Annotated in this window: 53 protein-coding genes and 1 pseudogene (1 of these 54 only partly in view); 25 read left to right on the top strand and 29 right to left on the bottom strand. The window is 60.9% G+C overall.

Annotation, left to right across the window (positions count from 1 at the left end; translation table 11 throughout):
* Positions 1–83: 83 nt before the first annotated feature.
* The 4 genes from sutA to glnK form a co-directional block, all read right to left on the bottom strand.
* Positions 84–410, bottom strand: coding sequence for a transcriptional regulator SutA (gene sutA, locus CRO59_RS20625; protein ID WP_007951900.1), 327 nt, complete (start codon positions 408–410; stop codon positions 84–86).
* A gap of 102 nt (positions 411–512) precedes the next feature.
* Positions 513–938 carry a secondary thiamine-phosphate synthase enzyme YjbQ gene (locus CRO59_RS20620; protein ID WP_003229414.1) on the bottom strand — a complete coding sequence of 142 codons (426 nt, stop codon included), beginning with the start codon at positions 936–938 and terminating at the stop codon, positions 513–515.
* A gap of 215 nt (positions 939–1,153) precedes the next feature.
* Entirely contained in the window at positions 1,154–2,491 is a 1,338-nt protein-coding gene (locus tag CRO59_RS20615; RefSeq protein ID WP_097089517.1) for an ammonium transporter, read from the bottom strand.
* A gap of 36 nt (positions 2,492–2,527) precedes the next feature.
* Complete coding sequence (glnK, locus tag CRO59_RS20610) at positions 2,528–2,866, bottom strand: P-II family nitrogen regulator (RefSeq protein WP_002555808.1); 339 nt, start codon at positions 2,864–2,866, stop codon at positions 2,528–2,530.
* 413 nt (positions 2,867–3,279) lie between these two features.
* On the opposite strand from glnK, the gene CRO59_RS20605 reads away from it, so the two are divergent.
* On the top strand, positions 3,280–3,540 hold the full coding sequence (locus tag CRO59_RS20605; RefSeq protein ID WP_007920416.1) for an accessory factor UbiK family protein: 261 nt from the start codon (positions 3,280–3,282) through the stop codon (positions 3,538–3,540).
* Positions 3,541–4,297: 757 nt separating this feature from the next.
* Positions 4,298–5,791 carry a YifB family Mg chelatase-like AAA ATPase gene (locus CRO59_RS20600; RefSeq protein WP_097089516.1) on the top strand — a complete coding sequence of 498 codons (1,494 nt, stop codon included), beginning with the start codon at positions 4,298–4,300 and terminating at the stop codon, positions 5,789–5,791.
* Here CRO59_RS20600 and CRO59_RS20595 read toward each other — a convergent pair.
* The 3 genes from CRO59_RS20595 to CRO59_RS20585 form a co-directional block, all read right to left on the bottom strand.
* Positions 5,788–7,002, bottom strand: a complete 1,215-nt coding sequence (locus CRO59_RS20595; protein ID WP_096796102.1) for an aldose 1-epimerase family protein — start codon at positions 7,000–7,002, stop codon at positions 5,788–5,790. The two genes, CRO59_RS20600 and CRO59_RS20595, sit on opposite strands and share 4 nt — an antisense overlap.
* A 219-nt stretch (positions 7,003–7,221) precedes the next feature.
* A complete protein-coding gene (locus tag CRO59_RS20590) occupies positions 7,222–9,198 on the bottom strand; it encodes a methyl-accepting chemotaxis protein (protein ID WP_097089514.1) in 1,977 nt (658 codons plus the stop codon).
* 181 nt (positions 9,199–9,379) lie between these two features.
* Positions 9,380–10,300: a LysR substrate-binding domain-containing protein gene (locus tag CRO59_RS20585; protein ID WP_047596753.1), complete on the bottom strand. Its 921-nt coding sequence runs from the start codon at positions 10,298–10,300 to the stop codon at positions 9,380–9,382.
* Between the two features lie 159 nt (positions 10,301–10,459).
* On the opposite strand from CRO59_RS20585, the gene CRO59_RS20580 reads away from it, so the two are divergent.
* Positions 10,460–11,854, top strand: coding sequence for a NorM family multidrug efflux MATE transporter (locus tag CRO59_RS20580; RefSeq protein ID WP_097089604.1), 1,395 nt, complete (start codon positions 10,460–10,462; stop codon positions 11,852–11,854).
* Positions 11,855–11,980: 126 nt separating this feature from the next.
* Here CRO59_RS20580 and CRO59_RS20575 read toward each other — a convergent pair whose 3' ends face one another.
* Positions 11,981–13,654: a bifunctional diguanylate cyclase/phosphodiesterase gene (locus CRO59_RS20575; RefSeq protein WP_097089513.1), complete on the bottom strand. Its 1,674-nt coding sequence runs from the start codon at positions 13,652–13,654 to the stop codon at positions 11,981–11,983.
* Positions 13,655–13,908: 254 nt separating this feature from the next.
* Here CRO59_RS20575 and rep point away from each other — a divergent pair, with 254 nt between their 5' ends.
* The gene (rep, locus tag CRO59_RS20570; RefSeq protein WP_027610430.1) at positions 13,909–15,918 is read left to right on the top strand and encodes a DNA helicase Rep; all 2,010 of its coding nucleotides are present in this window, start codon (positions 13,909–13,911) and stop codon (positions 15,916–15,918) included.
* Between the two features lie 55 nt (positions 15,919–15,973).
* Positions 15,974–16,546 (top strand): xanthine phosphoribosyltransferase, encoded by a 573-nt coding sequence (locus tag CRO59_RS20565; protein WP_007962388.1) that lies wholly within the window; start codon positions 15,974–15,976, stop codon positions 16,544–16,546.
* Positions 16,547–16,678: 132 nt separating this feature from the next.
* Here CRO59_RS20565 and CRO59_RS20560 read toward each other — a convergent pair whose 3' ends face one another.
* From CRO59_RS20560 to dadA, 6 genes are all read right to left on the bottom strand, one after another.
* Positions 16,679–18,601, bottom strand: coding sequence for an acetyl-CoA hydrolase/transferase C-terminal domain-containing protein (locus tag CRO59_RS20560; protein ID WP_097089511.1), 1,923 nt, complete (start codon positions 18,599–18,601; stop codon positions 16,679–16,681).
* Between the two features lie 134 nt (positions 18,602–18,735).
* Positions 18,736–19,152: a cytochrome c5 family protein gene (locus CRO59_RS20555; RefSeq protein WP_041071964.1), complete on the bottom strand. Its 417-nt coding sequence runs from the start codon at positions 19,150–19,152 to the stop codon at positions 18,736–18,738.
* A 182-nt stretch (positions 19,153–19,334) separates the two neighbouring features.
* A complete protein-coding gene (locus CRO59_RS20550) occupies positions 19,335–19,883 on the bottom strand; it encodes a cupin domain-containing protein (RefSeq protein ID WP_007920393.1) in 549 nt (182 codons plus the stop codon).
* Between the two features lie 88 nt (positions 19,884–19,971).
* On the bottom strand, positions 19,972–21,045 hold the full coding sequence (alr, locus tag CRO59_RS20545; RefSeq protein WP_097089510.1) for an alanine racemase: 1,074 nt from the start codon (positions 21,043–21,045) through the stop codon (positions 19,972–19,974).
* A 94-nt stretch (positions 21,046–21,139) separates the two neighbouring features.
* On the bottom strand, positions 21,140–21,493 hold the full coding sequence (locus CRO59_RS20540; RefSeq protein ID WP_027610426.1) for a RidA family protein: 354 nt from the start codon (positions 21,491–21,493) through the stop codon (positions 21,140–21,142).
* Positions 21,465–22,769, bottom strand: coding sequence for a D-amino acid dehydrogenase (dadA, locus tag CRO59_RS20535; RefSeq protein ID WP_007962383.1), 1,305 nt, complete (start codon positions 22,767–22,769; stop codon positions 21,465–21,467). The genes CRO59_RS20540 and dadA overlap by 29 nt, the downstream gene beginning before the upstream one ends.
* Positions 22,770–22,925: 156 nt before the next feature.
* On the opposite strand from dadA, the gene CRO59_RS20530 reads away from it, so the two are divergent.
* Positions 22,926–23,414 carry an Lrp/AsnC ligand binding domain-containing protein gene (locus CRO59_RS20530; protein ID WP_003177284.1) on the top strand — a complete coding sequence of 163 codons (489 nt, stop codon included), beginning with the start codon at positions 22,926–22,928 and terminating at the stop codon, positions 23,412–23,414.
* 110 nt (positions 23,415–23,524) lie between these two features.
* On the opposite strand, the gene CRO59_RS20525 is transcribed toward CRO59_RS20530, so the two are convergent.
* A complete protein-coding gene (locus tag CRO59_RS20525) occupies positions 23,525–23,878 on the bottom strand; it encodes a YkgJ family cysteine cluster protein (protein ID WP_027610425.1) in 354 nt (117 codons plus the stop codon).
* Positions 23,879–24,025: 147 nt separating this feature from the next.
* Between CRO59_RS20525 and CRO59_RS20520 the strand changes: the two genes are divergently transcribed.
* Positions 24,026–25,336 carry an FAD-binding oxidoreductase gene (locus CRO59_RS20520; protein ID WP_097089508.1) on the top strand — a complete coding sequence of 437 codons (1,311 nt, stop codon included), beginning with the start codon at positions 24,026–24,028 and terminating at the stop codon, positions 25,334–25,336.
* Between the two features lie 132 nt (positions 25,337–25,468).
* Here the strand turns inward: CRO59_RS20520 and CRO59_RS20515 are convergent, their stop codons facing one another.
* Positions 25,469–25,714, bottom strand: coding sequence for a DUF1127 domain-containing protein (locus tag CRO59_RS20515; protein ID WP_027610423.1), 246 nt, complete (start codon positions 25,712–25,714; stop codon positions 25,469–25,471).
* A 179-nt stretch (positions 25,715–25,893) separates the two neighbouring features.
* Here CRO59_RS20515 and CRO59_RS20510 point away from each other — a divergent pair, with 179 nt between their 5' ends.
* Positions 25,894–27,312: a PLP-dependent aminotransferase family protein gene (locus tag CRO59_RS20510; protein ID WP_097089506.1), complete on the top strand. Its 1,419-nt coding sequence runs from the start codon at positions 25,894–25,896 to the stop codon at positions 27,310–27,312.
* On the opposite strand, the gene CRO59_RS20505 is transcribed toward CRO59_RS20510, so the two are convergent.
* From CRO59_RS20505 to CRO59_RS20490, 4 genes are all read right to left on the bottom strand, one after another.
* The gene (locus CRO59_RS20505) at positions 27,313–27,843 is read right to left on the bottom strand and encodes a hypothetical protein (RefSeq protein WP_097089505.1); all 531 of its coding nucleotides are present in this window, start codon (positions 27,841–27,843) and stop codon (positions 27,313–27,315) included.
* Positions 27,840–30,269 carry a fimbria/pilus outer membrane usher protein gene (locus CRO59_RS20500; protein ID WP_097089504.1) on the bottom strand — a complete coding sequence of 810 codons (2,430 nt, stop codon included), beginning with the start codon at positions 30,267–30,269 and terminating at the stop codon, positions 27,840–27,842. The genes CRO59_RS20505 and CRO59_RS20500 overlap by 4 nt, the downstream gene beginning before the upstream one ends.
* Positions 30,269–30,982: a fimbria/pilus chaperone family protein gene (locus CRO59_RS20495; RefSeq protein ID WP_097089502.1), complete on the bottom strand. Its 714-nt coding sequence runs from the start codon at positions 30,980–30,982 to the stop codon at positions 30,269–30,271. Before CRO59_RS20495 ends, CRO59_RS20500 begins: the two co-directional genes overlap by 1 nt.
* Before the next feature lie 87 nt (positions 30,983–31,069).
* Positions 31,070–31,720 carry a DUF1120 domain-containing protein gene (locus CRO59_RS20490; RefSeq protein ID WP_097089501.1) on the bottom strand — a complete coding sequence of 217 codons (651 nt, stop codon included), beginning with the start codon at positions 31,718–31,720 and terminating at the stop codon, positions 31,070–31,072.
* 312 nt (positions 31,721–32,032) lie between these two features.
* Here CRO59_RS20490 and CRO59_RS20485 point away from each other — a divergent pair, with 312 nt between their 5' ends.
* Positions 32,033–33,583: a phospholipase D family protein gene (locus CRO59_RS20485; RefSeq protein WP_219737985.1), complete on the top strand. Its 1,551-nt coding sequence runs from the start codon at positions 32,033–32,035 to the stop codon at positions 33,581–33,583.
* Positions 33,584–33,615: 32 nt separating this feature from the next.
* Here the strand turns inward: CRO59_RS20485 and CRO59_RS20480 are convergent, their stop codons facing one another.
* A complete protein-coding gene (locus tag CRO59_RS20480; protein ID WP_097089498.1) occupies positions 33,616–34,761 on the bottom strand; it encodes an MFS transporter in 1,146 nt (381 codons plus the stop codon).
* Between the two features lie 186 nt (positions 34,762–34,947).
* Positions 34,948–36,441: an aldehyde dehydrogenase gene (locus tag CRO59_RS20475; protein ID WP_047596781.1), complete on the bottom strand. Its 1,494-nt coding sequence runs from the start codon at positions 36,439–36,441 to the stop codon at positions 34,948–34,950.
* Between the two features lie 234 nt (positions 36,442–36,675).
* Between CRO59_RS20475 and CRO59_RS20470 the strand changes: the two genes are divergently transcribed.
* Positions 36,676–37,038, top strand: coding sequence for a cupin domain-containing protein (locus CRO59_RS20470; RefSeq protein ID WP_097089496.1), 363 nt, complete (start codon positions 36,676–36,678; stop codon positions 37,036–37,038).
* 179 nt (positions 37,039–37,217) lie between these two features.
* On the opposite strand, the gene rpmG is transcribed toward CRO59_RS20470, so the two are convergent.
* Both rpmG and rpmB read right to left on the bottom strand, forming a co-directional pair.
* A complete protein-coding gene (rpmG, locus tag CRO59_RS20465; RefSeq protein ID WP_003177274.1) occupies positions 37,218–37,373 on the bottom strand; it encodes a 50S ribosomal protein L33 in 156 nt (51 codons plus the stop codon).
* Positions 37,374–37,384: 11 nt separating this feature from the next.
* Positions 37,385–37,618: a 50S ribosomal protein L28 gene (gene rpmB, locus CRO59_RS20460; RefSeq protein WP_003229474.1), complete on the bottom strand. Its 234-nt coding sequence runs from the start codon at positions 37,616–37,618 to the stop codon at positions 37,385–37,387.
* Between the two features lie 445 nt (positions 37,619–38,063).
* Here rpmB and CRO59_RS20455 point away from each other — a divergent pair, with 445 nt between their 5' ends.
* Positions 38,064–39,650 carry an ABC transporter substrate-binding protein gene (locus CRO59_RS20455; protein ID WP_097089494.1) on the top strand — a complete coding sequence of 529 codons (1,587 nt, stop codon included), beginning with the start codon at positions 38,064–38,066 and terminating at the stop codon, positions 39,648–39,650.
* 134 nt (positions 39,651–39,784) lie between these two features.
* Here CRO59_RS20455 and radC read toward each other — a convergent pair whose 3' ends face one another.
* Positions 39,785–40,459, bottom strand: a complete 675-nt coding sequence (radC, locus tag CRO59_RS20450; RefSeq protein WP_027610412.1) for a DNA repair protein RadC — start codon at positions 40,457–40,459, stop codon at positions 39,785–39,787.
* A gap of 136 nt (positions 40,460–40,595) precedes the next feature.
* On the opposite strand from radC, the gene coaBC reads away from it, so the two are divergent.
* From coaBC to argB, 4 genes and pseudogenes are all read left to right on the top strand, one after another.
* On the top strand, positions 40,596–41,804 hold the full coding sequence (coaBC, locus tag CRO59_RS20445; protein WP_003229480.1) for a bifunctional phosphopantothenoylcysteine decarboxylase/phosphopantothenate--cysteine ligase CoaBC: 1,209 nt from the start codon (positions 40,596–40,598) through the stop codon (positions 41,802–41,804).
* A gap of 5 nt (positions 41,805–41,809) precedes the next feature.
* A complete protein-coding gene (gene dut / locus CRO59_RS20440; RefSeq protein ID WP_047596787.1) occupies positions 41,810–42,265 on the top strand; it encodes a dUTP diphosphatase in 456 nt (151 codons plus the stop codon).
* 329 nt (positions 42,266–42,594) lie between these two features.
* Positions 42,595–43,971 (top strand): annotated as a pseudogene (locus tag CRO59_RS20430) (phosphomannomutase/phosphoglucomutase); the annotation flags it as partial.
* A 17-nt stretch (positions 43,972–43,988) separates the two neighbouring features.
* Positions 43,989–44,894: an acetylglutamate kinase gene (gene argB / locus CRO59_RS20425; RefSeq protein WP_003229488.1), complete on the top strand. Its 906-nt coding sequence runs from the start codon at positions 43,989–43,991 to the stop codon at positions 44,892–44,894.
* A gap of 187 nt (positions 44,895–45,081) precedes the next feature.
* On the opposite strand, the gene pyrE is transcribed toward argB, so the two are convergent.
* Positions 45,082–45,726, bottom strand: a complete 645-nt coding sequence (gene pyrE, locus CRO59_RS20420) for an orotate phosphoribosyltransferase (protein WP_097089489.1) — start codon at positions 45,724–45,726, stop codon at positions 45,082–45,084.
* Positions 45,727–45,808: 82 nt separating this feature from the next.
* Between pyrE and CRO59_RS20415 the strand changes: the two genes are divergently transcribed.
* On the top strand, positions 45,809–46,588 hold the full coding sequence (locus tag CRO59_RS20415; RefSeq protein ID WP_003229491.1) for an exodeoxyribonuclease III: 780 nt from the start codon (positions 45,809–45,811) through the stop codon (positions 46,586–46,588).
* Positions 46,589–46,767: 179 nt separating this feature from the next.
* Here CRO59_RS20415 and CRO59_RS20410 read toward each other — a convergent pair whose 3' ends face one another.
* The gene (locus CRO59_RS20410; protein ID WP_003229492.1) at positions 46,768–47,136 is read right to left on the bottom strand and encodes a DUF4870 domain-containing protein; all 369 of its coding nucleotides are present in this window, start codon (positions 47,134–47,136) and stop codon (positions 46,768–46,770) included.
* Positions 47,137–47,165: 29 nt separating this feature from the next.
* The gene (rph, locus tag CRO59_RS20405) at positions 47,166–47,888 is read right to left on the bottom strand and encodes a ribonuclease PH (RefSeq protein WP_027610407.1); all 723 of its coding nucleotides are present in this window, start codon (positions 47,886–47,888) and stop codon (positions 47,166–47,168) included.
* Positions 47,889–48,158: 270 nt separating this feature from the next.
* Between rph and CRO59_RS20400 the strand changes: the two genes are divergently transcribed.
* The 6 genes from CRO59_RS20400 (at position 48,159) to CRO59_RS20375 (ending at position 53,466) form a co-directional block, all read left to right on the top strand.
* On the top strand, positions 48,159–49,022 hold the full coding sequence (locus tag CRO59_RS20400) for a YicC/YloC family endoribonuclease (protein WP_047596795.1): 864 nt from the start codon (positions 48,159–48,161) through the stop codon (positions 49,020–49,022).
* Between the two features lie 10 nt (positions 49,023–49,032).
* Positions 49,033–49,653 (top strand): guanylate kinase, encoded by a 621-nt coding sequence (gmk, locus tag CRO59_RS20395; protein ID WP_003229498.1) that lies wholly within the window; start codon positions 49,033–49,035, stop codon positions 49,651–49,653.
* A gap of 167 nt (positions 49,654–49,820) precedes the next feature.
* Positions 49,821–50,084, top strand: coding sequence for a DNA-directed RNA polymerase subunit omega (gene rpoZ, locus CRO59_RS20390; protein ID WP_003229503.1), 264 nt, complete (start codon positions 49,821–49,823; stop codon positions 50,082–50,084).
* Positions 50,085–50,141: 57 nt separating this feature from the next.
* Positions 50,142–52,247: a bifunctional GTP diphosphokinase/guanosine-3',5'-bis pyrophosphate 3'-pyrophosphohydrolase gene (spoT, locus tag CRO59_RS20385; protein ID WP_064389568.1), complete on the top strand. Its 2,106-nt coding sequence runs from the start codon at positions 50,142–50,144 to the stop codon at positions 52,245–52,247.
* A 24-nt stretch (positions 52,248–52,271) separates the two neighbouring features.
* Positions 52,272–52,652, top strand: a complete 381-nt coding sequence (locus CRO59_RS20380) for a RidA family protein (protein WP_003229509.1) — start codon at positions 52,272–52,274, stop codon at positions 52,650–52,652.
* 73 nt (positions 52,653–52,725) lie between these two features.
* Positions 52,726–53,466 (top strand): hypothetical protein, encoded by a 741-nt coding sequence (locus CRO59_RS20375; protein WP_027610405.1) that lies wholly within the window; start codon positions 52,726–52,728, stop codon positions 53,464–53,466.
* Positions 53,467–53,604: 138 nt separating this feature from the next.
* Here the strand turns inward: CRO59_RS20375 and CRO59_RS20370 are convergent, their stop codons facing one another.
* Positions 53,605–54,462, bottom strand: a complete 858-nt coding sequence (locus CRO59_RS20370; protein WP_097089488.1) for an SDR family oxidoreductase — start codon at positions 54,460–54,462, stop codon at positions 53,605–53,607.
* A 188-nt stretch (positions 54,463–54,650) separates the two neighbouring features.
* On the opposite strand from CRO59_RS20370, the gene exbB reads away from it, so the two are divergent.
* The 3 genes in view from exbB to CRO59_RS20355 are tightly spaced (at most 6 nt apart) and all read left to right on the top strand, a layout consistent with a single transcriptional unit that may run on beyond the window.
* Positions 54,651–55,607 carry a tonB-system energizer ExbB gene (exbB, locus tag CRO59_RS20365; RefSeq protein ID WP_097089486.1) on the top strand — a complete coding sequence of 319 codons (957 nt, stop codon included), beginning with the start codon at positions 54,651–54,653 and terminating at the stop codon, positions 55,605–55,607.
* A gap of 6 nt (positions 55,608–55,613) precedes the next feature.
* Positions 55,614–56,042 carry a TonB system transport protein ExbD gene (gene exbD / locus CRO59_RS20360; RefSeq protein WP_047297280.1) on the top strand — a complete coding sequence of 143 codons (429 nt, stop codon included), beginning with the start codon at positions 55,614–55,616 and terminating at the stop codon, positions 56,040–56,042.
* On the top strand, positions 56,039–56,593 hold the 5' portion of the coding sequence (locus CRO59_RS20355; protein ID WP_097089485.1) for an energy transducer TonB. 195 nt of this gene lie beyond the right edge of the window; 555 of the gene's 750 nt are visible here — the first part of the coding sequence; the start codon lies at positions 56,039–56,041; its stop codon lies beyond the right edge, outside the window. Before exbD ends, CRO59_RS20355 begins: the two co-directional genes overlap by 4 nt.

Genomic DNA, 56,593 nt, shown 5'->3' with positions numbered 1-56,593 from the left:
TGCGTGTATCCATGACCTCTTTGTTTCAGGCATGAAAAAGCCCGCAGCGACGGCGGGCTTTTTCAGCAAGCAGGTAGCACGCCTCAGATAGGGCGGCTGCCGTACTTGTTATCCGGCTTCTTGGGCGGATCGGCGACCACGTTGGCCTCCACTTCCTGCACCTTGCCGCCGCGCGCAAGGAATTCTTCCATGGCCTTGGCCAGGGCGTCGCGCTCCTTGTTCTTGGCTTCGATGCTCGGCAACTCGTCGACCGACACCGCAGCCTTGGCTTTGCCTTTGGCAGCCGGGGCCGGCGTATCGTCACCGCCATCGTCTTCAGCAACGTCTTCCGCTGCTGCTTCCAGACCGTCCTCGGCCTCGTCTTCGTCGCCTACTTCGAGGTCGTCGTTTTCCAGATCATCGTCGCTCATGTTCTACCTCATGACTTGCGAAAAGCAGATTAGTTATAGACCAGCTTTGGCGACTGTCGAAAGTCGCCGGAAAAAAATCGGTAACCGCGGGTGACCAACGGTTTACGCCCCTTCACCGTGCAGGGTGGCGAGGACTTTACGGGCACCGCCATGATCACGGTGCTCGCCCAGATAAACACCTTGCCAGGTGCCCAGTGCCAGTCGCCCTGCCGAAACCGGCAGACTGATCTGACAGCCAAGTACGCTGGCCTTGAAGTGCGCCGGGAGGTCGTCCAGGCCTTCGTCGTTATGCTCATAGCCGTCTGTTCCTTGTGGGATCAGACGATTGAAAAATCGTTCGAAGTCGCGACGGACCGCCGGATCGGCGTTCTCGTTGATGGTCAACGACGCCGAGGTGTGCTGCAGCCACAAATGCAACAGACCGACCCGGCACGCCTTGAGTTCAGGCAGGCCGGCGAGTAACTCGTCCGTTACCAGATGAAAGCCCCGGGGCCGTGCCCGCAGGGTTATCAGAGTCTGTTGCCACATACAGTTCTCCGCACGTTCGGGGCGCATTCTAGCGCGCTCTGGGAAAAAACAAAGGCCCTAATATTCCTGCAATGATGTAAGCGATTGGCCGCAGAAAAATGCCCGCCGTAAACACGACCAAAGCCGTACGAAAAATCCTTTCAGCCTTCCTTTCAATGACAAATTCCAGACAAAAAAATGCCCGGCGAACCGGGCAAGTTTTTTAATGCGCGTACTTACAGGTTGTAGCCGCGTTCGTTGTGTTGTGCCAGATCGAGACCCACCGACTCTTCTTCCTCGGTCACACGCAGACCCATCACGGCGTCCAGGACCTTGAGGATGATGAAGGTGACGATTGCGGTGTAGATCACCGTGAAGCCGACACCTTTGCACTGAATCCACACTTGAGCGGCGATGTCGGTGACGGTGCCGAAGCCACCCAGCGACGGTGCAGCGAACACACCGGTGAGGATCGCCCCGAGGATACCGCCGATACCGTGTACGCCGAACGCGTCCAGAGAGTCGTCATAGCCGAGTTTGCGTTTCAGCGTGGTGGCGCAGAAGAAGCACACCACACCTGCCGCCAGACCGATCACCAGTGCACCCATCGGGCCCACAGTGCCGGCCGCCGGAGTGATTGCCACCAGACCGGCAACCACACCCGAGGCGATGCCCAGTGCACTTGGCTTGCCGTGGGTGATCCACTCGGCAAACATCCAGCCCAGTGCAGCCGCAGCGGTAGCAATCTGTGTGACCAGCATCGCCATGCCGGCGGTGCCGTTGGCGGCTGCGGCGGAACCGGCGTTGAATCCGAACCAGCCAACCCACAACATCGCTGCACCCATCAGGGTGTAACCGAGGTTGTGCGGTGCCATCGGGGTGGTCGGGAAACCTTTGCGCTTGCCCAATACCAGGCAGGCAATCAGACCGGCCACACCGGCGTTGATGTGCACCACGGTGCCGCCCGCGAAGTCGAGTACGCCCCAGTCCCACATCAGGCCGCCGTTACCGGACCAGACCATGTGCGCGATCGGTGCATAGACGAGGGTGAACCAGATGCCCATGAAAATCAGCATCGCGGAGAATTTCATCCGCTCGGCGAACGCACCGACAATCAGCGCCGGGGTGATGATCGCGAAGGTCATCTGGAAGGTGATGAACACCGCCTCGGGGAACAGCGCCGCAGGGCCGGTCAGGCTCGAAGGCGTGACACTGGCGAGGAACGCCTTGCCCATGCCGCCGAAGAACGAGTTGAAGTTGACGACGCCCTGCTCCATGCCGGTGGTGTCGAACGCAATGCTGTAGCCATAAATGACCCACAGGATGCTGATCAGACCGGTAATGGCGAAGCACTGCATCATCACGGAAAGAATGTTTTTCGAGCGAACCATGCCGCCGTAAAACAGCGCCAGGCCCGGGATGGTCATGAACAGCACGAGGGCTGTCGAGGTGAGCATCCAGGCGGTGTCGCCGGAATTGAGGACCGGGGCCGCCACTTCGTCTGCCGCCATTGCAAGGCCGGGCATTACGATGGACAACAGGGCTCCTAGCCCTGCGAATTTACGCAGAGTCATATTGTTTTCTCCTGGGGCGTTGGGGTTTGTGGCGGCTTAAATCGCGTCGGTATCGGTTTCGCCGGTACGGATGCGGATCGCCTGTTCCAGATTGACCACGAAGATCTTGCCGTCACCGATCTTGCCGGTGTTGGCCGCTTTGGTTATCGCCTCGATAACCCGATCCAGATCCTTGTCGTCGATGGCCACGTCGATTTTCACCTTGGGCAGAAAATCGACCACATACTCCGCGCCGCGATACAGCTCGGTGTGACCCTTCTGCCGGCCGAAGCCTTTGACTTCAGTAACGGTAATGCCCTGCACGCCGATTTCGGACAGCGACTCGCGCACGTCGTCCAACTTGAACGGCTTGATGATGGCAGTGACTAGCTTCATGAAACTCTCTCCCGAATTGGTGGACTTGCCCCAGGAAAACAAACCCGACTCAAGTCTAAGCGCAGTGCCTGGCTTTGTAACGCATCGTCGGCCTTACCTGCCCGACTGACGCCAGCTAACCGCTGCCGGCGAAACTCCCCGTCCCGCCTGCCGCACTGCATTCGTCACAGCGACTGCATCAGTGCATGGGTCACTACCGACTAAGCAGAAAGCTTGCCATCTCGCCAAATTCCTCTGATTTCAAGCCCTTGGCCGCTGCCACAGGCGCCCGCGCAAAAAAGCCCCGACGGTTACGCACAACAACGGTGCGTTGCCGTCCGTCCGCCTGCGCGAAAAGCGTGCATCCGCACCTGCGTCAATGACTATAGACACTGCGTGATACACTGCCCGCCACTGTTTACAGGACACATTCCATGCTCGCGCCAAAAGACTTCCTCGACGCCCTGAGCGGCACCGCCTCCCGCCTGTTCAGCGGCGACACCCCGCTGCCGAAAGCCGAAATCGAAAGCCAGTTCAAGATGCTGCTGCAGAGTGCGTTCAGCAAACTGGATCTGGTGAGCCGGGAAGAGTTTGACAGTCAGATGGTCGTACTGGCCCGCACTCGTGCCCGCCTCGAGAGCCTCGAAGCGAAAGTTGCCGAGATGGAAGCGAAGCTGACACCGCCTGCGGAATAACAATCCCGAGTAGAAATGCCTTCAAATTTGCGAAGAGAAGTTAAACCGCTCCTGCCAAGGCAGGAGCGGTTTCCGTCAAATCAATCCTTACAACGAATTATTCCAACGGTCTCGCAGAAACTCGTACAGGCGAAAAGCCCATAACGCGATTCTGACGAGGCGCCACATATGTTTAAGAAACTTAGACATACTTTGGCCCTCCTTGCGTGGGGCCAAACCTCCGATGCACTTTCCGGCGTACGAACACCTTCGGGACTACACGTGAGTATGTCCGCTAAGGCGGCCGGGTGTGGGTTCCTCAAATACAGCACCGGCACGGGTCTCACACCGTGTCGAGGAACATGAAGTCTTTGCGCTCCCGGCCACACTTCGCGAATACCCCATGAGTGGGCATCGTCATTGCGGACTTTATGACAGCCCTTAGAAAGCGATTTAAACAACTTGTATCAAGTCGTTATGAGGCGCTATCAACGGGACCTTTGCCCCCCTTTCAAGCCCATCTGATACTTGCGCCAATGAGCAAACATGCATAACCTGATCGCACGTGAGTGTGTCCGCAAAGGATACGCAGGCCTTGGCCTCACCGAAGCCTGCAAACTGAAAACCGTCTCCTCAAGGCGGTTTTTTTTCGCCTCGAGATTGGTTAACCACTTTCCCGCAACATCCAGTGAAAGTTCGCCCCCGCCTGATCGCCCTTCCCCAACTACCCTTCAAAAACCCGCAGGAAGCGGTCCCCGATTCAGCTCAAGGAACGACCATGTCCCTCTCCATCGTCCACAGTCGCGCCCAGATAGGCGTGGATGCTCCCGCCGTCACCGTCGAAGTCCATCTGGCCAACGGTCTGCCGTCGCTGACCATGGTCGGTCTGCCCGAGGCGGCGGTGAAGGAGAGCAAGGATCGCGTGCGCAGCGCGATCATCAATTCCGGGCTGCAGTTTCCGGCGCGGCGGATCACCTTGAATCTGGCGCCGGCGGATCTGCCCAAGGATGGCGGGCGCTTTGATCTGGCGATTGCCTTGGGGATTCTGTCGGCGAGTGTGCAGGTGCCGTGTCTGACGCTGGATGAGGTGGAATGCCTTGGTGAACTGGCGTTGTCCGGCGCTGTGCGGCCGGTACGCGGGGTGTTGCCGGCGGCACTGGCGGCGCGCAAGGCCGGGCGGGCACTGGTGGTGCCGCGGGCGAATGCCGAGGAAGCGTGCCTTGCTTCGGGTTTGAAGGTGTTTGCGGTGGATCATCTGCTGGAGGCAGTGGCGCATTTCAACGGGCATACGCCGGTCGAGCCTTATGTCTCGGACGGGCTGATCCATGCGGCGAAACCTTATCCCGACCTCAATGAGGTGCAAGGACAGATGGCCGCGAAACGGGCGCTGCTGATTGCGGCGGCGGGCGCGCATAACCTGTTGTTCAGTGGGCCGCCGGGAACGGGCAAGACCTTGTTGGCGAGTCGCTTGCCGGGCCTGCTGCCGCCACTCTCCGAATGCGAGGCGCTGGAAGTGGCGGCGATTCAATCGGTCGCCAGCGGCGTGCCACTGACCCATTGGCCACAACGGCCCTTTCGCCAGCCGCACCACTCGGCCTCCGGGCCGGCACTGGTCGGTGGCAGCTCGAAACCGCAACCCGGCGAGATCACCCTCGCCCACCACGGCGTACTGTTTCTCGATGAGCTGCCGGAGTTCGATCGCAAGGTACTGGAGGTGCTGCGCGAGCCGCTGGAATCCGGGCATATCGTGATTGCCCGAGCCAAGGATCGCGTACGCTTTCCCGCGCGTTTCCAGTTGGTGGCGGCAATGAATCCGTGCCCTTGTGGATATCTTGGCGAGCCGAGCGGCAAGTGCTCGTGTACACCGGACATGGTGCAGCGCTACCGCAACAAGCTATCGGGGCCGTTGCTGGATCGGATCGATCTGCACCTGACGGTGGCGCGGGAAGCGACGGCGCTGAATCCGGCAGTGAAGCCAGGCGAGGACAGCGCCAGTGCGGCAGCCGTGGTGGCCGAGGCACGCGAACGCCAGCAAAAGCGTCAGCGTTGTGCCAATGCGTTCCTCGATCTGCCAGGCCTGAAGCGGCACTGCCAGTTATCTACAGCCGATGAGAAATGGCTGGAGTCAGCCTGCGAACGGCTGACCTTGTCACTGCGCTCAGCCCATCGTTTGCTCAAGGTCGCCAGAACCCTGGCAGACCTTGAGCAAGTCGATGCAATCAGCCGTGAGCATCTGGCCGAAGCGCTGCAATACCGCCCGGCGACGCCTTAATGCTCGGTCAGATCCACCAGCGGCGCCTGTCGCACTTCGGTTTCACGCCCGGCCTGGATTTCGCTCACGCGCTTCAGCGCGTTATCCACAGCGCCTTTGTCTGCCAGCAGGCTGTAGCTGATCTGAAACTGTTGGCTGGCCTTTGGCGCAATGGTCGGCACCAGATTCAGCGGACGCTGATAGCGGCGGTTGTAGGAAAAGCTGGTGCCTGGCTCAAGGCCCGTGACATAGCCCTGCCCTTGGGTGTCGGTGTTTTTCCACAGGGAAAACACTGGCAGCTGTTGAGTATTGAAGCCAACAGAGACACCGAGGCTGCCAGCCTTGTTGTGCAAAACAGTCAGGGTTTCGCCTTTGGCGTCGGCGTAGGGCACGACGTTATAGACGGTTTCATCGTAGTCCTTGGTTGGACCGCGATAAATCTGCCAGTCCGCCAACTCGGCTTTGGCCTTGTCGTTGAATGGCGAGACCTGTTTCACCGGCGCCGCGAACCGCGCGCCCTGCTCAAGGAACGGTGTACTGAAGTTACTGTGATACAGCGCCTGGTATTCCTTCGGATAATCACCGTTGTTGGTCAGCGTATCGTTGAGGGCAAAGCGCACGCTGCCCGGCTCGGTGACCAGCTCAGTGACGACCGAGAAGTCGACTTTCTTGAACGCCTGTTCCTTCAGTTCACCGCGCAGACTGATGGCGTAGGGTGGTTTTTCATCGATGTGCAGCGTGACAGTGCTGGCCGGAATGTTCGCGGCGCGGCCGTGCAGGGTCAGCAACTCGCCATTGTCCATACCGGGATGGCCGACCCATTCGTAACCGCAGCGGGTCACCAACTCATTGAAGCCTTCCAGCCAGCCCAGGCCACCGCGTCCATTGAGTTCGATGAAGGCCGGGTTGACCACTTCCTTGACCGGCGAATCCCAACCCATGCGCACGTTGCCGACAGACGCCTGCAGGACATTCATGCCACGGGTCGGCACCACCGAGAGTTTCATCGTGCCGTTATCGATATCGACGATGCTGACACCTTCCTGTCGCCCGCCGTGCAAGGTGCGCAGGCTGACGGAGAAAGGCTTGTCGGTTTTCAACCCGAGCTGCTCACTGGTAATGCTCCAGTTTTGCGCGGGCTTGTTGGTATCGAGGAGTACGTAATCCCAGGCCATGGCGTGGGAAGCAGCAGAGAGTGCGCCGAATGCAACGGCGAGTTTGAACGGGGTCATGGCAGCAGCCTTTATTGGAGTTGTGCCATTTTTATAGCGTTGCGGAAACGTTTCAGCAAGAAAAGATGAGAGACATATAGGATGATTTGCCATGGATCGGCGGCGTTGCATTCGCGAGCAGGCTCGCTCCCACAGAGTATTCGGGTGCTCAAACGATTTATGAGCTACCCCGGAAACTGTGGGAGCGAGCCTGCTCGCGAAAGCGATATCAAGGCTGTATCAACGGAAGCGATCAACCTCGGAACGCAAATCCGCCGCCAGCTTTTCAAGCTCTTTGGCGGTGACCGCGAGGTTCGACACCACCTCACGCTGCTCACTGTTGGCCAGCGCAATGCTCTGCAGGTTACTGCTGAGCAAAGTAGCCGTGCTGCTCTGCTCCTGGGTCGCGGTGGTAATCGCGGCGAACTGCTGCCCTGCCGAACGGCTCTGCTCATCGATCCGCGCCAGCGCCGACGCCACGTTGGCGTTGCGCGACAGGCCTTCCTGCATCAGCAGATTGCCCTGCTCCATGGTGCTGATGGCGTTGCCGGTTTCCTGCTGAATGCTGTGAATCATCCCGGAGATTTCATCAGTGGCCTGACGGGTGCGCGACGCCAGGTTACGCACCTCATCGGCGACCACGGCAAAACCACGGCCCTGTTCACCGGCACGGGCCGCTTCGATGGCCGCGTTGAGCGCCAGCAGGTTGGTCTGTTCGGCAATCGAGGTGATCACACTGACAATGCCGCCGATTTCCTGGGAACGCTGGCCAAGGGTGTTGATCACGGTAGCCGTGGTGTTCAACGCGCCAGCGATTTGCTCCAGCGAGGAAGACGCTTCGTCCATGGAAGTACGACCGATCTGCGTCTGCTGAGCGTTTTCCTGGGCCAGACGCTGGGTGGCACCCATGTTGTCGGCAATGTTCAGCGAGGTGGCGCTGAACTCTTCAACTGCGCCGGCCATGCTGGTGATTTCGCCGGACTGCTGTTCCATGCCTTCGTACGCACCGCCGGACAAACCGGACAGCGCCTGGGCGCGGCTGTTGACCTCTTCCGAGGAGCGGCGGATGTGTTCGACCATCGTCGACAGCGCCTGGCTCATCTGGTTGAACGCGCGGGACAGCTGACCGATCTCGTCGTTGCTCGACACGTTCAGGCGCACGCTCAGATCACCGGCACCGAGAGCTTCGGCCTGACGCACCAGATCACTCAGCGGCGCCAGTTTGCTGCGCAGCAACCACACCACCGAACCCACCGCCAACAGCATCGCCAGCAGGCTGCCGATGGCCAGTTGCGTGCCGACGCTCCAGGTCACCGCGCGAATCTCGGCTTTCGGCATACTCGCCACCACCGCCCACGGCCCACCGTCAAATGGCACCGAAACGCTGTAGAAATCTTCGTTCTTGTCGCTCCAGAACTGCCCCTTGCCCGGGGTTTTCGCCAGGCCGCCGATCACCGTGACCGCCTGATCCAATGCCTGGACGCCCGCCGGGGCCACCAACCATCTGTTCTGCTCATCCAGCAGCGCCAGCGAACCGGTCTGGCCGATGCGGAAGCGCTTGAGGTTGTCGAACTGGGCGTTCTGCGCATCGGTGTAATCAAAACCAACGAACAACACCGCAATCACTTTGCCGCTGCCATCGCGCACCGGGGTGTATTGGGTCATGTAGGAACGATCGAACAGCAGCGCGCGGCCGACGTAACCCTGACCCGCCATCAACTTCGCGTAGGCCGGGTGTGCGTGATCGAGCAAAGTGCCGATGGCGCGCGTGCCGTCCTGTTTGGTCAACGAGGTGCTGACCCGCACGAAGTCTTCGCCGCTACGCACGAACAGCGTGGCAACGCCGGCGGTCATCTGCTTGAACTCGTCGACTTCCTTGAAGTTGTTGTTCAACACTTCGCTGCCCAAGTGCAGGCCCGGGGTCTGGGTGCCGGCGACGTTCACCGGTTCATCCAGGTGAATGCTCAGGCCCGCGCTGAAGCGCTTCTCGAACAGCCCGCTCAGGCGCTGGGTGCTTTCGCGCAGCGTGCCGTGGAAAGTGCTCAACTGGTCAGCCAGCAGCCGCGCCTCACTGGCGAGGTGCTCTTCACGGGTGGCGAGGTTGGCGGAATCCAGCGAACGCAGGGCGAACACCGTACTGCCGCTGATGACGATCGCCAGTATCACGGCGAGCGCGAGGCCCAGCTGCGAGGCGATCCGAGCGCGAGGTTGAGACATGGACAGCTCCTGGCCGAACTTGCCGATCCTCCTTGATCGCAGCTCGGATAATTTTCTAATGGGGGTGAATCGTGGATACCTGCACGGCGGTTCCACATGCACGTATTCGGCGGTAAAGCCGAATACTTGAGCGAACAGCAGGGTTATGGCACAAGGCCGGCATTGTGGCGGCTCTAACGTTTCAGCTCAAGCGCTTGACCACCGGCAACGCCATGGCTCGCACTTCGCCTTGCAGGAAGTCGCTGAGACGGCGCAAACGTTCACCTCCCGGACGGGTTTTTGGCCATACCAGGTAATAATTCAATCCGCTGGCGACCGCGGTCGGCCATGGCAGGCTCAGTCTTCCTTGCGCCACATCTTCGGCGACCATCAGCAAGTCACCCATCGACACACCGTAACCGCGCGCTGCAGCGATCATCCCCAGTTCGAGGGTATCGAACACCTGCCCACCCTTGAGCGACACCTGATCGGACAGGCCCATGTGCTCCAGCCAACTGCGCCAGTCGCGCCGATCCGGGGTCGGGTGCAGCAGTTCGGTGGAGGCCAGGCGTGCGACATCCCACGGCTGGTCATTCAGCAGGTTCGGCGCGCCGACAGGAATCAGCTCTTCGGGAAACAGCAGGCTGGCTTCCCAGTCCGGCGGAAAATGCCCGTCACTGAGCAGCACGGCGCAGTCGAAGGGTTCGTTGTTGAAGTCCACCGAATCCACGTCCATCCACGCACTGGTCAGCTGTACCTCATTGCCCGGTTGTAGATGGCGAAAGCGGCTGAGTCGCGCCAGCAGCCAGCGCATGGTCAGGGTCGAGGGCGCTTTCATGCGCAGGATGTCGTCTTCGGCGCGCAAGGTGTTGCAGGCGCGCTCCAGCGCCGCGAAACCATCGCGAATGCCGGGCAGCAGCAGCCGCGCCGACTCGGTGAGTTGCAGGTTGCGTCCGCTGCGGTGAAACAGCTTGCAGGCGAAATGCTCTTCCAGCGTCTTGATGTGCCGGCTGACTGCACTCTGGGTAATCGACAATTCCTCGGCCGCCCGGGTGAACGAGCTGTGCCGCGCCGCCGCTTCGAATGCGCGCAGGGCATACAAGGGAGGAAGACGACGGGACATACACAAAGCTCCTTTAGCGGCATCCGGCCACCCCGGCGAGGTTTACTCATGATGAGTTTTAATCATGCCACCCATCCTTTTTATCCTTTTGTGCAAACCCTGCCAAGCGCCGAGAATCGACGGTCTCTTGTTCCCTCTGATTGATGGGTGGTGATGACCATGCAGCATCCTGTGCGTACCGAACTCTGGGCCATCCTGCGGCTGGCGGGGCCGTTGATTGCTTCGCAGTTGGCGCACATGTTGATGGTGCTGACCGACACCCTGATGATGGCGCGCCTCAGCCCCGAAGCCCTGGCCGGCGGCGGACTGGGGGCAGCGAGTTATTCATTCGTGTCGATTTTCTGCATCGGCGTGATTGCAGCGGTCGGCACGCTGGTGGCGATCCGTCAGGGCGCCGGCGACATCATCGGCGCGGCCCGCCTGACCCAGGCCGGGTTGTGGCTGGCATGGCTGATGGCGCTCGGCGCCGGGTTGCTGCTGTGGAACCTGAAACCGGTGTTGCTGCTGTTCGGCCAGACCGAAACCAACGTCCATGCCGCCGGGCAATTCCTCATCGCCCTGCCCTTCGCTCTGCCCGGCTACCTGAGCTTCATGGCCCTGCGCGGCTTCACCAGTGCGATCGGCCGGGCGACCCCGGTGATGATCATCAGCCTCGGCGGCACCGTGACCAACTTCCTGCTCAATTACGCACTGATCACCGGCATGTTCGGCCTGCCGAAACTGGGGTTGACCGGCATCGGTCTGGTCACGGCAATCGTTGCCAACTGCATGGCGCTGGCCCTCGCCTGGCACATTCGCCGGCACCCGGCCTACGACGCCTACCCATTGCGCGCCGGCCTGTCACGACCAAATCGTCAGTACCTGAAAGAACTGTGGCGCCTCGGCCTGCCGATTGGCGGTACCTACGCGGTGGAAGTCGGCCTGTTTGCCTTCGCGGCGCTGTGCATGGGCACCATGGGCAGCACGCAACTCGGCGCACACCAGATCGCCCTGCAGATCGTTTCGGTGGCGTTCATGGTGCCGGCGGGGATGTCCTACGCGATCACCATGCGCGTCGGCCAGCACTACGGCGCCGGGCAACTGAGCGACGCACGGATGTCCGGCCGGGTCGGCATCGTTTTCGGTGCAGTGGTGATGCTGGGTTTCGCCATGGTGTTCTGGCTGTTGCCGAATCAACTGGTCGGATTGTTCCTTGATCACAACGATCCGGCCTTTGCCGAAGTGATTCGTCTGGCGGTGAGCCTGCTGGCGGTGGCGGCATGGTTCGAATTGTTTGACGGCACGCAGACCATCGCCATGGGCTGCATCCGTGGGCTCAAGGATGCGAAAACCACGTTTCTGGTCGGCCTTGCTTGTTATTGGTTGATTGGCGCGCCGGCGGCGTGGTGGATGGCGTTCCACCTGAACTGGGGGCCGACGGGCGTCTGGTGGGGTCTGGCGCTGGGCCTGGCCTGCGCGGCGGTGAGCCTGACCCTGGCGTTTGAATGGAAGATGAAGCGGATGATTCAGCGCGAACCGCAATCTCGGGGCTTCAACATCCCTCAACCTGAGTGAGTTTCACCTTGTGGGAGCGAGCCTGCTCGCGAATGCGATCGGTCAGTCAAATTATCTTTGCTGACACACCGCTTTCGCGAGCAAGCCCGCTCCCACAGGGATTCATGCCTAACCCGGAGATTGCGTTCAACTGACGATTTCGAGGGCTGGCTGCTGGCTAGAGCCGAAGGTCAGGTACTCAACCAACTCCGCCAACGGCAACGGCCGGCTGATCAGATAACCCTGCACCTGATCACAGCCAAACCCGCGCAATAACTCCAGTTGCTCCGGGGTTTCCACCCCCTCGGCCACCACTTCCAGATGCAGGTTGTGCGCAAGGTTGATCATCGCGTGCACCAGTTTGCGATTCTCTTCGCGCTGCTCCATGCCGCCGACAAAGCTTTTGTCGATCTTCAGCAAGGTGATCGGCAGGCTGTTGAGGTGCACGAACGAGGAGAACCCGGTGCCGAAGTCATCCAGCGAGAAACGCACACCGAGACGGCCGAGGGCGTCCATGGTCTGTTTGACCAGATCGCTGCGGCGCATGACGGCGGTTTCGGTGAGCTCAAACTCCAGCCACTGCGCCTCGACCCCGCGCTCGGCAATCAGCCGGCTGAGCGTCGGCAGCAACTGGCTGTCCTGAAACTGGCGGAACGACAGGTTGATCGCCATGTGCAGCGCCGGCAGCCCGCGCTCGCGCAGTGCCTGCATGTCGCGCAACGCGCGGGAAATCACCCAGTAGCCCAGCGGCACGATCAGACCGCTCTGCTCGGCCAGCGGCACGAATTCGCTTGGCGGTAGCAGACCGCGCTCGCCATGGCGCCAGCGCACCAGGGCTTCGAGGCCGACGATCTGCCCGTCTGCCAGATTCAGCCGTGGCTGGTAGTGCAGCTCCAGCTCATCGCGGCGCAAAGCCCGGCGCAGCTCGCTTTCGAGGTCGGCCATGCTCCGGGCGTTGCGATTGATGCGTTCGTTGAAGATATGGAAGGTGCAGCCCTGCGTGCTCTTGGCCTGCTGCATGGCAATGTGCGCGTGCCACATCAGCGGGTCGGCACCACCCTGTGCACGGGCATGGGCGATGCCCAGGCTGGAGCCGATCAACAGGCTTTCGCCATCGACCCAATACGGTTCGGCGAGGGCTTCGGTAATGCGTTCGGCCATCCACTCGGCGCGTTGCGGCGCGCGGCGGGTGTCGATCAGCAAGGCAAACTCGTCGCTGCCCAGGCGCGCCAGTTGATCCCCGGCCTCAAGCTGACTTTTCAGCCGCGCGACGACTTGCAGGATCAAGCGATCGCCGGCCTGATGACCGAGGGCGTCGTTGGCGTGACGGAAGTTGTCGAGATCGAGATGCCCGAGGGCCAGACCACGGCCGTCGTTTTCCGCCAGGCGCGCCGCGAGCAGGGTCTGGAAGCCCTGGCGGTTGGCGATGCCGGTCAGAGGATCCTGTTCGGCCAGGCGTTGCAGGGTGTTTTCGAGGACGCCGCGTTCACGCACATGGCGCAGACAACGACGCAGCATGCCGGCGTCGAGGGCGTCGAACACCAGCCAGTCGCTGACACCAACCGGCGCGGTGACCGGCTCGTGATCCAGCAGCAACACCGTCGGCAGGCTGCAACGGCCCGGGGCCGGCTGCAACGCGGGGACGGTCAACAGCACCGCGTGGCGATTGTCTTCGAACAGACTGCTGACCGACTCCCAGCTCGGCGCGCTGATCAGCACCGCCGCGCTCCCCATCGGAGCCAGACACTCGCGCAATAACGCTGTCCACGCTGGCTCTTCGGCCAGTAGCAGCAAACGCAAGGGTTCGACAGGCGTAGACAAGCTAGCTCCCTAGACTCTGCAATGATGTGGGCGGGGCATTATGCCGTTGCGATGTTCAATGACAACGATTATCAGAACGTTATTTTGTGTCACGAATGAGAACATTAGCCGCAAAATCACCGTGTATCCTCCGCGAAAGTAACAAAACCGGCAAATTTGAATCGCGTGGTGCGTCACAAGTCGGACAGAGCAGCACAAATCGCTGAGCCTGTTAAAATGCCGGCCCATTTCGTCAACGACTCCCGAATTTTCGTATGTCCCGACTCAATCCCCGGCAGCAAGAAGCCGTGAACTACGTCGGCGGCCCTCTATTGGTGCTCGCCGGCGCTGGCTCCGGCAAGACCAGCGTGATCACGCGCAAGATCGCGCACCTGATCCAGAACTGCGGCATCCGCGCCCAGTACATCGTCGCCATGACCTTTACCAACAAGGCTGCGCGCGAGATGAAGGAGCGGGTCGGCACCCTGCTGCGTGCCGGTGAAGGTCGCGGCCTGACGGTCTGCACCTTCCACAACCTGGGCCTGAACATCATCCGCAAGGAGCATGCGCGGCTGGGCTACAAACCCGGTTTCTCGATCTTCGACGAGACCGACGTCAAAGCCCTGATGACCGACATCATGCAGAAGGAATACGCAGGCGACGACGGCGTCGACGAGATCAAGAACATGATCGGCGCCTGGAAAAACGACCTGATCCTGCCGGCCCAGGCGCTGGAAAACGCGCGCAATCCGAAAGAACAGACTGCCGCCATCGTCTACACCCACTATCAGCGCACGCTCAAGGCGTTCAACGCGGTGGACTTCGACGACCTGATCCTGCTGCCGGTAAAGCTCTTCGAAGAGCACGCCGACATTCTCGAAAAGTGGCAGAACAAGGTGCGTTACCTGCTGGTCGACGAATACCAGGACACCAACGCCAGCCAGTACCTGCTGGTGAAGATGCTGATCGGCAAGCGTAACCAGTTCACCGTGGTGGGCGACGACGACCAGTCGATCTATGCCTGGCGTGGCGCGCGGCCGGAAAACCTGATGCTGCTCAAGGATGACTACCCGTCGCTGAAAGTGGTGATGCTCGAGCAGAACTACCGCTCCACCAGCCGCATCCTGCGCTGCGCCAACGTGCTGATCTCGAACAACCCGCACGAATTCGAAAAACAGCTGTGGAGTGAGATGGGCCACGGCGACGAGATCCGCGTGATCCGCTGCCGCAACGAGGACGCCGAAGCCGAGCGCGTGGCCATGGAAATCCTCAGCCTGCACTTGCGTACCGACCGCCCGTACAGCGATTTCGCGATCCTCTATCGCGGCAACTACCAGGCCAAGCTGATCGAACTGAAGTTGCAGCACCACCAGGTGCCGTACCGCCTGAGCGGCGGCAACAGCTTCTTTGGCCGTCAGGAAGTGAAGGACCTGATGGCCTACTTCCGCCTGATCGTGAACCCGGACGACGACAACGCCTTCCTGCGGGTGATCAACGTGCCGCGCCGGGAAATCGGCTCGACCACCCTGGAAAAACTCGGCAACTACGCCACCGAACGCAAGATCTCGATGTACGCCGCCACCGACGAAATCGGTCTGGGCGAGCATCTGGACAGCCGCTTCACCGATCGTCTGTCGCGCTTCAAGCGCTTCATGGACAAGGTCCGTGAGCAGTGCGCCGGCGAAGACCCGATCTCGGCCCTGCGCAGCATGGTCATGGACATCGACTACGAGAACTGGCTGCGCACCAACAGTTCCAGCGACAAGGCTGCGGACTACCGGATGAGCAACGTCTGGTTCCTGATCGAGGCCTTGAAGAACACCCTGGAAAAAGACGAAGACGGCGAAATGACCGTCGAGGACGCCATTGGCAAACTGGTCCTGCGCGACATGCTCGAGCGTCAGCAGGAAGAAGAGGACGGCGCCGAAGGCGTGCAGATGATGACCCTGCATGCGTCCAAGGGCCTGGAATTCCCTTACGTGTTCATCATGGGCATGGAAGAGGAAATCCTCCCGCACCGCTCCAGCATCGAAGCCGACACCATCGAAGAGGAACGCCGCCTGGCCTACGTGGGCATCACCCGCGCCCGTCAGACCCTGGCGTTCACCTTCGCCGCCAAGCGCAAACAGTACGGCGAGATCATCGACTGCGCGCCAAGCCGCTTCCTCGATGAGCTGCCGCCCGACGACTTGGCGTGGGAAGGCAACGACGACACACCGACCGAAGTCAAAGCCGTGCGGGGCAATAGCGCATTGGCTGATATACGCGCGATGTTAAAGCGCTAGAATTGACCACTTTTTTAAAGCTTAGGGCGCACAAGCGCTGAACGAGGACAGCTTCATGGAAGCATTGCAGCAGAAAATCCGCGAACAAGGCATCGTGCTTTCCGACCAGGTCCTGAAGGTCGACGCCTTCCTGAACCACCAGATCGACCCAGCCCTGATGAAGCTGATCGGCGACGAATTCGCCACGCTGTTCAAGGATTCGGGCATCACCAAGATCGTCACCATCGAAGCCTCTGGCATCGCTCCGGCGATCATGACCGGTCTGAACCTCGGCGTGCCGGTGATCTTCGCCCGCAAGCAACAGTCCCTGACCCTGACCGAAAACCTGCTGTCGGCGACCGTTTACTCGTTCACCAAGAAGACCGAAAGTACCGTGGCCATCTCGCCGCGTCACCTGACCAGCAGCGACCGCGTGCTGATCATCGACGACTTCCTGGCCAACGGTAAGGCTTCGCAGGCGCTGATCTCGATCATCAAACAGGCTGGCGCCACCGTCGCCGGTCTGGGCATCGTGATCGAGAAGTCGTTCCAGGGCGGCCGTGCCGAGCTGGACTCGCAGGGCTATCGCGTTGAATCGCTGGCGCGCGTGAAATCGCTGAAGGATGGCGTCGTTACCTTCATCGAATAAACCAGCAGCACCGCAATACCCCTGTGGGAGCGAGCCTGCTCGCGAATGCTTAGGGTCAGTCGACATCTTGGTTGACTGATACACCGCTTTCGCGAGCAGGCTCGCTCCCACAGTGGGTTTTGCGGTGGGCGGTTACTGCGCGGTGGCCTTCAGGCCGGTGAGTAGCAGGCGCTGGAACAGGTCTTCTTTCAGGCCTTCCGGGTTGGTCAGTTGCATACGTTCAAGGTGTTCGGGGAACGTCGAAGCCTCCGGCGCATCCAGCGCAGCCTTGCCCAGCTCCAGAATCTCGCTCAGCTTGAACTTGCTCTTCAGCCAGTTCAGCGCCCGCAGCAGATCGCGCTCGATCGCGGTGAAATCACAGCCCAGCGGATATTCCGGAAACAGGTTCGGATGCTTCGCGGCAATCACCTGCAAGCGTTGCGGGGTGTTGTCGACAAAGCGCGGATCGAGGCGGAAATCCTTCGGCAGTTTGCCAACCTTCTGTGCCTGCTCGATCAACCCCGGTTGGAAGCGTGAATCGCTGATATTGAGCAACGACTCGATCACCACCGCATCGGACTTGCCTCGCAGATCGGCGATGCCGTACTCGGTGACCACGATGTCGCGCAGGTGCCGTGGAATCGTGCAGTGGCCGTACTCCCAGACGATGTTCGAACTGACCTCGCCGCCGGACTCGCGCCAGCTGCGCAGGATCAGAATCGAGCGCGCATCGTGCAGCGCGTGGCCCTGGGCGACAAAATTGTATTGCCCGCCGACACCGCTGAGCACCCGCCCGTCTTCCAGTTGATCGGCCACACCCGCGCCCATCAGCGTCATAGTGAACACGGTGTTGATGAATCGCGCATCGAGACGCTGCAAGCGCTTGAGCTCTTCCTGCCCGTACAGCTCGTTGATGTAGCTGATGCGGGTCATGTTGAATTCGAGGCGTTTGCTCTGCGGCAACTCACGCAGGCGCTCGTAGAAACTGCGCGGGCCGAGGAAGAAGCCGCCGTGCACCGAGATGCCATCAGTCTGCGCCGCTTCATCGAGGGTGCCGGCGTTGGCCTGTTCCTGAGTGTGCACGTCGGGGTAGACCTTGCGCCGGATGATCCCGGCATCGGCCAGCACCAGCAGGCCGTTGACGAACATTTCGCTGCAGCCATACAGGCCTTTGGCGAATGGCGCGGTACCGCCCTCGCGCTCGATCAACTGTGCCCACTGACTGAGATTGATGTCGTTGAGCAAGGCTTGGTAACCAGCGTTGTCCGCCTGCCGCGCGAGCAATGCGGCCGTGAGCGCGTCGCCCATCGAACCGATGCCGATCTGCAAGGTACCGCCGTCGCGCACCAGCGTACTGGCGTGCAAGCCGATGAAGTGATCCTGAAAGCCCACCGGCATGTTCGGCGTGGAAAACAGCGTGCTGCTGTCCTTCGCGTCGATCAGCAGGTCGAAGGTGTCGATATCGACTTCGGCATCGCCGGGCATGTACGGCAGATCGGTGTGCACTTGACCGACCAACAAAATGGTCTCCCCGGCGTCGCGACGTTTGGCGATCATTGGCAACAGGTCGAGGGTGATGTCCGGGTTGCAGCTCAGGCTCAGGCGATCAGGATGTTCGCTGCTGCTGGCAAGCAATTGCGCCACCAGATTGAGGCCGGCGGCATTGATATCGCGGGCGGCGTGGCTGTAGTTGCTGCTGACGTAGTCCTGCTGAGCCGGCGCGCTGTTGAGCAGGCTGCCGGGCTGCATGAAGAACTGTTCGATGCGGATGTTGGCGGGCAGGCTGTCACGCTGCAGATCGGCGAGGAAATCGAATTCGGGGTAGTCGCCGAAGACGCGCTCGACGAAGGGTTCGATGAAGCGCTTCTGCAGACCGTCGCCCAGCGTCGGTCGCCCCAGGCACAGCGCGGTGTACATCGTCAGTTGTCGTTCGGGCAAGTCCTTGATCCGCCGGTACAGCGCGTTGACGAAGTGATTGGGTTTGCCCAGACCCAGCGGCATGCCCATGTGGATATGCGCCGGCAAGCGTGCGAGCACGTCGTCCACCGCCTGTTCGATCGAACACAACTGCACCATCTAAAGCCTCCCGCCCGTTCCGTGAATAGAGGTAGACCGAGCTTGCCTCGACTTTGCTGCAAAGGACAGCGAAAGCCGTGAATCGCAGGCACAAAAAAACCGTCCGGAGACGGTTTTTTCGTCAGAAGCGCGGCTTATTTCAGGCCGGACATCTTCTGGATCGCGCCTTTCAACTCGTCGTCCGAGCAATCGGCGCAGGTGCCTTTTGGCGGCATGGAATTGATGCCGGTGATGGCTTTGGCGAGGATGCCGTCGAGGCCGCCCTGGTGATCGGCGCGGTCTTTCCAGGCGGCGGTGTCACCGATTTTCGGTGCGCCCAGCAGACCCGTACCGTGACAAGCGTTGCAATGTTTTGCAATCACTTCATCCGGCGTCTTCGCCCCACCACCGCCGCCAGCGGAGGCAGCGACTTCCATCCCTTTGCATTCCTGCCCCTGAACGCACACCTGGCCGACCGGCTCGAGGCGCTTGGCAATGTCGTCATTCGTCGCAGCTTGAGCGCTGACAGCCCAGAGGGCCAGTACGGTTGCTGGTGCGGCCAGCATTTTCATAATTAGGTTCACGCGTTCACCCTCAATGGTGGCTATTCACGCCTGCGGCCACGGTTCGCAGGCGGGCGCAAGTATAGCGGGTAGCCCGCCACACTGAAACAACCCCATAGTCGAAGGGGTTATACCGCGCTGTGGAAAAACTCATCGGATGCCTTCACCGTCATGGCCTGGCACCTCTGTCTTTAAAAATTCGCCGGCGTGGCTGCGCTGATTAGTCGCGCGGGCGCGTCGAACGGATTACGGAAACGGTGCGGCTTGGTACTTTCAAAATAGTAGCTGTCGCCGGCTTCGAGAATAAAAGTTTCCAGACCCACCACCAGTTCCAGACGCCCTTCCACCAGAATCCCGGTTTCTTCGCCTTCATGGGTGAGCATTTCTTCGCCGGTATCGGCGCCGGGTGGGTAGATTTCGTTGAGGAATGCGATGGCCCGGCTCGGGTGCGCGCGGCCGACCAGTTTCATGGTCACCGCGCCGTCGGAGATGTCGATCAGCTCGTTGGCCTTGTAGACGATCTGGGTCGGGACTTCCTGCAGGATTTCTTCGGAAAAGAACTCGACCATGGACATGGGAATCCCGCCCAGTACCTTCCTCAGCGAACTGATCGAAGGGCTGACGCTGTTCTTTTCGATCATCGAAATGGTGCTGTTGGTGACGCCCGCGCGTTTGGCGAGTTCACGCTGGGAAAGCCCTTTGAGCTTGCGGATCGATTGCAGTCGTTCACCGACGTCCAAGGCGGGAGCCTCCTGATGTTGTAAGAATATTGAGCGTTATCATGGCGACAGCGTTCAGTATTTACAACACTTGGCCCCCGCAGCGGCGTCAACCCTCGGAATAGAGCCTTGGTACGCGACGCAGGTTGCAGAAGATCTGATACGGAATGGTGTCCGCCCACTGCGCCACTTCGCTGGCGAGGATGTTCTTGCCCCACAGCTCGACGGTCGAACCGAGGTCGGCTTCCGGCACATCAGTGAGGTCGATGCAGAGCATGTCCATCGATACGCGGCCAAGCAGGCGGCTGCGTTTGCCGGCCACCAGCACCGGCGTGCCGGTCGGGGCATGACGCGGGTAGCCATCGGCATAGCCCATGGCAACCACGCCGATGCGCATCGGCTTGTCGGTGATGAATTTGGCGCCGTAGCCGATCGGCTCGCCGGCGGGCAGTTCACGCACGCAGATGACTTTCGATTCGAGGGTCATCACTGGCTGCAGACGCTCGGCCACGGCGTTGGCTTCTTCGAACGGCGTGGCGCCGTAGAGCATGATGCCCGGGCGTACCCAGTCGCTGTGAATCTGCGGCCAACCAAGTACACCCGGCGAGTTGCGCAGGCTGATTTCGGCGGCGAGGCCCTGACGCGCCGCTTCGAACACCGCGACCTGATCAGCACTGCTCTGCTCATGCAGTTCATCGGCGCGGGCGAAGTGGCTCATCAGCACGATTTTCGCCACTTTGCCGCTGGCCAGCAGGCGCTGGTAGGCCGCCGCGTAGTCCTTCGGATGCAGGCCGACGCGGTGCATGCCGGAATCGAGCTTGAGCCACACGGTGATCGGTTTGCTCAGTGCCGCCTGCTCGATGGCTTCAAGTTGCCACAGCGAATGCACCACGGTCCAGAAATCATGCTCGACGATCAGCGCCAACTCATCAGCTTCGAAGATCCCTTCGAGCAACAACACCGGGGCCTTGATGCCGGCGGCGCGCAGCTCCAGCGCTTCTTCGATGCAGGCAACGGCAAACCCGTCGGCCTCGGCTTCCAGCGCCTGGGCGCAACGCACCGCACCATGACCATAGGCATCAGCCTTGATCACCGCCAGCGCCTTGGCGCCGGTGACTTCGCGGGCAATTCGGTAGTTGTGACGCAGGGCTTCTAGGTCGATCAGGGCACGGGCAGGACGCATGGCGGCAGACTTCTAGGCGGTCATGGAAATAAAAACCGGCGCCGACTGACGACGTGAACCGCCAACAGCGCCGGGAGAGGGATCTTTGAATCGGTTACGGCAACGCGGCGACGATGGAGATCTCGACCAGGATGCTCGGCTTGGCCATCTTCGCTTCGACGGTGGCCCGGGCCGGCGCGGCGCCTTTGGGCAGCCACTGATCCCACACCGAGTTCATCCCGGCAAAGTGCGCCTCGATGTCGTTCAGGTAGATCGTTGCCGACAGCAGATGCTGCTTGTCAGTCCCGGCCAGATCCAGCAAACGCTCGATATTGGCGAGCACCTCGCGGGTCTGCTGCTCGACCCCGGCGTCGAAGTCGTCGCCGACCTGCCCGGCCAGATACACGGTGCCGTTGTGGGTGACGATCTGACTCATGCGCTCATTGGTGAGCTGGCGCTGGATTGCCATGTTTTGCGGACTCCTGAGGCTTGTTGCCGTAACGGGAAATATCGAGGCCTTCGGCGCTGATCTGCGGCTTTTTCTTCGCCATCAGATCGGCCAGTAAACGACCGGACCCGCACGCCATGGTCCAACCCAGGGTGCCGTGACCGGTGTTGAGGAACAGGTTCTTGAACGGCGTGGCGCCAACGATCGGCGTGCCGTCCGGGGTGGTCGGACGCAGACCGGTCCAGAAGCTCGCCTCGGCCAGATTGCCGCCCTGAGGATAAAGGTCGTTGACGATCATCTCCAGGGTTTCGCGCCGACGCGGGTTCAGCGACAGGTCAAAACCGGCGATTTCCGCCATGCCGCCGACGCGGATGCGGTTATCGAAACGGGTGATCGCGACCTTGTAGGTCTCGTCGAGAATGGTCGAGGTCGGGGCCATGGCCGGGTTGGTGATCGGCACGGTCAGCGAGTAACCCTTGAGCGGATACACCGGCGCCTTGATGCCCAGCGGCTTGAGCAGTTGCGGCGAGTAGCTGCCGAGGGCCAGCACGTAGCGGTCGGCGGTTTCCAGCTTGCCGTCGATCCACACGCCGTTGATGCGGTCGCCGGCGTAGTCGAGGCGCTGGATGTCCTGACCGAAGCGGAATTCCACACCGAGTTTCACGGCCATTTCCGCCAGACGCGTGGTGAACATCTGGCAATCGCCGGTCTGATCGTTCGGCAGACGCAGGGCGCCGGCGAGGATGTCGGTGACATTGGCCAGGGCCGGCTCGACACGGGCAATGCCGGCGCGGTCGAGGACTTCAAACGGTACGCCGGATTCTTTCAGCACGGCGATGTCTTTGGCGGCGCCATCGAGCTGCGCCTGAGTGCGGAACAGTTGCGTGGTACCGAGACTGCGGCCTTCGTAGGCGATGCCGGTTTCGGCGCGCAGTTCGTCGAGGCAGTCGCGACTGTACTCGGACAGACGCACCATGCGCTCCTTGTTCACTGCGTAACGGCTAGCGGTGCAGTTGCGCAGCATTTGCGCCATCCACAGGTACTGGTCGATGTCGGCAGTGGCCTTGATCGCCAGCGGCGCGTGGCGCTGCAGCAACCACTTGATGGCCTTGAGCGGTACACCCGGCGCGGCCCATGGCGAGGCATAACCCGGCGACACTTGGCCGGCGTTGGCGAAACTGGTCTCCATGGCCACGGCTGGCTGCCGGTCGACCACCACCACTTCAAACCCGGCACGGGCCAGATAGTAAGCACTGGCGGTACCGATAACGCCGCTACCCAAGACCATTACGCGCATTTTTGTATCCCTCATCGCGGCGGGGCCGCGTACGTCTGTTGTTAGAGCAATGATGCGCGCAGTGTAAAAAAGAATGGCCAGTGCATTTCACTATATAAGCGCCTATATTTGGCGACAATTCTCGGCAAAAACCCTTTTCACGGAGGCGCATCCCCTATGCGTACCAACACTCAGACCAAACGTGAGCTGGACAAGATCGACCGCAACATCTTGCGGATCCTGCAGGCGGACGGGCGCATATCGTTTACCGAACTCGGGGAAAAGGTCGGCCTGTCCACCACACCGTGCACGGAGCGAGTGCGGCGACTGGAGCGCGAGGGGATCATCATGGGCTACAACGCCCGCCTGAATCCGCAGCATTTGAAGGGTAGCCTGCTGGTGTTCGTCGAGATCAGCCTCGATTACAAATCCGGCGACACCTTCGAAGAGTTCCGCCGCGCGGTGCTGAAACTGCCGCACGTGCTGGAATGCCATTTGGTGTCAGGGGATTTCGACTATCTGGTGAAGGCGCGGATTTCCGAGATGGCCTCGTACCGCAAGCTGCTGGGCGACATTCTGTTGAAGCTGCCGCATGTGCGTGAGTCCAAAAGCTATATCGTGATGGAAGAGGTGAAAGAGAGCCTGAGCCTGCCGATTCCAGACTGAAGATTGGCATCGCTCCATTCGCGAGCAGGCTCGCTCCCACAGGGGAATGCATTTCAAATGTGGGAGCGAGCCTGCTCGCGAAGGCATCAGCTCGGTTCCGAGTGAACCCGTTAAACCAACACCTGCCGATTCGCCGCCATGTATTCGAAGATCTGCTTTTCAACCCGTGGATGAATCAACTCCACCGGCCCCCGCCCGTTCGGGCATGGCAGGGTTTTGGTGGTACCGAACAAGCGGCAAATCAGCGGCCGCTCGCCATACACCGTGCAACCATTCGGCCCCAGGTGTACACAGTTCAGTTCTTCCATCGCCGCATCCTGCTCGGCGCGGGTCTTGCGCGGCAGGCGTGACATTTCTTCCGGCGAGGTGGTCACCGGCCCGCAGCAGTCATGGCAGCCTGGCACGCACTCGAACGTGGGGATCTGCTGACGCAGGTCGCGAATGGTCTGGCGGTTGCAACTCATCGAAACGGTAATCCACATGAAATAGGCGGCAATTGTGCCGCAAAAGCCGAGATCCACACAGCAACGGCCGACCAGTGTTGCCCGTCTTCGGCCGTGCGGCTTATGCTCCGTCAAATTTTCTCGACACCCAGCCGTTGGATGATGCCCATGAATGCCCGCGCCCGAACCTTCGCGAGCCAACCCCACGTTGCCTCTTATTACGCCGCCAGCAGTCTGCCGCAGCCCGAGTATCCGGTGCTGCAAGGCGAGCTGAGCGCAGACGTGTGCGTGGTCGGCGGCGGCTTTTCCGGGTTGAACACCGCGCTGGAACTGGCCGAACGCGGCCTCAGTGTGGTGTTGCTGGAAGCGCACCGGATCGGCTGGGGCGCCAGCGGCCGCAACGGCGGGCAGTTGATTCGCGGGGTCGGCCACGGCCTCGACCAGTTCAGCAACGTCATCGGCACTGATGGCGTGAGGCAGATGAAACTGATGGGCCTGGAAGCGGTGGAAATCGTCCGCCAGCGCGTCGAGCGTTTCCAGATCCCGTGCGACCTGACCTGGGGCTACTGCGACCTCGCCAACAAACCGGCCGATCTCGAAGGCTTTGCCGAAGATGCCGAAGAGCTGCGCAGCCTCGGCTATCGCTACGAAACCCGCCTGCTGCAAGCCGATGAAATGCACACCGTGGTCGGCTCCAAACGCTATGTCGGTGGCTTGATCGACATGGGTTCCGGGCATTTGCACCCACTGAACCTGGCGCTTGGCGAAGCCGCTGCCGCACAGCAATTGGGCGTGCAGCTGTTCGAGCAATCGGCGGTGACACGTATCGATTACGGCACCGAGGTTCGCGTCCACACCGCTCAAGGTTCAGTGCGGGCGAAAACCCTGGTGCTGGGCTGCAACGCTTACCTCAACGACCTCAATCCGCAACTCAGCGGCAAAATACTGCCCGCCGGCAGTTACATCATCGCGACCGAACCGCTGTCCGAAGAACTGGCGCACAGCCTGCTGCCGCAAAACATGGCGGTCTGTGACCAGCGGGTGGCGCTGGATTACTACCGGCTCTCGGCGGATCGGCGCCTGCTGTTCGGCGGTGCCTGCCACTATTCCGGGCGCGACCCGAAGGACATCGGCGCCTACATGCAGCCGAAGATGCTCGAAGTGTTTCCGCAACTGGCGGGCGTGAAAATCGACTATCAATGGGGCGGCATGATCGGCATCGGCGCCAACCGTCTGCCACAGATCGGCAGGCTCAATGATCAACCGAACGTGTATTACGCCCAGGCCTATTCCGGGCACGGAGTGAATGCCACGCACCTGGCGGGCAAGCTGCTCGCCGAGGCGATCAGCGGGCAGCACAGCGGTGGCTTTGATCTGTTTGCCAAGGTGCCGCACATCACCTTCCCCGGCGGCAAGCATTTGCGCTCGCCGTTGCTGGCGTTGGGGATGTTGTGGCATCGGCTTAAAGAGTTGGTCTGATGTTTTTTTGAGGCCCTGAATACGCCTTCGCGAGCAAGCCCGCTCCCACAAGTGACCGCGCTCCACCTTGAGAACACGGTCGAATGTGGGAGCGGGCTTGCTCGCGAAGGGGCCGAAACAGGCGCTAAAACGTCAGATCCGCCAGAACGGCTTCAACCCCTCTTCATTTGCCTGCTCCCGGGTCAACCCGACGTCCTTGAGCTGCTCCGGCGTCAGATTCAAAAGCGCCTTGCGCGTGTGCAGACGATGCCAGAACAGGCCCCAGCGACTCAGGCCGGACGGCGCGTTACGCATGGCGCTATTCCATGCACTGTCCTCCTGCCCTGCCGCCAGTTCCTGACTGCGTAACGTCAGCCGCACATCGCTCAAGCCGTTCATTTTTGTCGCTCCTGTTTACTTGGGTAGCCAGAGATTCCATGATGCGCGGGTCGGCAAAAGCATTACAGATTCAACACATCTGTATTAATTCCATACAGATTTGCCATTCCTGAGACTGAATTACCGATTTTTGCTGCATCTGTACTGGTTTAACGAATCACCTGCATCGAGGCAGTGCCATGACCCTGTATGTGAACCTCGCCGAACTGCTCGGCACCCGCATCGAACAAGGCTTCTACCGTCCTGGCGATCGCCTGCCTTCGGTGCGCGCCTTGAGCGTAGAACACGGGGTCAGCCTGAGCACGGTGCAGCAGGCCTATCGCATGCTTGAGGACAGCGGTCTGGCCACACCGAAACCCAAGTCCGGCTACTTCGTGCCGGTGGGTCGCGAGCTGCCGGAGCTGCCCGCGGTCGGGCGCCCGGCGCAGCGGCCGGTGGAGATTTCGCAGTGGGATCAGGTGCTGGAGCTGATTCGCGCGGTGCCGCGCAAGGACGTGGTGCAACTGGGTCGCGGCATGCCCGACGTGACCACGCCAACGATGAAACCGCTGTTGCGCGGACTGGCGCGGATCAGCCGACGCCAGGACATGCCCGGTCTGTATTACGACAACATCCACGGCACCCTCGAACTGCGCGAACAGATCGCTCGATTGATGCTCGACTCCGGTTGCCAGTTGAGCGCCAGCGACCTGGTGATCACCACCGGTTGCCACGAAGCGCTGTCCACCAGCATCCACGCGATCTGCGAGCCGGGAGACATCGTCGCGGTGGATTCGCCAAGCTTTCACGGCGCCATGCAAACCCTCAAAGGGCTGGGCATGAAAGCCCTGGAAATCCCCACCGATCCGCTGACCGGCATCAGCCTCGAAGCGCTGGAACTGGCGCTGGAGCAGTGGCCGATCAAGGTCATCCAGATCACCCCCAACTGCAACAACCCGCTCGGCTACATCATGCCGGAGTCGCGCAAACGCGCGTTGTTGACGCTGGCGCAGCGTTTCGACGTGGCGATCATCGAGGACGACGTGTATGGCGAACTGGCTTACACCTACCCGCGACCGCGCACGATCAAATCCTTCGACGAGGATGGTCGCGTGCTGCTGTGCAGTTCGTTTTCCAAGACCCTGGCGCCGGGGCTGCGCATCGGCTGGGTCGCGCCGGGTCGTTATCTGGAACGGGTGCTGCACATGAAATACATCAGCACCGGTTCCACCGCACCGCAGCCGCAGATCGCCATCGCCGAATTTCTCAAGGGCGGTCATTTCGAACCGCACTTGCGGCGGATGCGCAGCCAATACCAACGCAATCGTGACGCGATGATCGACTGGGTTACCCGCTACTTTCCGGCCGGCACCCGCGCCAGCCGCCCACAGGGCAGCTTCATGTTATGGGTCGAATTGCCGGAGGGTTTCGATACGCTGAAACTCAATCGCGCGCTGCATGACCAAGGCGTGCAGATTGCCGTCGGCAGCATCTTTTCCGCCTCGGGCAAGTACCGCAATTGTCTGCGGATGAACTACGCGGCGAAACCGACACCACAGATCGAAGAGGCGGTTCGCAAGGTTGGCGCGGCGGCGATCAAACTGCTGGCCGAAGCCTGATCATTCCAGCTGAAACGTACCGAATCCCTCAAATCGCTGAAGGTCGGCGACACGACTTGAGGCATCACTGACGCGCGCTTCGATTTCCAGCTCCACCTCCAGATGGCGCCCGGCGGCGAGGCTGCCAGAGCGCCAGGCGGTGATGCGATCGCCAGGCTGCAACAGGCCCGCCTCGCCATCATCGCGCTGCCATTGCACCGGCGCGCCATCCAGACGCGCCGCCACAATGCGTATCTGCAACCGTCCCGGTGCCCAGCGGTAATGCAGCGCATCGCTGCTCGGAGCAGCAAAGTTCCACCTGATGGCGCGCGCAGCCGGACATTGAATCCGTAGATGAACAGTACGCACACCAAAACTGCCGTCATTGCCCAATGGCCGGGCGAGGAGCTCCGCCCGCGTCGAAACGCCGTAGTCCACAGTGCTCGGTGAGAGCGTCATCTGGCAGGCCTCGCTGGCCATGACCGAGGTCGATGCCAACGATGCCAGCGTGATCAGGACAATCCATCGATGCATGCGCAATAACTCGGTCATGTAAGGTTCAAAGGCTGACAGAGCGCGTCTACGGGCTCGATCAATGCTTGCTCGTCCGGCGCTTCAGCCAGATTGAATTGCAGGTCGCAGTGCGCACTATCCGACAGTTGCACCCGCAGCGACTGACCGGGTTTGATGTCCGGCAGAAAGATCGCCCCGGCCTCAAGCACCGTGGTCACGTATTCGCCTTGCCCGTTCTGTACGGCGAGGCCACTGGGCAGCCATTGCCGGTCAAGCGTCCTGGCCTTCAACAGCACACGCCGCACGCGGGTGATGGAAAAAACCATATGCTGAACCGAGCCACGCCCGGCCTCGACCTCCTGATAACCGTCGAGCACCTCGACGTTGCGCGGCAAACTCAACGGATCGACTTCCAGCCGGGCTGTGGAATAGGCCGGCAAACTCGCCGCCACCGCCCGGCCCAATCCATCCGTCCACACCGGGCCTTGCGGCGTGTACAGCTTCAGACCCGCACGGTCGCCAGCCTTGAGCACGGCAAAGGTCTCGCGCAGTGGATACGGCGACAGCGTCACACCGTCGCGATGCAACGCCATGCCACCGCGCAGCCCCAGGTCGAATTCGCGTGCCCCGGCTCGCTGGTTCAGGCCCAGATCCAGACTGGTGTAATGCGCCAGTGCGTTGACCCGCAAACCCAGCGATGGCGCCGCAGCTTCACGCTGTTCGGCACTGGCGCTATAGGCCAGGGTTTCACTGAGCACTTCGCTCATCGACACGCCACGGCGCATCCCGGATCGTGGATCGCTGCGCAGGTAACTGCGAGCCCTGCGCTGATCGCCCAATGGCATCCCGGCCGTCAGATAGACCGAGGTGCCCCGCTGCCTCGCGTCGGCATCGCCGATCCCTCGCTCCAGACTCAACGACAGGCTGATGCGCGCGGGCAGTGTCTGCGACCAGGACAATCCCAGGCGCATGTTGGGTGGCTCGTCCTCGCTGGTGTAGTGCGACCAGGTCATGCCGAATGCCCCCCAGCGCTCGACAGTACCGTTGAGCGAAAATGTCCAGTGATCGCGCCCGGAGGCGTCGGCCCGTCCCTGCTGCTGGCTCCAGCCGGTGTCCGACAGGCTGCGAAAGCCCTGGCCACGGTGCACCGCAACCACACTGGTGGACAGATTCGGCGACAACACGGCACTGACGGTCATTTGCACCTCATGACCTGCAATGCCTGTGTCTCGATCGCTGGACAGCACCTGGCGCACACCGGTGCTCAGATTGCCCGGCCATTGACGCTGCAGCCCCCAGCCTGCCGACAGATAATCCGACCCACCGAGGAACCCGCCGCTCACGCGCAACGCTCGCGACAGACTCCACTCTCGGCCAAGGGTGGCAAATGACGGCGCCTGACGATCATCCGAACCCTGGCGTCGCACCGTGCCCAGCGCCAGATTGAAGCCGTCGGCGCGATCGAATTGTGGATCCTGCAGGCTGGCTGCCGGGACGCGAAAGCGCCGCACTGGCCCTTCCTGCTCGTGCACGCTGACTTCGAGGTCGAGCTGGTTGCTCAACAACGGCAGCGCGCGCAAGGTGAAGGGGCCGCCGGGAACCAGCGTGGTGTAGATCAGCACGCCGTTCTGCCGGACTTCGATTCGCGATGGCGACCAGGCTATGCCCTCGACCTCGCCACGTGTACCCTCCTGTGCCGCGCGCATTTGCGCGAACGCACCTTCCGGCAGAATCTGCACACCGTTGAACGATTCGCCGGCGAACAATGGCGACTGCAGGTTCAACTGGCCGATCTGCACGTTGGCTTCGTAGTCTTCCAGGGTGCGCGTGCCGTAGGCATACAGATGCTCGAAGCGAGTGCTATCGGGCAATTGCGTATAGGACTGGCGACTGCGCAAGACCCAGTTGCCGGCATTCAGGCCGAACTCCGAACCCAGTCTGCGAAAGTCACTACGTTGCCCCTCGTGCTGGCTGCCCATGACCAATACGTCGTAATTGAACACGCCCCCCACTCCGCCATTGGCGAAGCTGCGTGGCTGGAATTGCGGCAACGCCAACAGATCCGTCGGCAGCAGCAGGTCGATCTGTTCCTTGCCGGGATGCAATGCAACGGTTGCCGCTGGCAGACCTTCACCCAGCGTCAGGCACTGCTGCCGTTCCGCGCGGGTCAAAGCCGCTTGCGAGCGCACGCCAGCAGCCTTGAGCAAGGCCGGTTGCAGGCACGGCTCGCCCTGTTCATTGAATGCCACGAACACCCGCCCCCGTGGCTGTCCATTGACCTCAAGTGCGACCAGCCATGTGCCTTGGGAGAAACGCGGTGCCTGGCGAAAGTACTCAGCCAATGCGGGGTCGAGCCCGCGCTCGCGAAGCACCTGCGCATCGAATTCCACCCCTTCACTGGCCATCGTCATGCCGATCGCATTCGCCATCAGCAGTGCCAGTCCCTGACGGGCACACGCGCGCATCAGTGCGTAACCGGGGCATCAAAGTGATCGACCGCAAAGCCATATGTGGTCGCCGGAAAGATCCGCACTGCCATGGTTCGCACTGTCACGTTCAACGGCAAGCCGACAGACAGGCGCTCCCCTGGCAGGATCCAGGTACGCGGCAGATCCACCGCCTGCGTGCCCGGCAGCGGAACAATCGCTTTAGCCAGGCGCACCACGTAAGGACTGGGATTACTGACCAGCAAACCTTCAGCCGTGGCTGACCAGCTCAGGCGTTTCCATGGCTCGCGCTCCACTGGCAGACCGGCGGGACGCAGGATCACCGGCAGGTTTTGCCGAACCCCCAGATTGACCCGGGCACCGTCGACACCTGCCACAGGATTGATCCCCTCAAAAATCACCCGTTTCAGACGCTCGGTCTGCAATGGTTCGGTGCTCTGCAACATGAACCGTACCTGCTGCACCGCACCAGGCTCGACACGGGCAATCGGCGGACTGAACAGCAACAGCTGTTGATCGTGCGGCTCGATATTTTCGACCGTGGTGTGCAGCAGGGCCGGACGCGTTTCGGTGTTTCGCACATTCATCGTCGCTTCACCGATACCCTCATCCACCACCAGCACAGGGGTTTGCGGCACCATTCCGGCAGCCTGAACCCCGGGCATCAAAATCAAGACGAGCAGGCACAGTGGCAACGCCCGCAAGCCTGGGCAGCACATTGAAATCGGCATCGGTATTGCTCCGCAGGGGGCAGCGCACCCGGCAAAGGGCGCGCTGAATGAACCTGAAAGAACCCGGTAATGGCCGGGTTCTGACGATCAGAGGTAGAACATCTCGAAGGTCACCGAGCCATCGAGCGGGATCTCGCTGGTGATCGGCAGCGCGTTGCTCGGGCCGATGATCGGCAACAGGCTCATCGGAAACCCGTGGTGACGGGCCGCGACCGGGCCAGCTGCCACGCCGGAACCCCATGAGTAGAGCGCCGGGGCATTGCCCACCAGCGGCGAAGCAGGCAGTTGCCACGCCGGTGCTGCCAGAGTGCGTGTCATCAGAGTCTGCGGGGCACCGTCGGCTTCCGGACGACCGTGACGCAGCGCAAATCCGCCGATACGGATGCCGTTGATTTCACCCAGGCCGTAGAACAAAGCCGGATCGTTATTACCGGCACCATCGTTGATGCCCGGCAATTTGGTGGCTGTACGATTGTCTCTGACCGACACCTCGACCGATGCCTCTGCATCACAGTTGATGTGCAGCGAAATGTCGTGGGTCGGCAGCAGCGTCTGCGTGGTCTTGTTCAGGGTAGCTGCGGATATCTTGCGCAAATCTACCGTGCCGCCACCGGCAAATGCGGGGATGCACGACGTCGGAATAATGGTTCCGACCACACTCAGGTCTACGCTCTCGGCGACCACCAGGGTGGGTAATACTGCAGCCGCGACGGCTACCATCCATGTTGTTTTTTTCATCAGTCCCTACTTCATCGGTTATTGATCAATGGCAGTTGTTGAGCGCATTGCCTTCACAAGACGCTGAACACCGGGGCGATGATTTCGTTTTTTGCAGGATTCGTATGTAGGAATAGGCACCGACCAAGAGCTGAAAAAACAACAAAGCAAATAGTCCAAAACCACAGGCGAACTCATTCCTACTTTTGAACGACTAATTGTTTACACAGTGTGGCGAGGATCCGCCGGAAACGGTCTTGGAAATCCTCTGCGTGCCATACTCCGTCACCCCCTGCCTCCAGCCGAGAAACCAACGTGCAACCCGGAAAAAAATTGCTCGCTGTCTGTGTGTTGTGTTCGTTGGCCAGTGGTTGCGCCACCCTCGATGCGCCGCGCGAACCCAGCCAGGCGTTGCCGGCCGCGGGCTCCGCATTCGGTCGCTCGATTCAGACCCAGGCAGCGCCCTGGCAGGGCCGTTCCGGCTTCCGCTTGCTGTCCAACAGCACAGAAGCCTTCACCGCCCGCGCCGAGCTGATTCGCAATGCGCAAACCAGCCTCGACTTGCAGTACTACATCGTCCATGACGGCGTCAGCACGCGGATGCTGGTGGAGGAACTGCTCAAGGCCGCCGACCGCGGCGTGCGCGTACGCATCCTGCTCGACGACACCACCAGCGACGGCCTCGACACGATCATCGCCACGCTGGCGGCGCATCCACAGATCCAGATCCGCCTGTTCAATCCGCTGCACCTGGGCCGCAGCACCGGCGTGACCCGCGCCGCCGGACGCTTGTTCAACCTGTCGCTGCAACACCGGCGCATGCACAACAAACTGTTCCTGGCGGACAACAGCGTGGCCATCGTTGGCGGGCGCAATCTGGGCGACGAATATTTCGATGCCGAGCCAAACCTGAATTTCACCGACATCGACATGCTCAGCGTCGGCCCGGTGGCAGAGCAGCTCGGGCACAGTTTCGACCAGTACTGGAACAGCGCGCTGAGCAAGCCGATCGACGAATTCCTCTCCAGCAAACCAAGCATCAAAGACCTGCAAAACACCCGCACGCGCCTGGAAGAATCGCTGGATGAAACCCGCAAACAGAACCACGCGCTGTATCAACAGCTGATGACGTTCAAGACCGCGCCGCGCATGGATATCTGGCGCAAGGAACTGATCTGGGCCTGGAACCAGGCGCTGTGGGATGCGCCGAGCAAAGTGCTGGCCAAGGACGAACCGGACCCGCAACTGCTGCTGACCACGCAACTGGCGCCGGAACTGCGCGGCGTCAGCAAAGAGCTGATCATGATCTCGGCGTACTTCGTGCCCGGCCAGCCGGGGCTGGTGTACCTGACCGGGCGCGCCGACGCCGGGGTCTCGGTGAGCCTGCTGACCAACTCGCTGGAAGCCACCGATGTGCCAGCGGTGCACGGCGGTTACGCGCCGTATCGCAAGGCGCTGCTGGAGCACGGGGTAAAACTGTATGAGCTGCGCCGTCAGCCTGGGGATAACTATGGCAGTGGCCCGCACTTGTTTTACAGCAAGTCTTTCCGTGGTTCGGATTCCAGCCTGCACAGCAAGGCGATGATTTTCGATCGGCAGAAAGCGTTCATCGGCTCGTTCAACTTCGATCCGCGCTCAGTGCTGTGGAACACCGAAGTCGGGGTTCTGGTGGACAGCCCGGAACTGGCCGAACACGTGCGCGAACTGGCGCTGCAAGGCATGGCGCCGGCCCTGAGTTATCAGGCGAAACTGCAGGATGGCGAGATCGTCTGGGTGACCGAGGACAACGGCCAAATGCACACGCTGAGCAAGGAACCGGGGAGTTGGTGGCGGCGCTTCAACGCGTGGTTCAGCACCACTGTCGGTCTTGAGCGGATGTTGTAATCGCATTTGTATGCGCTCCCACAGGGAAGTATTCAAGCAGTCTGTGGTTCGGTGCCGAATGCACCTTGGCGCATCAGCAGAATCACCAATCCAAACGCCCCCGCCGCCATCAACAACGGCAACGCATGCCCGCTGATCCACTGACTGCCCGCCCCCGCCAGCAACGGCCCGATCAGACAGCCGACACCCCACAGCTGCGCAATGTGCGCATTGGCCCGCACCAGCGCATCGTCGCGATAACGCTCGCCGATCAGAATCAGTGACAAGGTGAACAGGCCACCGGCACTGGCGCCGAACAACACCCACAACGGCCAGATCAGCAGCGTGTCGATCAACAGCGGAATCGCCAGACTCGACAGCATCAGGATCACTGCGCAACCGGCGAACAACGTGCGCCGCGACAGGTAATCCGCCAGCGCGCCGATCGGCAGTTGCAACAGCGCATCGCCGACCACCACCGTGCTGACCATCGCCAGCGCAATCTCGGCGGTGAAGCCCTGTTGCAGGCAATACACCGGCAACAGCGTGAGGATCATCGCTTCGAACGCGGCGAACAGTGACACCGCCCAGGCAATCGCCGGCAGCTCCCGGGCAAACCCCCACAGATCGCTGAACGTAACGCTGCTGGATTCACTGCTCGGCGCACCACTGCGGCCCATCAACAGCGTTGGCGAGACTGTCAGCAGCCCGACACCGACCCAGAAACCATAATCATGCTCAGTGCCTAGCGCACCCAGCAGCAGCGGACCAGACAGTTGGCTCAGCGCATAGCTGCTGCCATACAGAGCGACGAGACGACCGCGCCAGTGTTCGACAACCAGTTGATTGATCCAGCTCTCGCCGAGGATGAATACGATGGTCAGGATCACCCCGATCATCAGGCGCAGCACCAGCCAGACCGGATAACTCGGCAACAGCGCGAGCAAGCCGATCGACAACGCCCCGGCCCACAGGCAAAGACGCATCAGGTTCGCGGTGCCGAAACGTGCCGCCAGATGACTGGAAATCTTCGCGCCCAGCAATACGCCAATCGCCGGCATCGCCGCCATCACGCCGATGGCGAAGGAACCATAGCCCCAACCCTCCAGACGCAACGACACCAGCGGCATGCTGACCCCCAGGGCCAGGCCGACACTCAAGACAGACGCCAACACGGCGAAATACGTCGCCCAACGCATGGTCCACGCTCCTGTGGATATTCTTATGTGCGCCACAAAATCACTGTGGGAGCGGGCTTGCTCGCGAAAACGATTTCACATTCAGCAGATGTGCTGACTGATACACCGCTTTCGCGAGCAAGCCCGCTCCCACAGGGGATCTCCGTAAGTTCGAAAGCCTGAACGAATCAGGCTCCCGCTAACGGCTTACAGCTTGATCCACGTCGCCTTCAGCTCGGTGTACTTGTCGAACGCGTGCAGCGATTTATCACGACCGTTGCCCGACTGCTTGAAGCCGCCGAACGGTGCAGTCATGTCGCCGCCGTCGTACTGGTTGACCCACACGCTGCCGGCGCGCAGTGCTTTGGCAGTCAGGTGCGCCTTGGAGATGTCCTGAGTCCATACCGCAGCGGCCAGACCATACGGCGTGTCGTTGGCGATCTGGATCGCTTCTTCGGCGGTATCGAAGGCGATGACCGACAGCACCGGGCCGAAAATCTCTTCCTGAGCGATCTTCATCGCGTTGCTCACGCCGTCGAAAATCGTCGGCTCGACGTAAGTGCCACCGGTTTCCTGGAGGATGCGCTTGCCGCCCGCCACCAGTTTGGCGCCGTCGGTGTGACCGGATTCGATGTACGACAGCACGGTGTTCATCTGCTGGGTATCGACCAGCGCACCGACATTGGTTGCCGGGTCCAGCGGATTGCCCGGCTTCCAGGCTTTCAGCGCCTCGATCACCATCGGCAGGAATTTGTCCTTGATCGAGCGTTCGACCAGCAGACGCGAACCGGCGGTGCAGACTTCGCCCTGGTTGAAGGCGATGGCGCTGGCGGCGGATTCGGCAGCGGCTTGCAGGTCCGGCGCATCGGCGAAGACGATATTCGGGCTCTTGCCGCCAGCTTCCAGCCACACGCGCTTCATGTTCGATTCGCCGGAGTAGATCATCAGCTGCTTGGCAATCTTGGTCGAACCGGTGAACACCAGCGTGTCGACGTCATTGTGCAGGGCCAGCGCCTTGCCAACGGTGTGGCCGTAGCCCGGCAGCACGTTGAGCACGCCTTTCGGAATGCCGGCCTCAACCGCAAGCGCAGCGATGCGGATGGCGGTCAGCGGGGATTTTTCCGACGGCTTGAGGATCACCGAGTTACCGGTCGACAGCGCCGGGCCGAGTTTCCAGCAGGCCATCATCAGCGGGAAGTTCCACGGCACGATGGCGCCGACAACGCCCACCGGCTCGCGGGTCACCAGACCCAGTTGATCGTGCGGCGTGGCGGCGACTTCGTCGTAGATCTTGTCGATCGCCTCACCGCTCCAGCTCAGCGCTTGCGCCGCGCCCGGTACGTCGATGTACAGCGAATCGCTGATCGGTTTGCCCATATCGAGGGTTTCGAGCAGCGCCAGCTCTTCAGCGTGCTGCTTGAGCAAGCTGGCGAAACGAATCATGGTGGCTTTGCGTTTGGTCGGCGCCAGGCGCGACCACACGCCGGAATTGAAGGTGGCGCGGGCGTTTTCCACGGCGCGTTGGGCGTCGGCGGCGTCACAGCTGGCGATCTTGCCCAGCAGACGGCCATCGACCGGGCTGATGCACTCGAAGGTTTCGCCGGAGACGGCGTCGGTGTATTCACCGTTGAGGTAGGCGCGGCCTTCAATCTTCAGGTCGCGAGCACGTTGTTCCCAATCGGCACGAGTCAGGGTGGTCATTCGAGTGTCCTCCTCTTGTTGAATAGAGCGCCGCGTTCTTCGCGGTCGTCTTCAGGAATGCTGCCCGGCCAGCCTGCTTTTCGGCCCAAGGCACCCGCCACCCTAAACCAGCGGCCGGGGTTGTTTCAATATATTTGACATAAGCGCGCCATACGCCCTTGCGGTGTTCATTTTAATAAACATAGACTTTGGCCCATTCAAGCCACCGCGCCGTCATCACGGGAGAAAACAACAATGAACATCCAGAACGTCGTCGATATCAGCTTGACCAGCAGCGAAGCCGAACGCTATCGCCCGGACCCGGCCAAAGTGCTCAAGGGCGACCCAGAGCAAGCGGTGTTCAATCAGTACGACAGCCCTTGTGGGCAAATGGGTGTTGGCGTGTGGGAAGGTGCGGTCGGGCAGTGGACGGTGAACTACACCGAGCATGAATACTGCGAAATCCTGCAAGGGGTTTCGGTGCTGCGTGACAGCGATGGCAATGCCAAGACCTTGCGTGTTGGCGACCGCTTTGTGATTCCGGCCGGCTTCCGTGGTACCTGGGAAGTGCTGGAGGCTTGCCGCAAGATCTATGTGATCTTTGAACAGAAGGCCTGAGTCTTTCGCTGATATTACCGGCCCCTTCGCGAGCAGGCTCGCTCCCACATTCGACCGCATTCCATTGTGAGAGCGAACCTGCTCGCGAAAGCGTCGCAACAGTCAGCACAAAACTCCAGGCAACAAAAAAGGCCCGCATCTCACGATACGGGCCTTTTTCGTAAGTCGGGAAAAATCAATTACTTGATTTTGCCTTCCTTGTAGATCACGTGCTTGCGAACAACCGGATCATATTTCTTGATCTCGATTTTGTCCGGGGTAGTACGCTTGTTCTTGTCGGTAGTGTAGAAGTGACCAGTACCGGCGCTCGAGATCAAACGAATCAATTCACGCATGATTAGCTCCCTTAAATCTTGCCATCGCGGCGAAGTTCGGCGAGCACGACACTGATGCCACGCTTGTCGATGATGCGCATGCCTTTGGCAGATACGCGCAGACGCACAAAACGTTTCTCTTCTTCAACCCAGAAGCGGTGATGCTGCAGGTTCGGCAGGAAACGACGACGGGTTTTGTTGTTTGCGTGGGAAATGTTATTCCCGGTTACCGGACCCTTACCGGTAACTTGACATACTCTCGACATGCCTCAGCCCTCTAAAACCACATGCCCAACCCGGCATGGGTTGGCCGCTTAATCTCTCAGTCATTTGGCGCCAGGCGCCGCGTTTCTTTAGAGGTCTTACCGGCTACACCTACAGTGAAGGAACCGGGCCCCTAGAAAAGAGCGCTGCTTTATACCAGAAAGACCGGGGTGCAACAACAATGGATGTGCAATCGACCGGTAAAAAGGCGCATTTTCCGCCTGCAGACGCTTTGGATAAAGGCTGAGGCGAGTTTTGACCACTCGTCGCAGAAAACCGCTCTAACAGACGTTTTCGACTTTTCCTCGTGCACCGTGGTCTGAAAAACGTCACTGGGCTGCCCCAAAAATGCAAAAAGGGGATAGTCATTTGCAATCCAGCCCTCTAGGGTAACCCTTTTCCAGACTGCACCTGCAGATGGCCTTCGATCTGTAAAGGAAGCCGACCATGCGCCTCGCTGCCCTACCCCTGTTGCTCGCCCCGCTTCTGCTGAGCCCCCTGGCCCAGGCTGCCGCCCTGAGCGTTTGCACCGAGGCCAGCCCTGAAGGGTTCGACGTGGTGCAATACAACTCGCTGACCACCACCAATGCCTCGGCCGACGTGCTGATGAATCGCTTGGTGGACTTCGACACCGCCAGTGGCAAAGTCGTGCCGAGCCTGGCCGACAGCTGGGAAGTCAGCACCGACGGCCTGACTTATGTGTTCAAGCTGCACCCGCAGGTGAAGTTTCACAGCACTGACTATTTCAAGCCGACCCGTACCCTGAGCGCCGAAGACGTCAAATTCAGCTTCGACCGCATGCTCGATCCAGCCAACCCATGGCACAAAGTGGCGCAAAGCGGCTTCCCGCACGCCCAGTCCATGCAGTTGCCGGCGCTGATCAAGAAGATCGACGCGCTTGACCCGCTGACCGTGCGCTTTACCCTCGACCACCCGGACTCGACGTTCCTCGCGACCCTGAGCATGGGCTTCGCCTCCATCTATTCCGCCGAATACGCCGACAAGCTGCTCAAGGCCGACGCCACCGACAAGCTCAACAGCCAGCCGATCGGCACCGGTCCGTTCGTGTTCACACGCTTCCAGAAAGACGCCTCTGTGCGCTACAAGGCCAACCCGGACTATTTCGGCGGCAAGCCGGCGGTCGACCCGCTGATCTTCGCCATCACCCCGGACGCCAACGTGCGCCTGCAAAAGCTGCGGCGCAACGAGTGCCAGATCGCCCTGTCGCCAAAACCGCTGGACGTGAAGGCTGCGCAGGAAGAGCCGACGCTGAAAGTAGAAAAGACTGACGCGTTCATGACCGCTTTCGTCGGCATCAACAGCCAGCATCCACCGCTGGACAAGCCGGAAGTGCGCCAGGCGATCAACCTCGCCTTCGACAAGGCCAACTACGTCAAAGCCGTGTTCGAAGACACCGCACAGCCGGCCAACGGCCCTTACCCGCCGAACACCTGGAGCTACGCGAAGAGCCTGCCGGGCTATCCGCACGACGTGGCCAAAGCCAAGGCGTTGCTGGCCAAGGCCGGACTCAAGGACGGCTTCCAGACCACCATCTGGACGCGTCCGTCCGGCAGCCTGCTCAACCCGAATCCGAGTCTGGGCGCGCAATTGCTGCAATCGGATCTGGCGGAAATCGGCATTCAGGCGGAAATCCGCGTGATCGAGTGGGGCGAACTGATTCGCCGCGCCAAGGCTGGCGAGCATGACCTGCTGTTCATGGGCTGGGCCGGCGACAACGGCGACCCGGACAACTTCCTCACGCCGCAGTTTTCCTGCGCGGCGGTCAAGTCCGGCACCAACTTCGCCCGCTACTGCAATGCCGACCTGGACAAGCTGATCAGCGCCGGCAAGACCACCAGCGAACAAGGCGTACGCACCAAGCTGTACGAACAGGCGCAGGCGCAGATTCAGCAGCAGGCACTCTGGTTGCCGCTGGCACACCCGACCGCTTATGCGCTGACACGCAAGGATGTGCAGGGTTACTCGGTGAGCCCGTTCGGGCGGCAGGACTACTCCAAGGTCAACCTGAAATAACCTTCCACAACACAGCCCCCTGTGGGAGCGGGCTCGCTCGCGAAGGCGTCGGATCAGCCAACATTTTTAGTGACTGACACATCGCCTTCGCGAGCAAGCCCGCTCCCACAGGGGTTGGTGTTTGTTGTTGAAAGCTACATCCAGCCACATTCCGCCATCGACAGCGGCTCGCCGTCGCCAATGATGAAGTGATCCAGCACCCGTACATCAATCAGGTCCAGAGCCTTCTGCAAGCGCTTGGTCAGTTGGCGGTCCGCCTGGCTCGGATCGCTGTTCCCCGACGGGTGGTTGTGGCAGAGAATCACCGCCGCCGCGTTGTTGGCCAATGAGCGTTTCACCACTTCCCGGGGATGCACGCTGGTGTTGTCGATCGAGCCGCGAAACAGTGCCTCGAACGTCAGTACTTGATGCTTGGAGTCGAGAAACAGGCAGCCGAACACCTCGTGGGGCTCATGGCGCAGCATGGATTTCAGATAGTCCCGAACTGCCTGCGGATTCTCCAGTGCTGGCTTTTTACGCATGCACTCGGCCAGATGTCGCCGCCCCATTTCCAGCACCGCCTGCAACTGCGCGAATTTCGCAGGCCCCAATCCCAACTGTCCGCTGAACGCCGCAAGATCGGCCTCCAGCAACGCGCGCAGGCTGCCGAATTGCGTCAACAGGTGTCGCGCCAGATCCACCGCGCTTTTTCCCGTGACCCCGGTTCGAAGAAAAATCGCCAGCAACTCGGCGTCCGAAAGACTTCCCGAGCCCTGTTCAAGCAGCTTCTCCCGCGGCCGCTCCGCCGCCGGCCAATCGCGAATACTCATACACCTTCCTTGTCTGTGGGCACCGCTGTTCCGTAGCGGTCGCTGTGATATCGTAGCCCATCTTTTTTGCGGGCGAATTCACCCTGGGGAGGGGGTTTCGCCACGTATGTCACCCACGAAATGTAAAGGCAGACCTATGCAGCGGCTGTATCGGAAACGCATCGTTCTGGGCGTCGGCGGCGGCATTGCGGCCTACAAGAGCGCCGATCTGGTTCGTCGCCTGATCGACCAGGGCGCCGAAGTGCGTGTGGTCATGACCCATGGCGGCGCCGAGTTCATCACCCCGCTGACCATGCAGGCCCTGTCCGGGCACCCGGTTCACCTCGACTTGCTCGACCCGGCCGCCGAAGCGGCCATGGGTCATATCGAGCTGGCCAAGTGGGCCGATCTGGTGTTGATCGCCCCGGCCACCGCCGACCTGATCGCCCGTTTGGCCCAAGGCATCGCCAACGATCTGCTGACCACCCTGGTGCTGGCCACCGACGCCGTGGTGGCCGTCGCGCCAGCAATGAATCAGGCGATGTGGCGCGATCCGGCAACCCAAGCCAACCTGCAACTCCTTGAAAGTCGCGGCCTGAAGACTTTCGGCCCGGCCTCTGGCAGCCAGGCCTGCGGCGATGTCGGCATGGGCCGGATGATGGAAGCCACCGATCTGGCGCAGTGCGCGGCGGATTGCTTCCAGCGCCAAGCGCTGACCGGCAAGCATGTGGTGATCACCGCCGGTCCGACCCAGGAAAACATCGACCCGGTGCGCTACATCACCAACCACAGCTCCGGGAAAATGGGCTTCGCTCTGGCCGAAGCTGCGGTGGAAGCCGGCGCCCGCGTGACCCTGATCAGCGGCCCGGTGCACCTGCCGACGCCGGATCGCGTCACGCGCATCGACGTGGTCAGTGCCCGCGACATGCTCGCGGCCTGCGAATCGGCCATCCCGTGTGATGTGTTCATCGCCTCGGCAGCGGTGGCGGACTACCGTCCGGAAGTCGTTGCCCCGCAAAAACTCAAGAAAGACCCTACAAGCGGCGACGGCTTCGTCCTGCAAATGGTGCGTAACCCGGACATCCTGGCCACCATCGCTACCCGCCCCGACCGCCCGTTCAGTGTCGGCTTCGCCGCCGAGACCGAACACCTGCTCGACTACGCTGCACGCAAGCTGAAAGACAAGAATCTCGACCTGATCGTCGCCAACGACGTCGCCAACCCGAGCATCGGTTTCAACAGCGAAGAAAACGCCTGCAGCGTGATCGACCGTGAGCTTCATGCCACTGTTTTCGCCCAGACCAGCAAGAGCAAGATCGCTCGCCAACTGGTCACTTTTATCGCCGAACGTCTGAACCAGGTTTAATTTACATGCACGCTTTGCAAGCCAAGATCCTCGACCCACGCATCGGTACCGAATTCCCGCTGCCGCAATACGCCACCCCAGGCTCCGCCGGCCTCGACCTGCGCGCCATGCTGGAACAGGACATCGTGATCAAGCCGGGTGAAACCGTGCTGATCCCTACCGGTCTGTCGGTCTACATCGGCGACCCGAACCTCGCCGCGCTGATCCTGCCGCGCTCGGGCATGGGCCACAAGCACGGCATCGTGCTCGGCAACCTCGTCGGCCTGATCGACTCGGATTACCAGGGCCCGTTGATGGTGTCTTGCTGGAACCGTGGCCAGAACGACTTCACCATGACCGTCGGCGAGCGTCTGGCGCAACTGGTGTTGGTGCCGGTGGTGCAGGCGCATTTCGAAATGGTCGAAGAGTTCGTCGAAACCGAACGCGGCGCGGGCGGATTTGGCCATACCGGCACTAAATAACCCTGAAATATTATTGTGGCGAGGGGATTTATCCCCGATGGGCTGCGAAGCGGCCCCAAGACTTTTGGATCTGTTGCGCAGCCATCGGGGATAAATCCCCTCACCACAAAATTTGTGCATTTTCGGCAGCAGGTTTTAACACCGAAAATCAAGGTTTTGCCGGCCGCAAGCCACGCCAGCCGAGGCGTCATGGCCCTTTCACACCACGAACTCTCTGCGGAAAACGCCGTCATACCCTTCAGTTTGAGCCTGCCGCCGAGTGAATCGTCGGTGTGTCCCGCCACTTTCGAGATGGAGCATTTGTGCAGATGAGCACCCCCGCCAAGATCGCCCCGAAGCTACCCGACAGCATCTTCCGCGCCTATGACATTCGCGGCACTGTGCCGGAATTCCTCAATGCCGAAACCGCCTACTGGATCGGCCGCGCCATCGGCTCACAGAGCCTGGCCCAAGGTGAACCGAATGTTTCCGTCGGTCGTGACGGTCGCCTGTCCGGCCCGGAGCTGGTTGCAGAACTGATCCGCGGTATCGCCGAGAGCGGCTGCCACGTCAGCGACGTCGGCCTGGTCCCGACGCCTGCGCTGTATTACGCGGCGAACGTATTGGCCGGCAAGTCTGGGGTGATGCTCACCGGCAGCCATAACCCGTCGAACTACAACGGCTTCAAGATCGTGATCGCCGGCGACACCCTGGCCAACGAGCAGATCCAGGTGCTGCACGAGCGCATCAAGACCAATGACCTGACCAGCGGTCAGGGCAGCGTGACCCAGGTCGAAATCCTCGACCGCTACACCACCGAAATCGTCCAGGACGTCAAACTGGCCCGACGTCTGAAAGTCGTGGTCGACTGCGGCAACGGCGCGGCCGGCGTGATTGCCCCGCAACTGATCGAAGCGCTGAACTGCGAAGTCATCCCGCTGTTCTGCGAAGTCGACGGCAACTTCCCCAACCACCACCCGGATCCGGGCAAGCCCGAGAACCTCGTCGACCTGATCGCCAAGGTCAAGGAAACCAATGCCGACCTCGGTCTGGCCTTCGACGGCGATGGCGACCGCGTCGGCGTGGTGACCAACACCGGCAGCATCGTCTACCCGGACCGCCTGCTGATGCTGTTCGCCCGCGACGTGGTGGCGCGCAATCCGGACGCGGAAATCATCTTCGACGTCAAATGCACCCGCCGCCTGGTGCCGCTGATCAAGGAGTACGGTGGTCGTCCGCTAATGTGGAAGACTGGCCATTCGTTGATCAAAAAGAAAATGAAACAATCCGGTGCTCTATTGGCCGGTGAGATGAGCGGGCACATCTTCTTCAAGGAACGCTGGTTCGGTTTCGACGACGGTATCTACAGCGCCGCACGGCTGCTGGAGATCCTCAGCAAGGAAAAATCCACCGCCGAAGAGCTGTTTGCGACCTTCCCGAACGATATTTCTACGCCGGAAATCAATATCCATGTGACCGAAGAGAGCAAATTCAGCATCATTGATGCATTGCACGACGCACAGTGGGGCGCAGGCGCCGACCTGACCACCATCGACGGCGTGCGAGTCGATTACGCCAAAGGCTGGGGCCTGGTACGCGCCTCCAACACCACTCCGGTGCTGGTGCTGCGCTTCGAGGCCGATGACGAGGCTGAATTGCAGCGCATCAAGGACGTGTTCCACGCCCAACTGAAACGCGTTGCACCTGATCTCCAACTACCGTTCTGATTCACCCGGAGCCCTGAATGACCCTCGAACGCGAAGCCGCCGCCCACACCGCCCAGGTTCTGTCCGAAGCGTTGCCTTACATCCGACGTTATGTCGGCAAGACCCTGGTGATCAAATACGGCGGCAACGCGATGGAAAGCGAGGAGCTGAAAACCGGCTTCGCCCGCGACATCGTCTTGATGAAAGCCGTAGGCATCAACCCGGTGGTGGTTCACGGCGGCGGCCCGCAGATCGGTGATCTGCTCAAGCGCCTGTCGATCGAAAGCCACTTCGTCGATGGCATGCGCGTCACCGACGCCGCGACCATGGACGTGGTGGAAATGGTCCTCGGCGGTCAGGTCAACAAAAGCATCGTCAACCTGATCAACCGTCACGGCGGCAGCGCCATCGGCCTGACCGGTAAAGACGCCGGGCTGATTCGGGCGAAGAAACTGACCGTCACCCGCCAGACCCCGGAGATGACCCAGCCGGAAATCATCGACATCGGTCAGGTGGGCGAAGTGGTCGGGATCAACACCGAGTTGCTGAACCTGCTGGTCAAAGGCAACTTCATCCCGGTGATCGCGCCGATCGGCGTCGGTGAGAACGGCGAGTCGTACAACATCAACGCCGACCTCGTGGCCGGTAAAGTCGCTGAGGCGCTGAAAGCCGAGAAGCTGATGCTGCTGACCAACATCGCCGGCCTGATGGACAAGTCCGGCACCGTGTTGACCGGCCTGAGCACCCAGCAGGTCGACGACCTGATCGCCGACGGCACCATCTACGGCGGCATGCTGCCGAAGATCCGTTGCGCACTGGAAGCGGTTCAGGGTGGCGTTGGCAGCTCGCTGATCATCGACGGCCGCGTACCGAACGCGATCCTGCTGGAAATCTTCACCGATACCGGTGTGGGCACGCTGATCAGCAATCGCAAGCGTCCGTAAGGCGTCGCGGAAACGAAAAGACCCCGCTCAGCCTGACTGAGCGGGGTCTTTTTTTGCCTGCGGCCTTCCATCTATTGTGGCGAGGGAGCTTGCTCCCGCTTGAGTGCGCAGCGCTCACAAGCTTTTCGGGTCTGCTACGCAGCCCAGCGGGAGCAAGCTCCCTCGCCACAAAAGCTCATTCCACAGTTCAGACGCCGAACTGGGCGCGATACGCTTCCACGGCTGGCAAATGCTGCTTGAGCTGCGGATCGTCGGCGAGGAATTCCAGCACCTGATTCAGCGAAACGATGCTGATCACCGGAATACCGAAATCACGCTCAACTTCCTGGATCGCTGACAATTCGCCGTTGCCACGCTCCTGACGGTTCAAGGCGATCAGCACGCCGGCGGCCTTGGCGCCGTCCTGCGAAGCGATGATCTGCATCACTTCACGGATCGCGGTGCCGGCGGTGATCACGTCGTCGATGATCAGCACGTCGCCGGTCAGCGGCGCGCCGACCAGGCTGCCGCCTTCGCCGTGGGCCTTGGCTTCCTTGCGGTTGAAGCACCATGGCAGGTCGCGGTCGTGATGCTCGGCCAGCGCGACAGCGGTGGTGGCTGCCAGCGGGATGCCTTTGTAGGCCGGGCCAAACAGCACGTCGAACGGAATGCCGCTTTCGGCAATGGCTGCCGCGTAGAAACGCCCCAGCTGCGCCAGGACCGAACCCGAGTTGAACAGGCCGGCATTGAAGAAGTAAGGACTGGTGCGCCCGGACTTCAGGGTGAACTCACCGAAGCGCAAAACGCCGCGATCGATGGCAAAACGAATGAAATCGCGCTGATACGCTTGCATGAAAAAAACCCCAAATACCACGGATTTAGCTAATTAGCTTGACGCCGTGTATCATACACGCACGCGATTTTTGGGGCCATTTATGCGGATCATCAGTGTGAACGTCAATGGTATTCAGGCTGCAGTCGAGCGTGGTTTGCTCAGTTGGCTGCAAGCACAGAATGCCGACGTCATCTGCCTGCAGGACACCCGTGCCTCCGCCTTTGAACTGGATGACCCAGCCTTCCAACTGGATGGCTACTTCCTTTATGCCTGCGATGCTGAAGTCCCTGCCCAAGGTGGCGTGGCTTTGTATTCGCGGTTGCAACCGAAGGCTGTCATCAGCGGTCTCGGTTTCGAGACGGCCGACCGCTACGGGCGCTACCTGCAAGCAGATTTCGACAAAGTCAGTATTGCCACCTTGCTGCTCCCTTCGGGGATGAACGGCGATGAGGACTTGAACCAGAAGTTCAAGCTCATGGACGACTTCGGCAAGTACCTGGACAAGCAGCGGCGTAAACGTCGCGAGTACATTTATTGTGGCTCGCTGTACGTTGCGCAGCAGAAGCTCGACATCAAGAACTGGCGCGACAGCCAGCAATCCCCGGGCTTCCTGGCGCCAGAACGCGCCTGGATGGACGAGATTGTCGGCAACATGGGCTACGTCGATGCCCTGCGCGAAGTCAGCCGCGAAGGCGACCAATACAGCTGGTGGCCGGACAACGAGCAGGCCGAGATGCTGAATCTGGGCTGGCGCTTCGACTACCAGCTGCTGACCCCGGGCTTGCGCCGTTTCGTACGCAGCGCACGCCTGCCACGTCAGCCACGGTTCTCGCAGCACGCGCCGCTGATCGTCGACTACGACTGGACGCTGACCATTTAAGCGTCGATTCGTGGATGCAAAAAAGCCGACATTGCTGTCGGCTTTTTTGTGGGCAAATGCTTTTCAAATGGGGGAGCGGACTTGCTCGCGAAGGCGTCGTGTCAGTCGATATCAATGCTGAATGACCCACCGCATTCCCGAGCAAGCCCCCTCCCTCAAGGGGAAATAGTCGCTGATTATTATTTGATCAGTCGCCAAGTGAACGGATAACGATAGGGAAAGCCTTCGTTCGCTTTCACCCCGGCAATGATCGTCAGCACCAATGCGCCGATGGCCAGCAGGCCCAGCAAGAAGAAGCCGATGATCAACACCATCAGCAGCAGACAGATCGCGGCGGCAATCGCCACGGTGATCTGAAAATTCAGCGCTTCCTTGCCCTGAGCGTCAATGAACGGATCGGTTTCGCGCTTCATCTGCCACAGGATCAGCGGCCCGATCAGGTTGCCGAACGGAATCCAGATCCCCAGCAAGGCGGACAAGTGACAAAACATCGCCCATTGGCGAACCTCCTGGCTCGGCTTGGGCAGCAACTCTTGCTCATCACTCATCACGTCCTCCTTGCGGGTTGCGAACCTGCTCAGTCGGCCAGTGCAGCCTTTTGCAGTTCGAAGATTTCGTTCATGCCTTTCTTCGCCAGTTCCAGCATGGCGTTCAGATCTTCAGGCTGGAACGGCGCGCCTTCGGCGGTGCCCTGGACTTCGATGAAGCCACCGGTGCTGGTCATCACCACGTTGAGGTCGGTCTCGGCGGCGGAATCTTCAAGATAGTCCAGATCCAGCACTGGCTCGCCCTGATACATGCCGACCGACACCGCGCCGATCATTTGCTTGAGCGGGTCGCCGCCTTTCAGGCCGCCGCGCTTCTTGATCACTTTCAGTGCATCAACCAGGGCCACCATGGCGCCAGTGATGGAGGCGGTGCGGGTGCCGCCGTCAGCCTGGATCACGTCGCAGTCGACGTACAGGGTCACATCGCCCAGCTTGGACATGTCCAGCGCAGCGCGTAGCGAACGGCCGATCAGGCGCTGGATTTCCAGGGTGCGGCCGCCCTGCTTGCCACGGCTCGCTTCACGCTGGTTACGCTCGCCAGTGGCGCGCGGCAGCATGCCGTACTCGGCGGTCAACCAGCCCTGGCCCTGGCCTTTGAGGAAACGCGGCACGCCGTTTTCGACGCTGACGGTGCAGATGACCTTGGTATCACCGAATTCGACCAGTACGGATCCCTCGGCGTGTTTGGTGTAGTTGCGGGTAATGCGGATCGAGCGAAGCTGATCGGCAGCGCGACCACTTGGACGTTTCATAGGGAATACCTGTACTGGGGACGGAAAACTGCCGAGCATTATAGAGCGCTGCACCGCGCCTGGGCACGGGTTAAAAATTCCGGCCGTCGACCCAGGGCCCTGAAACGCGCATAACCGACGGCCTGCAGCCCTTTGTCACACCGTGTGTTTGGGCGCATCCGCCGCACTGCGCTACAATCCTGCGCCTTTGCTGCCAGTCGGCTTAAATTCATTGATATCGAGCCTGCGGAACATCCCTTCTGCGCCGATCTGCATTGCGAGGTCACCGCCATGGTGCACAGCATGACCGCCTTCGCCCGCGTCGAGAAAGCCGGCGTCCAGGGCACCCTGAGCTGGGAGCTGCGCTCGGTCAACAGCCGCTATCTGGAACCGCACCTGCGCCTGCCGGAGTCGTTCCGCGACCTCGAGGGCGCGGTACGTGAAGCCCTGCGTCAGGGCCTGTCGCGGGGCAAACTGGAATGCACCCTGCGTTTCACTGAAGAAAGCACCGGCAAGCCGTTGCAAGTCGACCGCGAGCGCGCCGCGCAACTGGTCGCCGCCGCCGAAACCGTTGCCGGCCTGATCAAGAACCCGGCAGCACTCAACCCGCTGGAAGTGCTGGCCTGGCCCGGCGTGCTGGTGGCCGACGCGACTGATCCACAGGCGCTGAACGCCGATGCGTTGGCGCTGTTCAATCAAGGTCTCAAGGAACTCAAGGCCGGCCGCGAGCGCGAAGGCGCGGAGTTAGCACGCCTGATCAACGAGCGCCTGACTTCCATTGAAGAGGACGTCGTGACCTTGCGTGAACTGGTGCCGCAGATGCTCGCGACCCAGCGTCAGAAAGTCCTCGACCGCTTCACCGACATGAAGGCCGAACTGGATCCGCAGCGCCTGGAACAGGAAATGGTCATGCTCGCGCAAAAGAGCGATGTGGCCGAAGAACTGGATCGCTTGAGCACTCACATCATCGAAGTTCGCCGGGTGCTCAAGTCCGGCGGTGCCGCCGGTCGGCGCCTGGATTTCCTGATGCAGGAGCTCAACCGCGAAGCCAACACACTGGGCTCCAAGGCCTTCGACCCGCGCAGCACCCAGGCCGCCGTCAACCTCAAGGTGTTGATCGAGCAGATGCGCGAACAAGTGCAGAATATTGAGTAAGGCAACAGACATGACCCACAGCACCGGCACCCTGTACATCATTTCCGCGCCATCGGGCGCAGGCAAGAGCAGCCTGGTCAAGGCTTTGACCGATGCCAATCCGGAGATCCGCGTCTCGATCTCCCACACCACCCGCGCCATGCGTCCGGGTGAAGTGGACGGCGTGAACTATCACTTCGTGACTCGCGAAGAGTTCGTGAAGATGGGCGAGCACGGCGATTTCCTCGAACGCGCCGAAGTCTTCGGCAACTTCTATGGCACCTCACAAAGCCGCCTGCAGCAGACGCTGGACGAAGGTCACGACCTGATTCTGGAAATCGACTGGCAAGGCGCCGAACAAGTGCGCAAGCTGATGCCGCAAGCACGCTCGATCTTCATCCTGCCGCCGTCGCTGCAGGCCCTGCACCAGCGCCTGACCAACCGTGGCCAGGACAGTGACGAGATCATTGATGGCCGGATGCGCGAAGCCGTCAGCGAGATGAGCCACTATGTCGAGTACGACTATCTGATCATCAACGACGATTTCGCCCATGCACTGGACGATCTGAAGGCGATTTTCCGCGCCAATCAGCTGCAACAGAAACGCCAGCAGGTACGTTTCGGCAAATTACTGGCCGAACTGCTCGGTTAATCAGCACTTCCCAAAACCGCTGCAAGCGCTTTACATTGGTGCTTGCAGCGCGTTGAAGGGTCTGGTCAAAAAATCAGCGCTTCCCTAATCGCTGGTGATTTTTTAAACTGCTCAGTCCGCTCGCCCAACCGGGCAGCGCGCATATTGCATTCGCTCCGAGGAATACCATGGCCCGCGTAACCGTTGAAGACTGCCTAGAACACGTGGAAAACCGCTTTGAGCTGGTCATGCTCTCTACCAAGCGTGCCCGTCAACTGGCCACCGGCGGCAAAGAGCCACTGGTCCAGTGGGAAAACGACAAGCCGACCGTTGTCGCCCTGCGTGAAATCGCAGAAGGCCTGATGAGCTACGAGTTCATCGCCGAGCAGGAAATCGTCCACGAAGACCCGGTCTTCGCTGCGTTCGAGGACGAGTCCAACGAGGCCGTCTAAGCCTATGCCTGGTCGACGTAGCACGGCGCGGGAACACAGCCTACGGCAGGAGTCATCATGCCGAGCATAGACGCCCTCGCCGATCGCTTATCGACCTACCTCGGCAACGACCAGGTCAACCTGGTCCGCCGAGCGTATTTCTACGCCGAACAAGCCCATGACGGTCAGCGCCGTCGCAGCGGCGAGGCGTACGTCACGCATCCTCTTGCGGTGGCGAATATTCTTGCCGACATGCACATGGACCATCAGAGCCTGATGGCCGCGATGCTGCATGACGTGATCGAAGACACCGGTATCGCCAAAGAAGCGCTGCAAGCGCAGTTCGGTGAAACCGTGGCCGAACTGGTCGACGGGGTCAGCAAACTGACCCAGATGAACTTCGAGACCAAGGCCGAAGCCCAGGCCGAAAACTTCCAGAAAATGGCCATGGCCATGGCCCGCGACATTCGCGTGATCCTGGTCAAGCTTGCCGACCGCCTGCACAACATGCGCACGCTGGAAGTACTGTCCGGGGAAAAACGCCGCCGGATCGCCAAGGAAACCCTCGAAATCTACGCGCCCATCGCCAACCGGCTGGGCATGCACGCCATTCGTATCGAATTCGAAGACCTCGGCTTCAAGGCGATGCACCCGATGCGTTCGGCGCGGATCTACCAGGCGGTCAAGCGCGCCCGGGGCAACCGCAAGGAAATCGTCAACAAGATCGAAGAGTCCCTCGGCCACTGCCTCGCGATCGACGGCATCCAGGGCGAAGTCAGCGGTCGCCAGAAACACCTCTACGGCATCTACAAGAAAATGCGCGGCAAGCGTCGGGCCTTCAACGAGATCATGGACGTCTATGCGTTCCGGATCATCGTCGACAAGGTCGATACCTGCTACCGCGTGCTGGGTGCTGTGCATAATTTGTACAAACCGTTGCCGGGGCGCTTCAAGGATTACATCGCGATTCCCAAGGCCAACGGCTATCAGTCGCTGCACACCACGCTGTTCGGCATGCACGGCGTACCGATCGAGATCCAGATCCGCACCCGCGAAATGGAAGAAATGGCCAACAACGGCATTGCCGCTCACTGGCTGTATAAATCCAGCGGTGACGAGCAGCCCAAAGGCACTCACGCTCGTGCCCGCCAGTGGGTCAAAGGCGTGCTGGAAATGCAGCAACGTGCCGGCAACTCGCTGGAATTCATCGAGAGCGTGAAGATCGACCTGTTCCCGGACGAGGTCTACGTGTTCACGCCCAAAGGCCGGATCATGGAGCTGCCCAAAGGCTCCACGGCGGTCGACTTTGCCTATGCGGTGCACACCGACGTCGGCAACAGCTGCATCGCCTGCCGGATCAACCGCCGTCTCGCACCGCTGTCCGAACCGCTGCAAAGCGGCTCCACGGTCGAGATCGTCAGCGCACCCGGCGCGCGGCCGAATCCGGCGTGGCTCAACTTCGTGGTCACCGGCAAGGCACGTACGCACATCCGTCATGCACTGAAACTGCAACGTCGCTCCGAGTCCATCAGCCTCGGCGAACGCCTGCTGAACAAGGTGCTCAACGGTTTCGACAGCTCGCTAGAGAAAATTCCGACCGAGCGCGTCAAGGCGATGCTCACCGAATACCGCCTCGAACTGATTGAAGATTTGCTCGAAGACATTGGTCTGGGCAACCGCATGGCCTATGTCGTGGCGCGCCGCCTGCTTGGCGAAGGCGAGCAGCTGCCGAGCCCGGAAGGCCCGCTGGCGATTCGCGGTACCGAAGGTCTGGTGCTCAGTTACGCCAAATGCTGCACGCCGATCCCGGGCGACCCGATTGTCGGGCACCTGTCGGCGGGCAAAGGCATGGTCGTGCACCTGGACAACTGCCGCAACATCAGCGAAATCAGGCACAACCCGGAAAAATGCATCCAGCTTTCGTGGGCCAAGGATGTCACCGGCGAATTCAACGTCGAGCTGCGCGTCGAGCTGGAGCACCAGCGCGGCCTGATCGCGCTGCTGGCCAGCAGCGTCAACGCGGCCGACGGCAATATCGAGAAAATCAGCATGGACGAGCGCGATGGCCGCATCAGCGTCGTCCAACTGGTGGTCAGCGTCCACGACCGTGTGCACCTGGCCCGCGTGATCAAGAAACTGCGCGCCCTGACCGGGGTCATCCGCATCACCCGCATGCGTGCCTAATTCACACCTAACAAGGAGTCATACATGACCAAGACCGTTATCACCAGCGACAAGGCCCCAGCCGCCATCGGTACCTATTCCCAGGCGATCAAGGCCGGCAACACTGTCTACATGTCGGGCCAGATTCCTCTGGACCCAAAGACCATGGAACTGGTTGAAGGCTTCGAAGCCCAGACCGTCCAGGTGTTCGAGAACCTCAAAGCCGTGGCTGAAGCCGCTGGCGGTTCGTTCAAGGACATCGTCAAGCTGAACATCTTCCTCACCGACCTGAGCCACTTCGCCAAGGTCAACGAGATCATGGGCAAGTACTTCGACCAGCCGTACCCAGCGCGCGCCGCCATCGGCGTTGCTGCCCTGCCGAAGGGTTCGCAAGTCGAAATGGATGCCATCCTGGTCATCGAGTAATGCACACGGCGCAGCCTTCAACCGCTGCGCCGACTGCTCTGCGGTAAAGAAAAGGTTTTGAAAGGATTCCACCATGCGCAAAGCGCTTGCTCTCTCGCTGCTCGCCATTTTCCTCGGCGGCTGTGCCAGCGACCCCGCCGACCGTGACATCAGCGGCACCTGGATCAACCAGGTGGCGATCGACGCTGCTGCCAAGGGCGGCCCCCTGCGCGAAGCGCTTCAGGCCTATGGCCCGAACCTGGAGTGGGACGTCAACACCAAGGCTGGTCAGGCCCGCTACACCAACGGTTTCGAGAACGTCGAAGGACGGCTGCAGGGCGAACAGTCCGGCGCCTGGAAAGTCGACTTCTATGGCAGCTCCGGCAGCGAACTGAAACGCGACGGCGGACGGATGAAACAAGCCGCCACCGAGAACGAACCCGACCAGTTGTTCGACCGCGCGCAAATCCCCGTACCGGAAGGCGCGCCAATCGGTGCCAGCTTCGAACGGGCGCTGTATTCAGCGTACCTGGGCGGCAGCTGGAAGATTGCCAGCGGCGACGGCGAAGGCAACACCGTGCAGTTCCAGGCCGACGGCCAGGTCTCCGGTCTGCCCGGCGCCGACCGCTATGCCCTGTGCCTGGCAGGCGACTGCGCCTCGATGAACAGCGACCACGACAGCATGTGGCTGCAACTCAACGGCCAGGGCAACAACTGGATCTTTGCCCGCAAAGGCAAGGCGCTGGAGATTTTCCAGGCAGTGAATACCGCACTGGCGGATGAAATGCCGCAGTTCACCCCGGGTGAGCGCAAGTGGTTGCTTGAGAAGCAGTAACCGCGCCTGAGAGCAACACATAACCCTGTAGGAGTGAGCCTGCTCGCGATGACGGTTTAACAGCCAACATAAGTGTTGAATGTTATGGCCACATCGCGAGCAGGCTCACTCCTACAGTTGTTTTTGGGTGTCTGGAAGTCAGCATTTACCTTCAAGAATCGCCGGATAGCCTTCACGGTAACTCGGATACTTCGGCGTCCAGCCCAGTGCCTTCGCCCGGGCATTGCTGCAGCGCTTGCTGCCGGTGCGGCGTACGCTGGCGTCTTCCGCCCAATCGGTGACACCCAGATACTCGCGCAGCCAGGCGACCACTTCGGCCAGCGGTGCCGGCGCATCGTCCACACCGATATAAACATCCTGCAACGGCGTGCCCTGATGAGCTGCCTGCAGCAGAAACGCCATCAGCCCCGCCGCGTCATCAGCATGAATGCGATTGCCGTATAGCGGCGGCTCGATCGCCACCCGATAACCGCGACGTACCTGGGTCAACAGCCATTCACGTCCCGGGCCGTAAATGCCGGTCAGGCGCACAATGCTCACCGGGATGCCGCTTTTCAGCGCCACTTGCTCAGCCTCAAGCATCACCTGCCCGGAATAGCCGCTGGCGACGGTCGCTGAATGCTCGTCGACCCACTCCCCTTCCTGCTGGCCGTACACGCTGCTGCTGGACACGAACAGCAGTCGCTCAGGCACCTGGCCAAAGTCATTCAGCCAGCTCAGCACATTCTGCAAACCCTGTACGTAGGCAGCGCGATAACCGGCTTCATCGTGATCGGTCGCCGCCGCGCAATACACCAGATAATCCACCGCCCCGAATGGCCAGTTTTCCGGGCAGTCTTCCTTGAACAGGTCACCCGCCACGCCGATGACGCCATCCGGCAAACGCGAAATATCACGGCGCAGACCATGCACCTCCCAGCCGGCGGCCAACAATTTCGTAGCCAGACGACTGCCGACGTCACCACAACCGGCAATCAAAACAGAAGGCGCGGACATCAAAAAACTCCCAAACGAAAGGAACAGACTAGCCCTCGCAAAGGACGAACGGCTAGCAATCGTGGAAAAAAAGATACTCTATTACTTCTGTTAACAAGAATTACTTGCAATAATGCACCCCACTTTTGTTCTCGGCCTCACGAGGCCTGGAAGAGCATCACCGTTTTTCTACCTCAGGTCCGGCCAGCATGACACGTAATCAAAACCCCGCTTCGCCAACCAAACGACCTCGCGCCTTCAGCGCGGTGGCGGCCCTGCTGCTCAGCCTGATGCTGGCGCCGACCGCCGCCTTCGCCGACGCCCAGGCGCCAGCCGCCCCGGCTGCCACCGAACAACACGCACCTGCCGCCGCCGCGCCAGCCACCACCGATCCGGTGCAGGCGGTAGATGCCAGTCCGGCCGACGCGCCTGAAGCGCTCGAACCCGACAACACCTTGGGCATGGCCCACGACCTGTCGCCATGGGGCATGTACCAGAACGCCGACATCATCGTGAAAATCGTGATGATCGGTCTGGCCATCGCTTCCATCATCACCTGGACCATCTGGATCGCCAAAGGCTTCGAGCTGATGGGCGCCAAGCGTCGTCTGCGCGGTGAAATCGCTGCGCTGAAAAAAGCCGCGACCCTCAAGGAAGCCAGCGCCACTGCGGCGAAGGAAGGCACCCTCGCCAACCTGCTGGTGCACGACGCCCTCGAAGAGATGCGCCTGTCGGTCAACAGCCGCGAGAAAGAAGGCATCAAGGAGCGCGTCAGCTTCCGTCTTGAGCGTCTGGTCGCTGCCTGTGGCCGCAACATGAGCAGCGGCACCGGCGTCCTCGCCACTATCGGCTCCACCGCTCCGTTCGTCGGCCTGTTCGGTACCGTGTGGGGCATCATGAACAGCTTCATCGGCATCGCCAAGACCCAGACCACCAACCTCGCCGTCGTGGCGCCGGGCATCGCCGAAGCGCTGCTGGCCACCGCGCTGGGCCTGGTTGCCGCGATTCCTGCGGTGGTGATCTACAACGTGTTCGCCCGCTCCATCGCCGGCTACAAGGCGCAGGTGTCCGACGCTTCGGCGCAGGTCCTGTTGCTGGTCAGCCGTGACCTCGATCACCAGCCTGAGCGCAGCAGCTCGCAACCACACATGGTGAAAGTGGGGTAATCGGCCATGGGCCTGCATTTGAAAGAAGGCGCAGACGACGATCTGGCCGAGAACCACGAAATCAACGTCACGCCGTTCATCGACGTGATGCTGGTACTGCTGATCATCTTCATGGTGGCCGCGCCGCTGGCCACGGTGGACATCAAAGTCGACCTGCCGGCCTCGACCGCCAAACCGGCGCCGCGCCCGGAGAAACCGGTGTTCCTCAGCGTAAAAGCCGATCAGCGCCTGTACATCGGCGACGATGAAGTGAAAGCCGAAACCCTTGGCGCCGTGCTCGACGCCAAGACCCAGGGCAAGAAAGACACCACCATCTTCTTCCAGGCCGACAAGGGCGTGGACTACGGCGACCTGATGAGCGTGATGGATAAATTGCGTTCGGCCGGTTACCTGAAGGTCGGTCTGGTGGGCCTTGAGAGCGCAGCCAAGAAATGATCACGACGCGCCATAAGCTGACGCGTTACAGCGGTAGCCTGGCCGTGGTGCTGGGCGTTCACGCGCTAGCCATCGCGCTGGCGCTGAACTGGACCGCCCGCCCGCCCATCGAACTGCCGCCGCAGGCAATGATGGTCGAGCTGGCACCGGTTCCGACCCCGCCACCGCCTGCTCCGCCGAAAGTCGTCACACCGCCGCAGCCACCGGCTCCGGTCGAAGAGTTGCCGATTCCGAAACTGGCTGAAGCACCCAAGGCCGAGATTGCCGTACCGAAGCCCAAACCCAAGCCAAAGCCGAAACCGCAGCCGCCCAAACCGGTCGAGAAAAAACCGGAACCGGTGAAGGAAAAACCTTCCGAGGAAAAACCGGCGGAGACGCAGCCGACCCAAGCACCGACGGAGAAATCCGCCCAGCCGGCACCGGGACCGTCGCCCGCACAATTGGCCGCCAAGGCCAGCTGGCAAAACACCCTGCTCGCGCACTTGGGCAAGTACAAAAAGTACCCGCAAAGCGCACAGGCACGGGGCAAGGAAGGCCTGAACCGTCTGCGT

Origin of the sequence: Pseudomonas sp. LAMO17WK12:I5, from assembly GCF_900215165.1 — a bacterium.
Classification (GTDB): Bacteria; Pseudomonadota; Gammaproteobacteria; order Pseudomonadales; family Pseudomonadaceae; genus Aquipseudomonas; species Aquipseudomonas putida_A.
This window is presented reverse-complemented; position numbering and strand designations above follow the sequence as displayed.

Excerpts from the sequence above, each read along its gene's own strand:
- spoT (WP_064389568.1), top strand. The coding sequence starts at position 50,142 with ATGCCGAGCATAGACGCCCTCGCCGATCGCTTATCGACCTACCTCGGC.
- CRO59_RS20495 (WP_097089502.1), bottom strand. The coding sequence starts at position 30,982 with ATGCCGATTTCAATGTGCTGCCCAGGCTTGCGGGCGTTGCCACTGTGC.
- CRO59_RS20540 (WP_027610426.1), bottom strand. The coding sequence starts at position 21,493 with ATGGCAATCCAGCGCCAGCTCACCAATGAGCGCATGAGTCAGATCGTC.
- CRO59_RS20600 (WP_097089516.1), top strand. The coding sequence starts at position 4,298 with ATGTCCCTCTCCATCGTCCACAGTCGCGCCCAGATAGGCGTGGATGCT.
- CRO59_RS20510 (WP_097089506.1), top strand. The coding sequence starts at position 25,894 with ATGACCCTGTATGTGAACCTCGCCGAACTGCTCGGCACCCGCATCGAA.
- gmk (WP_003229498.1), top strand. The coding sequence starts at position 49,033 with ATGACCCACAGCACCGGCACCCTGTACATCATTTCCGCGCCATCGGGC.
- coaBC (WP_003229480.1), top strand. The coding sequence starts at position 40,596 with ATGCAGCGGCTGTATCGGAAACGCATCGTTCTGGGCGTCGGCGGCGGC.
- rph (WP_027610407.1), bottom strand. The coding sequence starts at position 47,888 with ATGAAACGTCCAAGTGGTCGCGCTGCCGATCAGCTTCGCTCGATCCGC.
- CRO59_RS20475 (WP_047596781.1), bottom strand. The coding sequence starts at position 36,441 with ATGACCACCCTGACTCGTGCCGATTGGGAACAACGTGCTCGCGACCTG.
- CRO59_RS20595 (WP_096796102.1), bottom strand. The coding sequence starts at position 7,002 with ATGACCCCGTTCAAACTCGCCGTTGCATTCGGCGCACTCTCTGCTGCT.
- exbD (WP_047297280.1), top strand. The coding sequence starts at position 55,614 with ATGGGCCTGCATTTGAAAGAAGGCGCAGACGACGATCTGGCCGAGAAC.
- CRO59_RS20615 (WP_097089517.1), bottom strand. The coding sequence starts at position 2,491 with ATGACTCTGCGTAAATTCGCAGGGCTAGGAGCCCTGTTGTCCATCGTA.
- rpmB (WP_003229474.1), bottom strand. The coding sequence starts at position 37,618 with ATGTCGAGAGTATGTCAAGTTACCGGTAAGGGTCCGGTAACCGGGAAT.
- CRO59_RS20370 (WP_097089488.1), bottom strand. The coding sequence starts at position 54,462 with ATGTCCGCGCCTTCTGTTTTGATTGCCGGTTGTGGTGACGTCGGCAGT.
- CRO59_RS20505 (WP_097089505.1), bottom strand. The coding sequence starts at position 27,843 with ATGACCGAGTTATTGCGCATGCATCGATGGATTGTCCTGATCACGCTG.
- dadA (WP_007962383.1), bottom strand. The coding sequence starts at position 22,769 with ATGCGCGTAATGGTCTTGGGTAGCGGCGTTATCGGTACCGCCAGTGCT.
- CRO59_RS20500 (WP_097089504.1), bottom strand. The coding sequence starts at position 30,269 with ATGCGCGCGTGTGCCCGTCAGGGACTGGCACTGCTGATGGCGAATGCG.
- alr (WP_097089510.1), bottom strand. The coding sequence starts at position 21,045 with ATGCGTCCTGCCCGTGCCCTGATCGACCTAGAAGCCCTGCGTCACAAC.
- CRO59_RS20515 (WP_027610423.1), bottom strand. The coding sequence starts at position 25,714 with ATGAACGGCTTGAGCGATGTGCGGCTGACGTTACGCAGTCAGGAACTG.
- CRO59_RS20605 (WP_007920416.1), top strand. The coding sequence starts at position 3,280 with ATGCTCGCGCCAAAAGACTTCCTCGACGCCCTGAGCGGCACCGCCTCC.
- CRO59_RS20560 (WP_097089511.1), bottom strand. The coding sequence starts at position 18,601 with ATGGTGCAGTTGTGTTCGATCGAACAGGCGGTGGACGACGTGCTCGCA.
- CRO59_RS20585 (WP_047596753.1), bottom strand. The coding sequence starts at position 10,300 with ATGTCCCGTCGTCTTCCTCCCTTGTATGCCCTGCGCGCATTCGAAGCG.
- CRO59_RS20590 (WP_097089514.1), bottom strand. The coding sequence starts at position 9,198 with ATGTCTCAACCTCGCGCTCGGATCGCCTCGCAGCTGGGCCTCGCGCTC.
- pyrE (WP_097089489.1), bottom strand. The coding sequence starts at position 45,726 with ATGCAAGCGTATCAGCGCGATTTCATTCGTTTTGCCATCGATCGCGGC.
- sutA (WP_007951900.1), bottom strand. The coding sequence starts at position 410 with ATGAGCGACGATGATCTGGAAAACGACGACCTCGAAGTAGGCGACGAA.
- CRO59_RS20375 (WP_027610405.1), top strand. The coding sequence starts at position 52,726 with ATGCGCAAAGCGCTTGCTCTCTCGCTGCTCGCCATTTTCCTCGGCGGC.
- rpmG (WP_003177274.1), bottom strand. The coding sequence starts at position 37,373 with ATGCGTGAATTGATTCGTTTGATCTCGAGCGCCGGTACTGGTCACTTC.
- CRO59_RS20520 (WP_097089508.1), top strand. The coding sequence starts at position 24,026 with ATGAATGCCCGCGCCCGAACCTTCGCGAGCCAACCCCACGTTGCCTCT.
- argB (WP_003229488.1), top strand. The coding sequence starts at position 43,989 with ATGACCCTCGAACGCGAAGCCGCCGCCCACACCGCCCAGGTTCTGTCC.
- CRO59_RS20525 (WP_027610425.1), bottom strand. The coding sequence starts at position 23,878 with ATGAGTTGCAACCGCCAGACCATTCGCGACCTGCGTCAGCAGATCCCC.
- CRO59_RS20410 (WP_003229492.1), bottom strand. The coding sequence starts at position 47,136 with ATGAGTGATGAGCAAGAGTTGCTGCCCAAGCCGAGCCAGGAGGTTCGC.
- CRO59_RS20620 (WP_003229414.1), bottom strand. The coding sequence starts at position 938 with ATGTGGCAACAGACTCTGATAACCCTGCGGGCACGGCCCCGGGGCTTT.
- dut (WP_047596787.1), top strand. The coding sequence starts at position 41,810 with ATGCACGCTTTGCAAGCCAAGATCCTCGACCCACGCATCGGTACCGAA.
- CRO59_RS20415 (WP_003229491.1), top strand. The coding sequence starts at position 45,809 with ATGCGGATCATCAGTGTGAACGTCAATGGTATTCAGGCTGCAGTCGAG.
- radC (WP_027610412.1), bottom strand. The coding sequence starts at position 40,459 with ATGAGTATTCGCGATTGGCCGGCGGCGGAGCGGCCGCGGGAGAAGCTG.
- CRO59_RS20470 (WP_097089496.1), top strand. The coding sequence starts at position 36,676 with ATGAACATCCAGAACGTCGTCGATATCAGCTTGACCAGCAGCGAAGCC.
- CRO59_RS20530 (WP_003177284.1), top strand. The coding sequence starts at position 22,926 with ATGCGTACCAACACTCAGACCAAACGTGAGCTGGACAAGATCGACCGC.
- CRO59_RS20555 (WP_041071964.1), bottom strand. The coding sequence starts at position 19,152 with ATGAAAATGCTGGCCGCACCAGCAACCGTACTGGCCCTCTGGGCTGTC.
- CRO59_RS20380 (WP_003229509.1), top strand. The coding sequence starts at position 52,272 with ATGACCAAGACCGTTATCACCAGCGACAAGGCCCCAGCCGCCATCGGT.
- CRO59_RS20490 (WP_097089501.1), bottom strand. The coding sequence starts at position 31,720 with ATGAAAAAAACAACATGGATGGTAGCCGTCGCGGCTGCAGTATTACCC.
- glnK (WP_002555808.1), bottom strand. The coding sequence starts at position 2,866 with ATGAAGCTAGTCACTGCCATCATCAAGCCGTTCAAGTTGGACGACGTG.
- CRO59_RS20400 (WP_047596795.1), top strand. The coding sequence starts at position 48,159 with ATGGTGCACAGCATGACCGCCTTCGCCCGCGTCGAGAAAGCCGGCGTC.
- CRO59_RS20455 (WP_097089494.1), top strand. The coding sequence starts at position 38,064 with ATGCGCCTCGCTGCCCTACCCCTGTTGCTCGCCCCGCTTCTGCTGAGC.
- rep (WP_027610430.1), top strand. The coding sequence starts at position 13,909 with ATGTCCCGACTCAATCCCCGGCAGCAAGAAGCCGTGAACTACGTCGGC.
- CRO59_RS20480 (WP_097089498.1), bottom strand. The coding sequence starts at position 34,761 with ATGCGTTGGGCGACGTATTTCGCCGTGTTGGCGTCTGTCTTGAGTGTC.
- CRO59_RS20580 (WP_097089604.1), top strand. The coding sequence starts at position 10,460 with ATGCAGCATCCTGTGCGTACCGAACTCTGGGCCATCCTGCGGCTGGCG.
- rpoZ (WP_003229503.1), top strand. The coding sequence starts at position 49,821 with ATGGCCCGCGTAACCGTTGAAGACTGCCTAGAACACGTGGAAAACCGC.
- exbB (WP_097089486.1), top strand. The coding sequence starts at position 54,651 with ATGACACGTAATCAAAACCCCGCTTCGCCAACCAAACGACCTCGCGCC.
- CRO59_RS20565 (WP_007962388.1), top strand. The coding sequence starts at position 15,974 with ATGGAAGCATTGCAGCAGAAAATCCGCGAACAAGGCATCGTGCTTTCC.